This is a genomic window from Microcoleus sp. A003_D6, assembly GCF_036702825.1.
Lineage (GTDB): Bacteria > Cyanobacteriota > Cyanobacteriia > Cyanobacteriales > Microcoleaceae > Microcoleus.
This window is the reverse complement of sequence record NZ_JAUBWA010000020.1, coordinates 1-55,840: the sequence shown is the minus strand read 5'-3', so window position 1 is coordinate 55,840 and position 55,840 is coordinate 1. Positions and strand designations below refer to the sequence as shown.

Below are 55,840 nucleotides of genomic sequence, written 5' to 3'. Positions count from 1 at the left end.
TCTTAGTCGCCCCTTTAATCTCGTCGATGGCTGCATAAATTCCGTCCAGGGAATTGTAAGCTTCCAGCAATTGCAGGGCGGTTTTGTCGCCGATGCCTTTGACTCCGGGAATGTTGTCGGATTTGTCGCCGCACAAAGCTTTGTAATCTATTACTTGTGCGGGCAAAATACCGAGTTTGGCTTTGACTTCTTCCGGGCCGTATTCTTGGGATTTGCCTTTGCCCGATCGCCTGAGCTCATCCGTACTCAAATACAATACGCTGATGTTTTTTTCGGTTTCTACTAATTGAAACAAATCTCGATCGCCCGTGAGGATTTTGACCTGATAACCGGCCGCGCTGGCTTTGTTTGCCAAAGTTCCCAAAACATCGTCCGCCTCGTAGCCGGGAGCAGTTATTGCTGGTAAATTCAAATAGGTGAGGAGTTCTTGCAGGTTTTTGATATCGGGGATGAAATCTTCGGGAGTTTCCGCACGACCGGCTTTGTAAGTTTCGTCTGCTTCGTGGCGAAATGTGGGCGTGGCGAGGTCAAAGGCGATCGCCATGTACTGGGGGTCGTGGGCGGCCATGACTTCCAGCAGCGACTTGAGAAAGCCAAAACAGACGCTGGTGGGAATGCCTGTCGTAGTTCGCAAACCTCCGTCTCGGCTTTTGGCAAAGGCGAAGTAGGAGCGAAAGGCCAGAGAGTGACCGTCAACTAAGATGAAGATGGGAGCTTGATTTGCCGACACAGACACAAATACCGATCGCGCGAAAGGATTTTCTCATTGTAGCCAGTTGCATACCTGTTCAAGCAAAGAATCCAACTGCCAACAAGCTCTAAACTCTTATATCATCAGTCATTCCCAATTATTCAATCCAAAATCCAAAATCCAAAATCTAAAATCGACTGGCCCGCAGACTTGAGGACGCTTGACACTCGATCGGATCTCGGCTTACTGTGCAGCTTGGCTGAGAATAGTAGAAGATATTAAGTGCGATTCCCGATCGGGATAGCTTCGCTTCACGCAAATTTACAAACACCAGCCCCAAGCCTATGGCTGACATTAACCGATGCTACGAAATCCTCGAAATTGAGCCTGGAACTTCGTTAGAAGAAATTAAGCGCGCTTACAGGGATTTAGCCTTTGTGTGGCATCCCGATCGGTTTGCCCACAACGATCGCCTGCAACAAAAAGCTGAACAAAGATTAACAGAAATCAATCAAGCTTACGACGAGTTGGTGTTGTTTCTGAGTCAGCCTCAACCGAAGTCGATATACGAACAGTTTCAGCAGCAGCCACCGCAGCCACCGCTGGAAAAGCCGCCAGAAAAGCCCCTGAGAAGGCGTTCGGGAAAATCAGCCGGTAAAGTTGGTTCCCAGCGCACTCAAACCAGGCAAAAATCCGCATCAAAAAAAACTCAAACTCAAAACAACCCGAAAAGCAAGAAACGATTGACAACTCAAAATCGGGAAGCGTCGCGAGGAAGAAAGCCATCCGGGCGAAGCGTTGCGAGGAAAGCAGGGCCATCTCAAAACTATCCAAAGCTTACCTCGAAAAGGAAAAAAGAATTTTTTACTCAATACTCCAAACTGCGGCCATCTCAAAACTATTCAAGCTTCCCTTGGGGGCCGCTGGCAATCGCCGTGGCGAGTTACGCTTTGACCGGTTGGATTTTGACGGTATCAGCAGCCCCGCTGTGGATGTGGACTTTAATCTGCGGTGCAGATTGGCTGTGGGTCGCGATTTTGCTGGCTGAGGGTTCGGCAACGCCTAGAGTGTGGCTGGCGGCGTTGGTTTCGGCTGGGGCGGTGGGGGGGTCGATCGCCGGTTTTCAGGCGGGAGGAATGGTGACGGGGGCTGCTTGGGGCGCAGTTGGCGCTGGTTTGGGGGCGATCGCCAGTTCCGAGGCCGAGTCTCGGGCCGTGGCTGTAGTTTTGGGGGTGGGGGGAGTAGCGACTCTGGCGGGATTGATGGCTGGAACGCATTCTGGGGATTGGCTGAAGGCGGTGGTGGTGGCGGTGTGTTGGGCGATTGTCGGCTTGACGTGCGGGCTGGCGGCGGAAGTAGGCGTGAATTCTAGCGGCCCCGTCGGGATCGGAGGTGCGATCGGGCTGGGGATAGGGGCGTGGGCGGGGGTTTTGGCTGGGGCTGGTTCGGGGACGATCGCGCAAGCCTTGACCATCGCTGGATCTAAGACTGTTTATGGGGCTTGGGCGGGGATCGGGATTATTGCGGGAGTTGTGGCGCGGATGGTAGCTGGGGAAAGGTCGATCGTCAGCGGCAGCAGTCTTTACACGTTTATCCTGTTGGTGGCTACTTCCGGTTTCGGGCTGTGGCTGGGAAATTGGTTGGGCGATCGTATCTTTTGAATTAATCATCAGTCATGAGTCATCAGTCATTAGTCATCAGTCATTAGTCATTAGGGAAAATTACTAATTCCCAATTACCAATTAATTACCACTAATTTCCACTAATTCCCAATTCCCAATTCCCAATTCCCAATTACCAATTCCCAATTACCAATTCTCCATTTCCATCAATAATTAATGTAAAATCTGTGACAGGAATTTCTTTGTCCGCTCGTTAGAAGGATTGTTAAAAAACTTATCGGGAGTAGTATCTTCCACCAGCACACCATCAGCTAGGAAGATAATGCGATCGGCGACTTCACGGGCAAAGCCTACTTCATGGGTAACGCAAACCATCGTCATGCCGCTATCCGCCAGACCTCGCATTACCTGCAACACTTCCTGCACCATTTCTGGGTCAAGGGCTGAAGTCGGCTCATCAAAAAGCATCACTTTAGGACGCATGGCTAAAGCGCGAGCGATCGCCACCCGTTGCTGTTGACCGCCCGACAACTGTCCGGGATATTTGTTTGCTTGGTGAGCAATCCCGACTCGCTCCAGCAGTTCCATGCCCAACTTGTCAGCCTCTGCTTTGGACATTTTGCGCAAGTGCATCGGCGCTAGAGTGACATTGCCCAAAATTGTCAGGTGAGGAAACAGGTTAAATTGCTGAAACACCATCCCCACCTCGCGCCGCACCATTTCAATGTTTTTAGCATCGTGCGAAATCAGCGTCCCATCAATCTCAATGCTGCCTTTTTGGTATGGTTCTAACGCATTGAAAGTACGAATAAAGGTGGATTTGCCAGAGCCCGATGGCCCCATTAACACCACCACCTCGCCTTTATTTACAGTCAAGCTGATTCCTTTAAGTACATGAAACCCATTGTCATAGGTTTTTTCGACATTTTTGGCGATGATGATTGGCTCTAAGCGATTGCTTAACCCGGTGGCTTGATTGACGCTAGATTGGGAGTCGTACATTTTAATATTCTCCTTGAGATAATGTTTGGAATTCGATGTGGATAGTTGATTCGTCTTGTTGATTTGCTGTTAAGCTGTTGTGCATTTTAATCGTATATTTCAATCAAAAATCGTCAAATCCTCTCCCCCTCTCCCCCTCTCCCCGTCTCCCCGTCTCCCCGTCTCCCCCTCTCCCCGTCTCCCCCTCTCCCCCTCTCCCCCTCAATCACCACAGACAATCTTTCGGGCGCAACAGCTTAACCTAAGTTGCTGGAGGAGGAGTCAAGTCTGGCAGCGGCTCGCCAAACCATTTCAACGAAAGTTCGTTTAATTTCCCTGACTGCTTCATGTCATCAATAATGCTGTCAAGTTTTGCTACTAGCTTTAGGTCTCCTTTACGAACACCGACGTAGCAGGGTGAGTTCTTCATGATGAACTTGTTTTCAATTTTGATATTGGGATTATCGCGAATTACTTTGGCAGCGACGACGTTCCCAGTAGCAATCAATTCTACTTGACCTGATATCAAAGCAGATGCAGTTAAACTGTTGCTAGAAAATCGTTTGACTAGAGGCATTTGGTCTGGCGGTATCTTGGAAATTTCTAAATCTTCTAAAGAACCTTGAGCAACGCCAAGCGATCGTCCTTTTAGATCGTTGAGTGACGGCGCTTTGATATCTGGACTGCCATACACCCCTGAAAAAAATGGCGCATAGGGCTTGGAAAAGTCAATAATTTTGGCGCGAGCTGGATTTTTGCCCAAACTGGAAATCACGATATCAACGCGAGCAGTCTGAAGAAACGGAATCCGATAGTTGCCGACGACAGGCACTAACTCCGATTTCACCCCCAAAGCCTTGGCGATCTCGTTTGCCACATCAATGTCATAGCCTTGCGGCTGCATATCGAAACTCATCGATCCAAACGGCGTAAAGTCATTGGGAACTGCTACTTTGATCGCTCCTGCTGCCATGATTTTGTCTAAAGTTGTATCGGGATCGCCCTTAGGAGGTACAACTGCTTCCGGGTTAAACACAGCCATTGAGGTTATGGACGTAGCTGAGCTTGAACAAGCAGCAATGCTAACGGTGAGAACCAAACTGGCGAGAAAAAGCGCGATCGCCCGATGCCATTTGTTGGGAATCAATTCCTTAAATATTTTCATCATCAGCAACACTCCAAATATCCCTATGGTTGATATTTTTATGATTTGTAGTTGAGTTGCTTCTCCAACCGCTGACTCCAAAGAGATAGCGGATAGCAAAGAATAAAATAAATTAGACCAGCTATCGAAAAGACCAAGAGTGAGTTCAATGTGACATTATTGATCTCAGAAGCGACACGAGATATCTCAGAGAACCCAATTACTGATGCCAGCGAAGTCCCTTTAATTACCTGCACGAGGAAGCCGACAGTCGGTGCGATCGACATTTTAAGCGCTTGGGGCAGAACGATTAACTCTAGCTGTTTAGAATAGCCAAAACCCAACGCTGAGGCAGCTTCCCACTGTCCTGCGGGAACAGCTTCAATCGAGCCGCGCCAGATATCTGCTAGAAATGAACTGGTAAAAGCCGTCAAAGCAATGGTAGCTGCTACAAGAGGCGATAAATTTATCCCAAAAACCACCGAAGTACCGAAAAATGCCAGAAAAAGCTGTAAGAGTAATGGTGTTCCTTGAAAGAACTCGATATAGATCAGACTTAAGCCTTTAATCCACTTGTTGGGAGATATCCGCATCAGCATCAATAAAAAACCAACAATTCCGCCTACAACAAAGGCGATGAGAGACAAGATAATTGTCCATTTTGCCGCCACCACCAAGTTAATGAAGATTTGCGGTACTGTAAATCCATTCATTTTATCCTTCCAATTAACTATCGTCGATACTGTGCAAAATTAAAAAATCGCCGCTCAATTACATAGGACATTCCTTTGATAATCCAAACGATCGCTAAATAAATGAGCGATATGGCAAAGTAAACCTCAAAACTGCGAAAACTCCGAGAATTGAGAAAATCTCCTGCAAAGGTTAAGTCTTCAGTGGCAATCTGAGACACAACACTCGTAAATAACACTGCCAAAATCACCTGTCCGATCAGGGCCGGATAAATATTCGCCAAGGCAGGCATCAGAATGATGTACCGAAAAACCGATATCTTGTTGAAGCCAAGTGCCATTCCTGCTTCCGTTTGACCTTTGCTAATGCTCTCGACTCCAGACCGCACAATTTCGGTCGAATAAGCACCAAAATTTAAAGCAAGTGACAAGATTGATGCTTGCTCTGCCGTTAACTTGATGCCCAAATTTGGCATCCCAAAGAAGATGAAAAACAGTTGGATGATATACGGGGTATTCCGAACAACCTCGACGTAGGCTAAAGCGATCGCATTTTGGATTTTGTTGTCAGAGGTTCTACAGACTGCCCCAATAATGCCTATGACTAGACCGAATGCGATCGCGATCGATGATATCCTGAAGGTCGTTAATGCGCCTGCAAATAGCAAAGCAAGATTATCCCAGACAATTGAGAAATCAAACTGATAGCTCATAAGTATTTGGGTACTGAAACAGTATGAGAGTTTAGAGATAAGACGTAAGCAATTACTAAAGACTGCGCGCTGCGAGCAGAGAATCCTATCTATGAATTTCTAGGAACCTAGCCAAAGTAATTTACTCACCTAACGCCGAACGTTTTAACCTCATAGCCGATCGAGCGGATCGGAGATTAGGGGCTTTGCTCCTCTCGGGGTTTTGTGCCCGTCTGCCCGAAGGAGAGAGACTTGGGGAGAGGATGTCAGTTATTTAAGTCTCGGTTGAATGATTGCGTACAGTATGCAAGCTTTAATAAATCGCTTCTGTTACGTTCATTACATTCTCAGGTAATCCTACTATTAATGCTCTGATGAGACCGTGTGGCGTTATCGTTACCTATAATCTTGAAAAGGTTGAGCCCCCGATCGTCTCCCACATCTCAGGCATCCCAGTATTGTAAAACTTCATTTAGTTTATAAGCAATTATAAACAATAATGGTATCATATTGCTATGAGTGTTGAACAAGGAATACGCACAGCTCAAAGAACGGAAGTCTCAAATGCAGCTAACAGAGAGGCACATCATTAAATCGACGGAACACCGTTTCGCCCAAATTGACGAACTAGCTTTCAAGTCCAAAAACCTCTACAATGCCGCCAATTACGTCATTCGTCAGAGCTTTATTTATGGATGGGGTTATGTCAGTTATAACGAAATGAACCGAGTGATGAAGTCTCACGAAGCATATAAGGCAATGCCTGCTAAAGTTAGTCAGCAAATTTTGATAATCTTAGACAAGAATTGGAAATCGTTTTTTGAAGCCGTTAAAGGTTACAAAGCTGACTCTTCAAAATTTACGGGTCGCCCGAAACTGCCGAAATACAAAGACAAAGTTAAAGGACGAAATCTTCTCATCTACACGATTCAAGCAATTAGCAGCAAATTCCTAAAAAAAGGAATTATTAAACTTTCGGGTACAGATTTTTTCATCAAAACTAAAGTAAATCCTGATGGGATTTGTCAAGTTAGAGTGGTTCCCAAATGTGATTCCTATGTAATCGAGGTAATTTATAATGAACCGGAGTCCACCGTCAACAATGCTAATTCTGTAGCTAGCATTGATTTGGGACTGGATAATTTAGTGGCGCTAACTTCAAATCAACCGGGATTTATCCCTTTGTTGATTAACGGGCGACCATTAAAATCGATTAACCAGTTCTACAATAAACGCAAATCCCGATTGCAATCCCAGTTAAAAGGAAATCGTCAAACCTCACCCAGAATTCAGCGATTAACTCGCTGTCGCAACCAAAAGGTTGATAATTACTTGCATCATGCTAGCCGCGTGATTGTTGACCATTTGGTAGTGAACCAAATTGCAACGCTGGTCATCGGCAAAAATGCACAGTGGAAAACCGATATCAATCTAGGTAAACAAACCAACCAAAATTTTGTCAGCATTCCTCATTCTCGATTAGTTGAGATGTTAGAATACAAAGCTCGGCTGGTAGGAATCACGGTAATTGTACAGGAGGAATCCTATACATCCAAAGCAAATTTTGTGGGATTAGACCCAATTCCTGTTTATGGAAAAACCGAAAAAGAGCCTGTATTCACTGGAAAACGGATCTCACGAGGATTGTACAGAACATCGACGGGTCGGTTAATCAATTCCGATGTGAATGCTTCGTACAACATTCTCAGAAAAGCAATCCCAAATGCCTTGTGCGATGGGATAGGGAGCTGCGTAGTTCAGCCGAGGCGGGTTAATCCGCTCAAAGTAAAACAGAAAGGGGAGGGCCAACGCCTCCCATGTCATTGCAATAAATGACTATAGTTTTACCAGCTATAGCAGCGGCTGCCAGCCATCTTCAGACCATAAGAAGTTGCGCCGCAGGTCAAAATACGATCGAAAAAGGTCGATCGACAATTGAATGCGATGAAAGGCGGTGATTTGTAGCTAACAATGACAACAAGCAATGGATTTGGTTAGCACTTAAAGTCTTGATTTTATTGCCTCGTGCATAACTGCCGAATGCTATAACTCCCAGCACTTATCGCTTTTCAGCAGCGCTTCAAACTCAGCCATTGGCAAAGCTTGACTGAAAAAATGACCTTGAATTTCGTCGCACTCGTGCGCGCACAAAAAAGCAAGTTCCCGCTGATTTTCTACCCCCTCAGCAATCACAGTCATGTTCATGCAGTGTGCCAATTGAATAATCGCTATTGTAATCGCTGCCTTTTGGCGATCGTCTGCAATATCGCGAATAAAACTCTTGTCAATCTTGATCGCATCAAACGCAAAGCGTTTCAGATAACTCAGAGAACAATATCCCGTTCCAAAATCATCAATTGCGATCATGATCCCCATATCTCTCCACACCGTAAAAGCTTCAACTGCTGCCGTTTCATCTTCCAAAATCAGACTTTCAGTCAATTCTAATTCCAGATATTTAGGATCGAGATTAGTTTCTCTCAATATCTGGCTGACTCTCTCCGTCAAATTTTTTTGCTCAAACTGGCGGGCTGACAGGTTTACGGCTACCCGCAGCGGAGGCAAACCCTCTGTTTGCCAAGCTTTAGTTTGCCTGCAAGCAGTCTCTAACACCCATTCGCCCAACGGTGCAATCAAGCCCATTTCTTCAGCCATTGGAATAAATTCCGCCGGGGAAACTCTGCCCCTTTCTGGATGATTCCAGCGCACCAAAGCCTCAGCCCCAATAATTTTCCCTGTTTTAATTTCTATTTGCGGCTCATAGTAAACTTCAAACTCCGAGCGTTTTAAAGCATTGCGGAGGCAAGTTTCTTGACTCAATTTTGTTAGGGAAATATTCGCGAGTTTTGCACTGTAAAACTGATACTTATTGCCACCTTCTTGCTGAGAATTGTACATAGCTGTGTAAGCATTTTTCAGCAGTTCGTCTCCATCGCTGCCGTCGCCCGGAGATAAACAAATGCCGATACTTGCCGTGACGTACAGTTCCGATCCTTTGATAATTATAGGTTGAGCTACAATATCTAAAATGTTTTGAGCAATATTGGCAGCATCCTGTTTTTCGGCAACTGGTTCGAGAACAATTGCAAATTCGGCAGCTTTCAAACGAGCCACAATATTAATGTTTTGCGTGCAGTTACTCAGCCGCTGCGCAACTTTGCAAAGTACGGAGTCGCCGATATCGTGTCCCAAGGTACTGTTAATTCGGTTAATCCTATCTAAACTGAGAGTGACAACGGGAATCATTGCTGGCAGTTCTTTTTGCTTGTCTAATACCTGATTTAGCTGCTCTCGCAACAGCAAACGATTTGGCAAGTTTGTCAAGCAGTCGTGCTGGTGCCGGTGGAGAGCTAATTGAATAGTTGTGTGCAGGTTTTTTTCCTCAAACGGTTTGACAATATAGCCGAAGGGTTTGGTCCCATTGACGCGCCGCAAAGTGTTTTCGTCAGCATAAGCTGTCAGATAAACTACCGGAATTTCAAAGCGCGATCGAATTTCTGCTGCTGCTGTAATGCCGTCGATTTCTCCTTGCAGGTTAACATCCATCAAAACCAAATCTGGCAGGAATTCTCCTGCCGATATAATCGCTTCTTCTCCCGAATAGACAATATCAGTTATTTTATAGCCTAGAGATGTTAAACTGTCGGAAATGTCTTCCGCAATGATGCTCTCGTCTTCAACTATCAGAATTTTTTTGTCGAACACTAAATTATCTCCTAAGAATGCAATTTGGGTTGGGAAAAGGTTATTTTAAAAGTCGTGCCAGCAGTTTCTAATAATTCTATTTTACCCCGGATTTGCTTGACTAAAGACCCGACCAGTCGCAAACCCAACGTTCGGGCCTTTCGATAATCTAAGTCTTGAGGAAAACCAATTCCGCTGTCGCTCACGGTTAGCACGCAAACCGTGTTTTTATCTAAAGTAAAATCTATTTTTATTTTACCTTTAGTTTGTCCTGTAAAAGCATACTTTAGAGAATTGGTCACCAGCTCGTTGATAATTAATCCGCAAGGAACTGCCGTATCAATATTTAGCGAACACGGCGCAATATTTGTTTCTAACTTGACGCCTTCTGCGTGAATTTCATAAGCTTGAAATAAATTGTGGGAGAGATTGTCGATATATTCAGCAAAGTCAATGTCTGACAAGTTTTTGGATTGATATAATTGTTCGTGAACCAAAGCCATTGACCTGACTCGGTTTTGACTTTCTTTTAACATTTCACTAACGCGGCTGTCTTGGATGTAGCGGGACTGAAGTTTCAGCAGGCTAGAAATAACTTGGAGGTTGTTTTTGACGCGGTGGTGAATTTCTTGGAGGAGGACATCTTTTTCGGCGAGGGAGGCTTTGATTTTCTCCTCATCCCGTTTGCGCTCTGTAATGTCGCGTACTACTGCTTGGAAAAATTTTTCTCCGTTAATTTCCATTGCGTTTAACAGAATTTCGGCGGAAAATTCTGAACCGTCGAGTCGTTTGTGTACCCAGTCAAATCGACAGCTCCCTGTTTGCATTGCTGTGTTCATTCTCTGGGTCGCTAAACTGGCTGAATCTTGTCCGTTAGGCTGAAATGGCGGGGAAAATTCGCTCAGATGTTTGCCGTAAAATTCTGTTTTGTTGCTACAGCCAAATATTTTCAAGGTGGCGCGGTTGCAGTCAAAAAACTCTTTTTCGTCCAGCAACATTACTGCGTCGCTGGTGGCTTCATACAGGCTGCGAAATTTGTGTTCTGATTCTTGCAGCGAGCAGATTAATTTGTTTTTTAGAGCTTCGGCGCGCTTGCGATCGGTAATGTCTGTGCCTACAGAAACTGCTGCGGTTCCCTGATGGTATTTCTGAGCTACTATCAAATAATTGCGGACGCAGCCGTTAATTTCTATATCTATTTCTTGCCAGGTTTGCTGAGATGAACTGTCAAAAAAGTTGCGGATCACTTCTCCAAAAGCCGAGCCTTTGTCGAGAAAGTTGATTTCTTGACCGACAAAGCTTTTAGGAGACAGTTTGAACGAGGTTGCTAAGTGCTGGTTGACTCCAATATATCGCAAATCTGAACTTATCCAAGAAATCAGTCCGGGCACGGCATCCAAGACGGCGAGAAGTTGGTCTGTAGCTTCTTGGAGTGCTTCTTCCGATCGCTTGCGATCGCTAATATCTGTCGCCGTTCCGCACAAACCTAATATAGCGCCGTTTTCACCTTGGTTGACGATGCTGTTGACGCGCAGGTGGACGGGAGTACCGTCTTTGCGGATGTGTACTGTTTCGTAAGGAGAATTAGCTGTTTGCGGCTGAATGCAGCTTCTGGCTAAAAATTGTGCAAATATTTCTATTTGTTTGGTTTTTTCTGCGGGAACCAAAAAATCGGTGAAGCGGCGGCCGATCATTTCGGGGGGTTCGTAACCGTAGATGCGTTTGGCGGCGGAATTGACAAAAGTCAAGAGGCCTTGAATGTCGATCGACCAAATCAATTCTTGGGAGGTTTCTACGAGGTTGCGGTACTTTTTTTCGCTTTCGTCAAGTGCTGCATTCAAGACTGCCGTCTGCTGCTGAAGTCTGTGTTCTAATTCTTGATTTGCCGTTTCCAGAGTGAAGAAAGCTCGATCGCGCTCGGTAATCTCAGTAGAAACACCGACAGCCCCGACAACTTGGCCGTTGCTATCTCGCTGCGCTGTCGATCGAATTTCGTGCATAAAATGCCCCTCTCGGACATTCCAGGTGCGATCGTTTCCTGCTAGTACCCCGGTCATATTTTCTAAGATATCCCGCTGGCTGCTGTAAACTTCAAAAATCGACTTTCCGACAGTTTCACCCGGTTTGAGTCCCAAATTTTCTAATCCTTTGCCTTCTGCAAGGGTTAACTTGCCGTCTTTGTCTGTTGCCCACAGGAACATCGGGGCACAACTGACGGCGGCGTGCAGGGTTTCGTTGGCTTGTTTTAGCCGGTCGATTTCTGCGTGAAGCCGATCGCGCGTGCTGTTTAATTCTACCGTTAGTCGATCGGCTCGAAGCTGCCAACTGGCAGCAGTGTCGCACATTTCTGCGGGATTGCGCGATCGACAGATGGATTGATTGCAGTGTGACATGGTTACTTTCGGATGCCCTGTATATTTAACCCCAGTCTATCTTTTAAGCATAAACTTTTTAAGTGAAGTATTACAGTTAGCTTTGATACTCATCCGAGCAAGATGGGATAGTTCAAAGCTAGTTTAAAGGATTCAGAAATTGCAGATATGTCAGGTTTTATGGCGACGGTTCACAAATTGACAATAAGCTGAATAATGGCTGTAAATCGGTGTTTCTACTGTAAGTATTTGTAGTAGGGCAAAAAGAAGTTCCGCAATCCTCGGCTTGCACAAGAACTGGAAGTGTAAATTTATTATATTTGTGTGCGTAGATTCACGCACTGAGGCATCGGGAATCGGGAAAAGTGAAATATAGCCACCGCGCCCGACGGTTAGGACGGGTTTAATTGCACTTTCCCCATGCCGATAGCCTCTTCCTTCTTCCTTCTTCCCTCTTCCCTCTTTCTTCCATCCGTTACATCCCGTAGATTGCTCGTTGCCGAACTTCCTTCAATTAATCCCCCAAATTTTGACAGTTTTGTCTAAACTACCGCTGATAATAGTTTCGCCATCGCTGCTAAAAGAAAGACAAGTAACAGAGTTTTGATGCCCGCACAGAGTGTGAATATGTTCGCCGCTACTGGCATTCCAAAATTTGATATTACCATCCGCACTAGCACTAACAACAGTACCTCCGTCGGGACTAAAGGCGATCGCATTTATCGAGTTAAAATGCCCTGCCAAAGTGATTGGACTATCTGGATTCGATAGCTGCCGCAGTTGAATATTTCTGTCCCAGCCGCCAGCCGCCAACGTCTGCCCGTCTGGACTGAAAGCCAGACAATTCGCATAACCCTTAATTGTTTGAGAGCATTCTCTGCTGCGGAGGTTCCACAGCTTAATTGTACCGTCAGAACTGCTGCTAGCGAGAGTTTGTGCGATCGGGCTAAAAGCAAGACTAACAATTCCTGCTTTATGAGCTCCCCAAGTTAAAAGACTGCCAAAAGTACAGATTAACTTTCCCGTCTCTAAATTCCAAATTTTGATAGTAGTATCTGCCGAACCGCTGGCGATAACTTGACTGTCGGGACTGATGACAATTGCGCTAATTTCCGCTTCGTGTCCGAGGGAAGTATGCCGCAATTCTCCTCCCTGCCAAATTTCGATCGCGCGGTGTTTTGGAGTATTTCTGCTCCTCACAAAAACTTCGCTTTCTTGGCAAAGCACAAAAGTTTCTTGAGCGCGGGGATACTTGTCAACAGTATAGAGTATTTCTCCTGTATCTAAATCGCAAATTCTAATTATTTTCCCGTGCAAACTCGCCGTGCGATCGCCTCCGGGACTAATCGCAACATTTGTCCCAGTTTTGACACTGCGGATGCAGTCAAAAAGCTTGTAAGGGACGAATTGTTTTAAAGCTTCGCGGACTACAGGTTCTGTCCTCGGTCGCAAAATTAAATAAGCAACTCTCTGCACTTGGGCCGCAGGGTCAAGCAGCGCTTGAATTGCTAAATTTAAACCCGCGTCTCCATATTTAGGAGCATCTTTAACAGCGGCAATCCGCGGCTCGATACTGGGACTGTTGAAGCGCTGCTTGACTCCGGCGATGCCTCCCAAAACAGCACCGGCGATCGGGATTTGACTTTGGCCGCCGAGGACGGCATCATATTCTCTGGGTTGGTTAGAATTGTCGGGCATCATAGGATTTTAGATTTTAGATTTTAGATTTTAGATTGCATAATTGGAGGATTGAAGAAAGCGACCTCACAGATGAATCCGGTGGCTTGTCCCTGGCTGCTTTCTGTCACGCGAAAACCAAGTTTAAGAGCGCAAGTTATAACTTATTGACTGTTGTTGTTTATGCTATTATAATCAAATCAGCGTTTCACACAAAAATCCGAAAGTGATATGTCACACTTCACAACGATCAAGGTTCAGATCAAAAACGGCGAACTGCTGCATCAAGTGTTGGAAGAGTTGGGTTATCAAGTAGAGTGCAATGTTCAGGTACGGGGTTATCGGGGCGACAAAACTAATGCCGAGTACGTGATTCGGCAATCCAACGGTTACGATTTGGGTTTTCGGCGCAGCGGAGAAGATTACGAATTGGTGGCGGATTTTTGGGGCGCTCGAATTAACCAGCAGGATTTTGTCAATTCAATCAGTCAAAAATACGCGCGGAAAAGTTTGATGGCGGCGGTGCAGTCAGAAGGTTTTCATGTGGAGGAAGAGGAGACTTTGGCAGATGGAACGGTGAGGGTTGTAGTTGGTCGATGGGTTTAAGACTCGCGCTTGATTAAGCTGTTATACATTTAAACTGTGTGTCAAAAATCAATAAAACTATTGTGGGACGGGCTTCTAGCTTGTCCCTAATTTATAATTTAAATGCGTAACAGCTTAACTCGTTTTTCGGGACTCAGGACTTACGCAGAATCGGGTTAAAATCAGATTTTTTCGTAAGTCTTAGTACCAATAGGAGAATCACCATGAAATTCGATCGCCCTGAACAACAAATTCAACAAAGTTGGGAGGCTAATGCTGGCGCATGGATACAGGCGCTCGACCAAAATCTGATTGCAAGTCGCCGCGCAGCAACGGACGAGGCTATTCTGCAAGCAGTGCTGCGCTACGGGTCTCGGCGAGTTTTGGATGTTGGATGCGGTGAAGGTTGGCTGACGCGCGCCCTAGCAAAGCGCGGTGTTGAGGTTGTTGGAGTTGATGGTTGCGCTGCTTTGGTCGATCGAGCTCGTGAGAAAGGAGGCGGTTGCTTTCGGGCGATCGGCTACGATGAGATTATTGCCGATCCAGCGATACTCGGTCAATCCTACGATGGAATCGTGTGCAATTTTTCGCTACTCGGTGAGGAAATTGGAGATTTATTGCGATCGTTACGCCAAGCAATAGTCTCAGACGGACATCTGTTAATCCAGACAGTTCATCCATTCACAGCGTGTCAGGAACAGCCCTATGTTGATGGATGGAAAACGGAGACTTTCGACAACTTCGGCGGAGCTTTTCGAGAGCCGATGCCGTGGTATTTTCGCACAGTTAGTTCGTGGTTTCAACAAGTATCGGAATCCGGCTGGAGAGTCTGTGAAATCGAGGAACCAATCCATCCACAGACGAAGATTCCTCTTTCCCTGCTGCTGATTTGTCAGTCACCCGGCGATTGAAATCGTTTCTACATAAACGAAGTCCACTCCTAGCGGACTGAAGAGAAGAGAGCGGAGTTGGTGGTATAGTGCGATCGTCGCGATATAATTAGAGCAAACAGGTAAACGAATATTAGGAAAAAAAGTTACTTACCCATGAACATTACAGAACTCAAGACTGCTGTAACGGAACTTTCACAAAATGAACTCGCAGAGTTTCTCGAATGGCTTGAAGAGTTCAAAGAAACTCTCGCCGATCGCCAGTGGATCGATACTGTACGAGTTAAGATAGATGCTGCTGTTGCCATGTCGGAACATACTCCACCGATTGATGGCGAAACCTTTATTGCAGGGATTTTGGAGCGCTTCCCAAAATAGCTTGCAGGCTCGGTTATTACTTTTATCGCAAGATGGAGGCAATTTCATTCTTGTTCTTCATCGCTCGAATCTGATTCATTCGCCGCCTTATTGTCGCTATTTGACTCTTCAACTGTGCTGGTATTTTGAGGGGTATTTTCCAATAAACCCGCCTGTTTTAACAAGTGTCTGAGTAATCCAACTTTTAAAGATTTATTACCGTGAATTGGCACAGAAATTCGGATTGAGCTTCCAGCTTTCCCATAGATATGGTGACTGCCTTGAACTCTTAATAATATCCAGTCATTACGCTCTAGCAGCTTGGCTAACTCTTTGCCAGACATGGAGTTCATATCGCAATCTCCATAATTTTGTCTCGCTCATTTGTCTCGATAGATTCAATATCTACACTAAGGCAACCTTCGATTGCTTCATAGAGGTTTTGCAGCAGTTCCTCGAAGGTTTCTCCCTCAGTTGCACAGCCAGGAATAGCAGGGACTTCTGCCCAGTATCCGCCTTCTTCTGCTTCGTGAATAATAATTTTGATTTTCACTTGATTCTCCTAATTTATTGTCAAAACTTACCTCTTTATTACTGTACCAGACTTTACTCCTCCAAGTCCGCCTGTTTAACCTGCTCTAAAGGTATATTTAGCGCTTCTGCAATTTGTTCGTCGCTCAAGCCAAACTGCCGTAATTTATCAATTGTTTCAATCTGAGTTTGATTTTTGCTTTTCTGCTGCAACTCGGGAATTTCCGGCTGACTTAGATCGGGCGTAGGAGTAGAGGAATTAGAACAGTTGTTAATGTAGCTAATATTGCTACTATTTTTAATAGTAGTATTATTACCAAGATTTATATTCTGATTTATCTGTCTTTCTATAACGGATTCAAGATTACTTTTTTTAACTTGTTCGCCAAACACTTCAGATAACATTTGCAAAAGCTCGTAACTGGCTTTTTTAACGTGCTGGGAGCTATAATCATAAGTTTCTGCAACGTCAGCATATCTTTGACGATTCAGTATGCCTGCGATAATCCTCCGCTGCAAGTTATTTAGACGTTTACCTGTGTTGGTATAGACAGCTTCATCGACAAATTGCAATATCTGAGGACTGTCCATAGGTGGGATGGTGAGATAGGTATGGTTACTATACCAAACTTTTTCCAACTTTTTGCAACTTTTTTGGCCTCGCATCGGATTTTTAGGAAGTTCCAACTTTTTCCAACTTTTTCTGCTGTTGAGTTTGACTAGATCGGTCTATCATAGAAAAAAATAAACCTAAGCTTGAATTTGCAAAGCTCAAAAGCTTTTTGAGGTAATTTAAACCCAAAAAAGGTTATTAGTTATCATTATGGCAGCATCCAACAAAAGACAAGCGAGAGAACAAGCACGCTCGGCTATCAATAAATGGGCTTTGGGATTTGCAAGTGTGGCTTGGATTCCAGGTTCTCATTATCTAATGACTGGAGGCGATGTAACAATGGTTATCCAAGTCGGGTCAATTTTTGATGTTGATATGGATAAAACTCAAGCTGGGGCAGTATTTGCTACAATTGCGGCTCCACTCATTGGCAGTAAAATTGCACACTCATTGCTTGATTTTGTTCCTGTTTTCGGATGGGCAGCAAAATCAGTGGTAGCTGGTGGAGTTACAAAAGCTGTTGGTGAAGCACTCATTGCCTACTTTAATGATTGCTCAAATCTTGCCGAATAAAACACTACGGAATATCATACCACAGCGCGCTCGCCCGATGGTGGCGATCGCGCCGATCTTTCTCAAACCCCCTGGAAGTTCCAATTACTGCGTTGACCTGCTACCGTTAACATAGACGCATCGTAGGAAAACAACCGATGACACTAACAGAATTACTCCCTAGAATTAAACAACTGTCTGCGATCGATAAACGAGAGTTAATTCGCATTCTAATGGCGGAAGAAAATATCAGTGATGAACGCGCGTGGAAGGCTCAATTTGAAGCTACAACAGACGCTCAGTGGGATAGTCTAGCTGAAATAGTACGTCAGGAAATCGCTGCTGGCGATATTACCCCTCTAACTGAAATTTTCCCTCAAAGTCATATCGACCTTCTGATACAATTAAGACAGCGAACGTTGAGGTTGCCATGACATTAGTAGTTGTAGCTGAACCTGCACCCCTGCAAACTAATGCTGACGGTGTGGTGCGAGTGGGTAAAACTCGCGTCACTTTGGATACCGTGATTGCAGTGTTTAAGCAGGGAAGTACAGCAGAGGAAATAGTTTATCGTTATCCGTCACTCAGGTTGGCTGATGTGTATGCCGCGATCGCCTTTTACCTCAATCACCAGCAGGAAGTAGAAACGTATTTGCAGCTTCGACAGCAACAAGCACAAGAGATTCGTAAGATGAATGAAGCAAAGTTTGATCCGCAGGGATTGCGTGACAGATTAATGGCCCGTCAACAAGAGCGATCGCATGAAATTCCTGGCTGATGAAAACTTTGACAATACAATCGTTAGAGGTTTGATGCGTCGCAAACCAGACATTGACATTGTTCGCGTCCAAGATGTGGGCTTATCCGGTGAAGATGACCCAACAGTGCTGGAATGGGCAGCCCAAGAAGATCGGATTTTGCTGACTCATGATCTGGCTACGATTACGCGCTATGCCTATGAACGTATGGCCGCAGGTAAGCCAATGTCAGGAGTTGTTGAAGTTACCTTCGATGCACCAATTGGTAGGATAATTGAGGATATTCTGATCCTTCTGGAGTGCAGCCTTGAAGGAGAATTAGCAGGACAAATTCAGTATCTCCCTTTATGATGAGTTGTAACGGTCTAATTTAGCTTTTGCGAACCTTAAACTCGATCGCCCTAACCAAAAACTAAGGTCTATCTCATTCCATCACATCATCTGTTGGATGTTCACCAGGATAAAAGCGATCGCTAAAAATTTCTTCTAACGTATACAGACAATTCTCTGGAAAGGTTTTTCGTGGCAGATTTGTTTCTCCAGAAGCTAATGCCATTCCTTTGATGTAAGCTGTCTGGAGAGCTTCTTGTAGGTAAGGTTTGAGACTGGGATTTTCTTTGAGTAACTCTAATATATCGATACGCTGGATGCAAATTGTATTCACCCAACTGCGACTTCGTTTTGATACTTGATATTCCCATTTAAGCAAATGTCCAATCAAAATACTCAAGCGATTTCTTAATTCAGCGCGTTGTTGTTTTCCCAATGACTCAATCTCCTCGATTAAATTAGGTAGGTCAAGTTGACTCCAGTCTCGATGTTTGAGGAGTTTTGCTTGTTCCTGAGTCCAAGCATAAAAATCAGTTTCATAAAGACTTTGTATTAAGTTTCCCGGTATTTGTTCGGCTTGTGGTGTTTGCATAAAAATATCACAATTTAGCGTTCTTTCCTTAATTATAAAACATCTGAGCGACTTACGGTAAAATAGCTTGATCCAAAAACAGCTCTCATCTTAAAAATCAGGACTTACGCACGTGGGGCCAAAAACCCGGTTTCTCCAAAAAATCTTGCATCGAACCGAGATATTAACGCAGAAACCGGGTTTTTTCGTAAGTCCTCAAATCTTGGCATCGACAGGCGATCGCCCGTCAAGTTCGATCGCCCTGATGATACGATCGAAATAGCGATCGTTATTCCCGATTCCAACCATGACATTCATCAACCCCAAAACCGATTACGCCTTCAAAAGAATATTTGGCTCCTCAGAAAGCAAAGACATTCTGATCAGTTTTCTCAACGCCATGATTTACGATGGCAATCCTACCATTGAAGACTTAGAAATTATCGACCCTAACTTACCGCCCAAAGTCGAAGGCTTAAAAGATACTTATTTAGATGTAAAAGCTAAACTTGCGGATGGTACGTTAGTCATTATTGAAATGCAGGTATTAAACGTAGAGTCTTTCGGCAAGAGAGTTTTGTACAACGCAGCCAAAACTTACGCCTTTCAATTGCAGAAAGGAGAAGGATACCGAATGCTCAAACCAGTGATAGCATTAACACTGACTGATTTTGAGATGTTTCCAAATAGCGATCGGCTAATTTCTAGATTTATCTACAAAGAAGCAAGCACAAATCTCAGATATACCGATAATAACATCGAGTTAGTATTTGTAGAACTTCCGAAGTTTACCAAGGAAGTACACCAGCTAGAAACGCTTGCGGATAAATGGATATATTTCATGAAATATGCGAGGACAATAACGGATGTCCCGCCAGTAATGGATAGCGTTCCAGAGATTCATCAAGCCTTTGGCATCGCAAATCAAGTCAATTTAACCCCTGACGAATTGGCAGATATCGAACGGCGAGAAATGTTTATTTACGACCAACAAGGAGTTATAATCAAAGCTAAGCGAGAAGAAAAACTGGCGATCGCACGACAGTTACTCGATCGCCTGGATGACGAAACCATCAGCCAAACAACCGGACTCAGTATTGAGGATGTGCGGAATTTGCGATCGCAATGAGATTTCTTTGCCAACAACAATCACAACTGAAAAGCCCCAGACACCTTGGCATTTTTAACACTTGAAATCCGAATCAAAGACCCTGATTTTACAGCAATCTTAGGTTTCCATTCATAAACCCCATCGCTAGTCGCGCGGTTGGCTATGCTTTGAACAGACTTATTCTCTCGATACAGCTCAATTTTGACCTCATCCTGAATATTGTCTTTCCACAAAATCAAATAAGGTTTATTTGCTTCCACCTCCACTTTTGCTGCTGGTTTAGCCACCAATATTTTTGGTGAAGCTATCTGAGATTTTCTATTCCTAAATCCTAAATAGTGCGGCAGTTCCCGAGTGGCAATATTATTTGATTGAGGCAACATAATCTCGCCGATTTTAGGATTGAATAGATAAGTTGAGAGTCCGCCGTCGATCGTCACGATATCTCCTTTCACTCCGAATTCTCGCATTAACTTAGCCGCTGCGTCTAATGTCGCTTCATTAACTGTGATAATTGCCAGCAATTCATTACCCTTGCGACCATCTTTGTCCAGCGTACCGATGACGTGATACCTATTTGCTGGATTCTGAGATATGAGTTTAGCTGGATGGTGCTTGTATTCGTAAGTAACAACTGCATTTTGTACTTCTTTTTGATTCAATGGCTTTCCTGTTTGCGGTTCGTAATTTGTGATATATGCTTCTCGATCGTTCCAGACCAAAGCTTTCAAGCGAACATTTTTATACTGCCCATCTTTGGGTTTCTTGACCGGGCCGTAGATGCCGTTACCGCCAGTAATAACTTGACCGTTAAATTTGATCGGAAAAGATAGCTGCGTGCTGCGTTGGTATTGTTCAAAAAAAGAACAGTTAATGACGGAAAAAACACCATTACCGTAAAGTTTTTTGTATTCTCCTGTAACTTCAGAGAATAACTTGCTCTTAAAGAAAGGACTGTAATATTTGTTTTCTCCCTGATAATACAATCCTTGATTGAAAGCCATCCGATCGACCTCTCCAATTAGCTGGTCTATTTGCATTTTTTGAACGTTAATAACTTGCAAATAAGCCAGATTTCCGTTGGGTAGTTGTTTTTTGTACAACTCTGCACCATCTCTGGTATCCACAGGTTGAAAATAACTGACTGGGCTGGAAAGTTGTTCGATCGCAAAATGTGCAACTGCTGCCACAACAACAGCAAAAATCATCAAAAAAAACGGCAATATTTTTTTGATCCTGTTCATAAATATTAATTTGTTTCAAGACCACAAACCAAACTATCTTAAAAATAGCTTATACGCCGGATTTTGACTCTCATCCCCATACTGATAGCCCAGCGTATCCAAAAAAGCCTGCCATTCCTGCATCTCATCGGGCGGCACCTGAATTCCCACCACAATTCGCCCGTAATCTGCGCCATTATTTCGATAGTGAAAAACGCTGATATTCCAGTTAGGACTCATCGAACCCACAAACTTCATCAACGCACCCGGACGTTCGGGAAATTCAAAGCGATAAAACAACTCATGATTCGCCAGCATCGAACGCCCGCCCACCATGTGCCGCACGTGCAATTTCGTTAATTCATCATCAGTTAAATCCAAAGTCTTGAACCCGCAATCTTCAAAACTTGCGGCTATGTTCACCGCATCGGCACGGTTTTCTATCTGAACTCCGATAAAAATATGTGCCTCTTTCTCATCCGCAATTCGATAGCTAAATTCCGTTAAATTGCGTTTGCCCAGACATTCGCAAAACCTGCGGAGACTTCCCGGTTGTTCGGGAATTGTGACTGCAAAAATGGCTTCGCGGCGTTCGCCAAACTCGGCTCTTTCTGCTACAAAACGCAGCCGATCGAAATTCATGTTCGCGCCGCAAGCCACAGCAATTAAAGTTTCTCCTGCGATTTGTTCCCGTTCGACGTAAGCTTTTGCACCTGCGATCGCCAAAGCGCCGGCCGGTTCTAAGATCGATCGCGTATCCTCAAAAACATCCTTAATCGCCGCACAAATATCATCCGTACCCACCAAAATAATCTCATCTACATACTCCTGACACAACCGAAAAGTTTCCTCTCCCACTTCCCGCACAGCAACGCCGTCAGCAAATAAACCCACCTGCGACAAACGCACCCGTTTACCCGCTTTCAGCGATTGATTCATTGCATCGGAATCGATCGGTTCGACGCCAATAATCTTAATTTCCGGCCGCAACCGCTTAATATAAGCTGCAATTCCCGAAATCAATCCGCCGCCGCCAATTGCTACAAAAATCGCGTGAATTGGTTTTTGATGCTGCCGCAGAATTTCCATGCCGATCGTACCCTGTCCAGCAATTACGTGGGGGTCATCAAAAGGGTGAATAAAAGTTAAACCTTTTTGGGCCTCTAATTGACGCGCAAAGGCGTAGGCATCGTCATAGGTATCCCCATGCAAAACTACCTCTCCGCCACGGGCTATCACCGCATTTACCTTCACCTGCGGCGTCGTTACGGGCATGACTATGATCGCGCGAGTTCCCAGGTGGCGGGCGGCGAGGGCGACTCCTTGGGCGTGGTTGCCGGCGGAAGCTGCGATCGCACCTTTTGCTAGCAAATCCGGCGACAGTTGCGCCATTTTGTTGTACGCGCCCCGCAGCTTGAAGGAAAAGACAGACTGCATATCCTCTCGTTTCAGCAAAAGTTTATTGTTGAGTCGCGCTGATAGATTGGGGGCCACTTCTAGGGCTGTTTCTTGAGCAACATCGTAGACGCGGGCGGTGAGGATTTGTACGAGGTAATCGCAAAGCATGGGGTTAGCAGGTTGGTTGATGCCGGATGGTGGGATAATTGTACGGTACTTGTGTTAGTATTTTGCGGGGAATTGGCGATCCTCTTCGAGGGCTTCGCTAACGGGCGATCGGAAGTTATCATGGAATTTGAATGGGACGAAATCAAAGCAGCTATCAATCTCAACAAGCACGGTGTAAATTTTGAAGAAGCAAAGACAGTTTTCTACAATCCGCTTGCCGTAATTTTTGATGATGAAAAACATTCAGAAGATGAGCGCCGTGAAATTATCATCGGTCACTCTCAAAACAATCAGTTGCTGCTAGTCAGCTATACTGAACGTGGAAATGCAATCCGTATCATTAGTGCCCGTCTAGCCACGAAAAAGGAGCGTGAAGACTATGAAGAAAACGCCTTTTAATGAATCTTCAAACTCGGAAGATGAGCTTTTACCGGAGTACCGCTTGGACTACAAAAAAGCAAAACCCAACCGTTTTGCAAATCGCAGTGGAAAGCAACCAATGACAGTTGTTGTTTTGGATGAGGATATTGCCCGGGTTTTTTCAACACCGGAGGCAGTAAACAAGGTGCTTCGGGCGCTGATTGAAGCGATGCCTCAAGCAAGTAGTGGGGAGACAGTTTAAAGTCCTAAAATAATGACTTTCTCTAGGTAAGACTTATGCTAGACAAAACTGCTTTACTCGATCGAATTACTCAAACTCCGGGTAAATGTGGAAGCCGTCCCTGTATCCGAGGAATGAGAATTCGAGTTAGCGACATTCTAGAAACTCTAGCGGATAATGTGCCTGCGAGTGAAATTCTGGCAGATTTTCCCGATTTAGAACCTAAAGATATCCAAGCTTGTTTGCTATTCGTCGGCGCAAAAATGCTATAGCTCCATGAAGCCGTCTACTCACAGTTACTTGACTAACTTCTATTCCACCATCCTTTGCTAACTCTTTAGCTATCGCTATCTGAGATAAACCTTCAAAAAAACGCAAACGAATAATAGTTTGGTCTATTGGTTTTAGTTCTTGGATAACCTCTTCTATACTTTCTTCAAAAAAAATATTATCATAGGGATCTTCATAAGTTGTATAAGCAAGGTAATCCATAACCCCATCAATATCTATCATAACATTTCTCCTTGAGTATTGATATTGGTTTTGGAGTAGCCTACGAATAATAGTTGCACTTTTTTTTATAGCCCAAGCATGAATGTCAATTAATATTTGACCTGATTGAATTTCATTATATCCTTGTATATATAATTCATTCAATACTTCATCAATGTCTAAATATAAAAACTTATTATTTTTATGTATTGTACCCCATATTGACTGGCTTTCGAGGAGAAATATATTGGAAAGTCTAATCATTTGAACAATCAAAGAGTTGGACGATAAAATGACTTTTTTAAATTCAGAATCAAATATAGTTTTCTCATAAATTGCATTAGCTTCTTCATCTTTGCCTAGCTCTACTAAAGCATCACCTCGGTTATACCAAGCTTCCTGAAAATCTGGTTTAATTGTAATTGCATGATTATAGCTATAAACAGCTTCTTCATGCCTACCTAATTTGTCTAAAGCGTTACCTAGATTATGCCAAGCAATATAATGAGCTGGTTTAAGTTGGATCGCTTGTTGGTAGCTAGAGACTGCTGCTTCATATTCAGTAACTGATGTTAATAAATTACCTTGTTGAATAAATAAACCAGATTTAATTTCAGCGTTGTCATTTACTTCCTTTATCAAAGCTTCGACTTTTATAAGTTTCTGAATCTGCTTGGTGGGAGTTAATTTACAGCATTCTTTATAGCTACCTTCTCGTAAAATGTTGTGTAATTCTTTATCCAATTCTTCTGTTTCTGTGGGAAATTTAAATACTCCTGAACTCCAGTCAAAAAAATCGCCGGCACGACGAATGAAGTATTTGACTCCAAAGAGGGGAAGGATAAAAACAAAGCAAATGTTACTCAATCGATCGCGAAAAATTTCCCGTCGTTGATTGAGGTGACTGAGAATAGGAGGGACTGTATCTAAATTATAATAATCACCATCACCACCATATCCAGGTTTGATATAAGGTTCCAGTGACTTTTCTACTCCTTGAATGAAGAGAATGTTGAGATCGTTGCGATCGTCCCAATTTGCAATAATATCATACAGATTATTAATCGGTTCTGTTAATTCTAGAATTTCAATTTTTTTCTCAAATAAATCCCCCCGCACCCGATTAATTAACCGAGTTCCTACTGATGGAGAGCATTGCACGAAAACTATACCGAACCCTTTTGTTCGTTTTAGGCATCGCAATAAAGCCCGATAGACTCCCTCTGGGCTAGTGTCGAGTGCCTGAGTAGAAGAAGATTGACTCATGATGGTAATTGCCGAATTTTGGTAACTGCGGTTTGAAACTGCTCAATTTCTTCAATCAGAGGATGGACGTTGTACCAGCGTTTTAGCCTTCCTTTATCATAATAGCGATATTCTAACAAACAGCGGGTGAGCAACAGGCGAAGAAACTGTTCGTTATTGTTTGCCTGCTTTTTGCAATAAACATCAGCCAAAATTTCCCACTGATGTTCTTGGATTGCATTGAGATAGGTTTCTCGCGTTTCTGCAATTGCTCTTTGCACTGCTTCAGCGCTAATTGGTAACTCGTCCGTCCAGTTGACAGCGATTCGGATCATCTGCATCAAATTCCTGGCGTGTCCGCCACTCATGATGCAAAGATGGTTCAATGTATCTGAACTATCGAACACAGCGGGAAGATCTAAACCTGCCACACTACCATCCATAGTTTGAGTCAGTCTGGGGTCGATCGCCTCAAGCCGCCGAGAGATAATTTCCCGCAATTTGCCTAGTCCATTTGAGTTGACTGTACCATCGGGATTTTTCACCATCACCATCGGTAAAATATTAGTCTTTTCGTAGTTATCTTCAAGCTGTGTCGCTCGTCCCGAATATACCATTGCGATCGGAACCGTATAGATTACATGACACGCCAAGCCTCGCAGAATTTCACTCCGATTTAAGTAAATTTCGTCATAATTGCTGGGAGTTCCTTCCTCTTTAGTTTCTGCGATTCTATCCAAATTATCGGCAATCATCACAATGCCACGACAGGCTGTAGATAGGGATTTCTCAGCTTCTTTGATGAAATCATTCAGGGCCTCTACCAAAGACGGAGTATTAGCATTAATTTTCTGTCGCAGTTCGCGTCGCTTATCTGGATTTGCTCGTAAATTTGCCGTAATTTTGCCAAACTGGGCAACTTGTCCCTCTAAATTTAAACCTTCAAATGATAGTTCTGTCAGTGCCAAATCTCTGAGAGATTCGCCTCGATTTTTCAGCCAATCTAGTAAAGGGTTATGGTTTTGTAGCTTGATCGCTTCTACTAAATGCCGAGTGCAAGCAAACAATATGTCGGCATACTCCGCATCCTGGGGTTCAATGTCCTCATCATCTGCTGCAAAGTAAACCACAAAATACTTCTGTTGTTCTAGGTATTCCTTCAAGCGCAGAAGTTCTGTGGATTTTCCTACTCCTCGGTGGCCGGAGTAAAGCTGGCAAGTCGGTTTGTTCGATCGGGTAATTTTTCGGCCTAACTCCCGTACTACTTCCCAACCACCACGGACTTCCTGACAATCTACATAAGCCTCTTTCGACGGAGGCTGAAATGGTTCAAAGGAACTGTAGATTTCAGTTAGCAAATCTAGCGTCACAAGCTACCTCAAGTAAAATTGTTTCACAAGCACCAGTATAATCTACAAGGTATTGAATGATGGTAGAATTTTCGGGATTAGCCGATCAACTCAAATCTAACAAAAAGTGCGATCGCCAACTATCCCCACAAAAAAATAGATCGCCCGTAGCGATCGCAAAATCCGATTTTATGCCAAAATGCGATCGTGGGAGTGATGCCCGACGCAAAAGGAATTGGCAATCCCGATATTTATATGGCCAAACAGTTGTAAAATTTAGTGCAGGTTCTAAATTTACTCGACCGTGGCTTGCCAATCCAACACTTAGCAAAATTAGTTGTTGAAAGTTTCCCAGAAAAACACTCTAATCGGGACGTGCAAAACCCGTTCGAGGGTCGCTAATAAACAAACCCAGAACTAACGAATCCATCACCGTATCCCAGACAGGAGTCAAACGTTCAGCATCATCAACCCAATAGTCAAAAGTAATCAAACACTGAACATTAGAACCCAGTCCAATACAGATTCGCGAATAAGCTTCCCGCTGTTCTGGAGGGTCGATAAACTTAAATTCAGTCCAAACAATGCGGGCAGTTTGCCGCTTCAGTTGGATAATGTCCCCAGGAGCGATCGGATTTCTGGTATCATCTTCAACCACCTTCTGTAATAGCGGCACTAGCGGAAAATCTGCCCAGTTACCAGGTGGTAACAAATTAAACGAAACCTCCAAACAACAATCATCATCCGGCGGCTTTTTATCCGTAAACCGGAACGACTTAGTATCCGGTTCAAAATGCCAATCTTGGGGGACATCAAAGCGGACTGCACCTCTTCCTGCTACAAAGATCCGAGTTCCAGGCTTTGACTTCCAATTGTGGTCTTCTTTGAGTTCTAAGGTTTCCTTGAGCCATTCTTGCTTTTTGCGCTTAGACATAAACAGAACACCAAATTACTGCTAATGTGTAGTTTTAGACTTTGTAAACACATTTTAACCCTATTTTGCTCGCCGTTTGCTCAAATATAACAATCCTTACAAAAATTATGAATTCCTCTCTTCTCTATTCCTCTGTGTTCTCTGCGCCTCTGCGGTAAAAAAGAATTCCTTCCACAATTGGCTAACTTTTATTTTTCACTCTTGGGAATCACATACCTAATTCCGCCTTTATTCCCAGCCACATCGCCCTTGTAGCGGGGGATAACATGAATAGCAGCGTGACTGCGACTTTGACCGGCCTCTTTATTAATATTGATTCCCACATTAAAACCGTCAGGCTGAAACTCTTTACTTAACATCTCTTGCACCTTATTAGCCATAAACCAGCAAGCCGATTGTTCCCTAAACGGCAGTTCAAAATAATTAGCAACGTGACGCTTGGGGATGATTAAAACATGACCTTTGCTGGCGGGATAACCGTCAAACATTGCATAAGCTGTTGCTGATTCTGTGAGTAAAGTTAAATTTTTATACGGATTGCAGAATATGCAGTTATTAGTAGAATTTCTTTGATGGTTGTAATGCACGTATTTGTAAATTTCGCAAGACTCATCTAAGTGACTTGACTTAAAGGGAAGTTTGACAATGCACTGATATGTAGGTTTTTTGTGCACGTAATGTTCTCGAAAGCCTTCTTTTTTGATATCCCTTCTCACCGCAAAATACGCATTCCCTCCCGGTTTCAACAGGTGCGAAACTTCCATCAGGACATTAGCTTGTTCTTCAGGAAACAAAACATTCAACACATAAAAGCAAATGATTGTGTCAAATTTATCTTCGGGGAATTCCGGGAAATAATAAGGGTCATAACCCGTAATATCGAAGCCTTTTTGCTGCAACAATCTAACATCGCTGCCGAAGCCGCACCCAAAATCTAAGAGTTGGCCTTGCAGCAAGTTTTTATCCAATAAAAATCTTGCCGGAAATGACAGATAAATTCTTTCGATTGCTGTCAGGTGGCTGAATTTATTTTGTTGCTTTTTCATGGTGGCATAAATTTGATTTAAATAAATATTCTTCCGTCCACGCACCATCCGGACGAGAGTATGTGTAGTACCGATTTCAATATCCGAATGTTATCTAAAAATTTTACCATTATTGCAGTTTGGCGATCGCCCCTTTTTCCACCAACACCTTACCAGTCACCAAATCCCGCACCGTCGCCAACAAAACCCGCCTCTCATCCACCTCAAAACTCACCGAAACCCTGTCAATTCCCAATACCCCAGGCGGGTTCAAATGCGCCACACAAACCTCCTGATGGTGGCTTTCCAAAGAGCGAAAATCCGTCTGTTTGTTGAGCAAACTGCTCGTCATTTGCCCTTTTTCGTTAAAAACAACCTCCGCTTGCGATACCTCCGCAACTTCCCCAATATCCAACCGAATTTCCCTTTGCCCTTCAATTGCCACTTGCAGCGTCAACTCATCGGAACTTTCACAAGGATACTTCATTTCCTTGCTAAATATCGGCGAATAATCATAAGCTTTAGCATAAGGTTCCCAGAGGCGAATTGCATAGGTGTGGCGCAAATAATCGTCAACACTCGCTAATTGAGTCAACGCTAAAGCACCGTGTGCCACGGCTTCAAAAGGTTTGTCTCTTTGGACTTTTTGCCGCCCAAAATACGAAACCACTAAATTAGATACAGCGGGAATTAGAGAAGTTCCTCCTACCAGCAAAACCTGTTCGATATCTGCTTTACCGATACCTTTTCCCAGTGCAATAGTCAGCACTTCATCTAAACTTTCTCGCAACTGTTCTAACAACTGCCGAGATTCCAGAATTTCTTCAAGATTGTCTCGGTTTAGCTGCAACTCGTAAGACATAAAATTTTCATCGTCAAACCAGCTTTCCTTCGCCTCATTAACTTGAGAAAGTTGAATTTTTAATTTTTCCGCTATTTCTAATAAATTCTGCCAGCCAACTGGCCCGACTTCTGCCCGCGACGAACCAATTTGCCGCAAATAATCTTCGACAATCCAGATGTCAATATCTTCGCCGCCTACATAAGCATCGGATTTTGCCAACACTTCGGCACGCACCCCCCCCAGCCCCCCCTTGGTAAGGGGGGGAGCGAGATTTCTCCCCCCCTTGGTAAGGGGGGGAGCGAGATTTCTCCCCCCCTTGGTAAGGGGGGGTAAGGGGGGGGTTAGAGCAGTGCGAACTAAACTTAAATCTAAAGTTCCGCCCCCAAAATCAACTACTAAAACTAGAGAACCGGGGCGGTTTACGGCATATCCTAGGGCGGCGGCTGTGGATTCATCTATTACGTGAACTTCCGCAACTCCCAAACTTTCCCCTAAGTCGCGAAACCAATCTAGATATCGCTCAAATGCTCCAACGGGAACTGTAAAAATTACTTTTTCTGGCTGTATATTTTGGAAATACAATTGTTTCCAAATACTTGTGAGAAACTGTTCTGCTACAGATTCTGGTGTGTAGGTTTCGCTGTCGATATTGCGGGGTGGCGGCTGAAAGTCGGCAGCTAAATTGCGTTTAAAAGCTTTGAAAAAGCGGTCTGGCTGGGATTGCCCCAAACGCTGCGATCGCACTTTTTCTCCCAACACTAACTCTCCCGCCTTTTTCACAAAAACTAAAGTCGGCACTACAGAGATTTCTCGAACATCTCCGCTCAAACTATTAGTTTCGAAAATCCGGGAGATGTCGCCCAATCTCAAAGTTTCTGGTGTTTGCGTATCCGGGTTAAGAATGCAAACAACCGTATTGCTGGTGCCGAAGTCAATGGCAACTGTAGTCATGTTGATTTTAGATTTTAGATTTAATTTTTTATTCCCGCTGGAAGGGTGCGACTAACTTTAGCAGGAGTAAGAATTCGCTCTCCCTCTCGATAGCCGACAAACCGAATATAAACTAATTCTCCTTCTGTTATATCCTCAACATCCGGCTGGTGCAACTGCGGATTGTAAGCAGTTTGTTCCCAAGCAGAACCGATTGTTTCAAAATCCCAACTTGACAAGAGATTTTCTAAGGGAGTAAACAAAGCTGACAGATTTTTGGCGGGCATATCCGGCTTGGCTTCTGCCATTTTGCGGGCGGCGGGATAGTTTGTTAATAAAGTTTGCAACTGTTCAAAGGTAGCGCGGCGAAAATCGGCAGTTAGTTGAGCTTTTTGCTGCTGCAATTCTGATCGCAGCCGGAAACACTGCTGCCTCAATTCTTCTATTTCGGTTGGATTAGTTGTGATTGTAGCCGATATTGGCAGTGCGAGCAAAGTGCGATCGAACTCTTGGAAATTCAAATTCAGCACTGTTGCCAGCCGCCTCAGTTGGTCTAGCGTGAGTTTTCCCACGTCTCCCTGCCGCACTAAGCGCACCCCAAAGCGACTTAAGCCTGCTTTTTCCCCTAAGTCTTGCCAATCGAGAATGTCTAGCTGATTCATGCGTTCCCGCAGAATTGTATCGTACTTAAACTCGATCGCATCTCCCGCCTCAGATGCAGCATAAAGGTAGATTAAAATTAGAAAAATGCCCCCGATAGCCAGCGCGAAGCTGAAGGCAGGCAGTGTTGTTACATCAACTGTTGCACCGAGAAGATCAAACATCTTTAACTCTTCTAAACTTGTTTTAAAGTCTGCGTTTGTTCAACGACCAAATTTTCTTCGCCTTCGTAGTATTCTGGCAGCAAGTCTTGAGATTCTACTTTTCCGAGGGCTTTTTCAATTCCGGCGGTGGTTTCGGTGCAACTCGAACCGCTGGCGTTGAGGACGGTTTCGGTAATTTTGCCGTCTTTGCCGATACGGTATTCTATTTGACGGTATTCTGCCATAATTCTGCCTCTTGGTTTAATGCTTGAGTGTTGACTGCTGAGGGTTGAGTTATATTATAGATTCTATTTACCAATTATTCTAATGAATTTTTGTAGCGACAATGCAACCGGGGTTTCGCCGGAGATTATGGCTGCGATTGCAGCGGCTAATTGCGGTGCTGTGATGTCTTACGGAGATGATGAATATACACAGCGTTTGCAAGTTAAATTTTCTGATTTGTTTGAGACATCGGTGAGTGTTTTTCCTGTAGCAACAGGTTCTGCTGCTAATGCTCTGGCCCTTGCGGTTATGACTCCTCCTTACGGGGCTGTTTACTGTCACGCGGAATCTCATATTAATGTAGATGAATGCGGCGCGCCGGAGTTTTTTACAGGCGGTGCAAAGTTAGTGACAGTAACAGGAAATCATGCTAAAATAGAGGCAGAAACTTTAGGAAAAATACTCGATCGCGCTGGTGCAGGTGTCGTCCATCACGTACAGCCCGCCGCCGTCAGCATCACTCAAGCAACGGAAGCCGGCACAGTCTACAATCCAGCGGAAATTTCCCAGATTTCGGAAGTGGTTCGCCGCCACAATTTGCACCTGCACATGGATGGAGCTCGCTTTGCAAATGCTGTTGTCAGTCTTGGCTGTTCTCCGGCGGATGTGACTTGGCGCGCTGGTGTCGATATTCTATCGTTTGGAGCGACAAAAAACGGCGCGATGGCTGCGGAAGCGGTGGTTTTTTTTAATCAAGAATTAGCAAAGACTTTCCCTTTTTACCGCAAGCGCAGCGGGCATCTTTTCTCAAAAATGCGGTTTTTGTCGGCGCAGTTGGAAGCGTATATAACGGATAATTTGTGGCTGAAGAATGCGGCTCATGCAAATAATATGGCAGCCAGATTAGCCGAAGGTTTGGCCGGAGTTGAGGGAGCGAACTTTTGCCATCGGGTTGAAGCCAATGAGATTTTTATTCAACTTCCAGAATCGGTAATTGCAGCGGTTTTAGCTGAGGGTTTTCTGTTTTATCGGTGGGATGAATGTACTGTGAGACTGGTAACTGCTTTTAATACTCTGGAAGCGGATGTTATTGCTTTGGTGGAAGCGGTTAAACGCCATCAATGATTAAAATGTAGGGGCGGGTTTTACAAATAATACCGGCCAGCTATGAACAATCTAAGAAACCCGCCCCCACCTAACAAATAATCCACATCAACCTTGATTTATATTAAATGCAAAAATAGGCGCGGGCATTTGTCGTTGGGTGGGGGCGGGTTTGAGAAATTGTGTGTTATTTACAATTATTGTTTGTGAACCCGCCCCTACATTTTAAATGCGAAAAATAGGCGCGGGATTTCTCGTTTGATGGGGGCGGGTTTGAGAGATTGTTGGTTATTTACAATTATTGTTTTTCAAACCAGCCCTACAATTTAATAGGTTCAGGAATAGGTTCTGCAACTGCGGCTAGTTCGGGTTCAACTTCTTCGAGGTGTGCTTCCAAAAGCGCCAGATTTCTCATGTTTGATTTATAAAAAGCATCGAAGATATCTCCGACTAAAGGTACTGAACCAACCACCGCTTCTAGACCGATATTGTAAATCATTTTCCCTAGGGTTTTTGGGGGAAGGTTGAATTGAGTTGCTAAGTAAATTAGGTATGCGGAAAACGCGGTATCTACGATATCCCCAGCACCCGGAACTAAACCGATAATGGGATCTAAACCAATGCGAAATTTAGTGCCGGGGATGCCAATGGCGGTATCCATCAGGCGGCTGAGTTTGCGGATGCGGTTGAGGGTGGCGAGACGCTCTATGTTGTTCATATTATTATTGTTGAACCAGGTTGAAAATTTGAAATCTGTCGGAAGACGGAAAAAAAACATTTAGAAACCGCTCATTCTCGATCTTCGCTAATATGCTGAATTCCCCATTCGTGCATCGCATTAATAATCGGTTTGAGACTTTCGCCCAAAGGCGTTAGCGAATATTCAACTTTTGGCGGCACTTGCAGGTAAATTTCCCGGTACACGATCGCGTCTGACTCCATTTCGCGCAGTTGCTGCGTCAGCATCTTCTGAGTAATGCCGTTGACAGCTCGTTGCAGCTCGTTAAAACGCTTTACTCCTGGAAACAACTCCCGCAGAATTAAGACCTTCCAGCGCCCGCCAATCACCTCTAGAGTTCGTTCTACAGGGCAATTTGCCCGATCGACCTTTACTTCTTGGACTTGCATAGTATCTTTTTGGTAACTACCGCACTTTTAAGTGCGTACTATCCATAATAGCTTGACTCGGTTTAAAATAAAAACATCAAAGAAATACCCGATAAATTTCACTGAGGATTCAGAAAATGATTACCGTCAGAAAAAGTGAAGCAAGAGGACACGCTAATCGCGGTTGGCTCGACAGTTACCACACATTTTCTTTTGCCGACTATTACGATCCAAATTATATGAATTTTCGATCTTTGCGGGTAATTAATGAGGATTTCGTTAGCCCCGGTAAAGGTTTCGGCACTCACGGGCACAGTGACATGGAAATCATTACTTATGTATTAGAAGGAGCATTAGAACACAAGGACAGTTTGGGTACTGGTGCAGTGATTAAACCTGGTGAAGTACAGCGGATGAGTGCAGGTACTGGTATCCAGCACAGCGAGTTCAATAACTCGCAAACAGACCCGGTTCATTTGCTGCAAATCTGGCTGTTACCAGATACAAAGGGATTGCAGCCGAGTTACGAACAGCGGGAGTTTCCCCTAGCAGAAAGGCGAGGAAAACTGCGCCTAGTGGCGGCGCGAGATGCGAGAGATGGTGCTGTGAAAGTGCATCAAGATGTTGATTTGTATGCGGCTGTTTTGGATAAAGATTCGCGGGTTTCTCATGCTTTGCAGCCAAATCGTCACGCTTGGGTGCAAGTTGCTCGCGGCTCGGTTTTGCTCAACGGTTTGCCTTTGAAAAATGGCGACGCTGCGGCGGTTAGCGGTGAGTCTGAATTGGCGATTGAAGCTACGGCAGATGCTGAATTTTTGCTGTTTGATTTAGCATAAAATTGAATGCGAAATCCCCGAATTATCCAAAAATTCGGGGATTTGAAATTACTCGGCGGTTGAAACCGCTACTACAAAAACGAAGTCCACCTACGCGGACTAAGAAATTAATCAGCCATCCAAGATTTTGTCCCAAAAATACCTGCTAGAAGTTCGGGAATGCCAAAATCAACATCTAAGCTTTCCCAGTGTACGCTGCTACCGGAAGGAGGCAGCCAAACATCAGCAAGTTTTTCTGCTGAAGCACCTTCTAAGCCTTGTGCCAGCTTTGGCGGAAAACAAAAAATAGCGCCGTTTTTCAGTTTGATAACTATTAAATCTTCCGACTGGTTATACTGCACGGATTCGGCGCGGGGATCTGTAGCCTCGGCTTGTTTCCATACTTGTTTGGCTTTTGCTATTTGCTCTCGAAGATTTTCCTCTGTTAATTCTTTGTGCCAGTGTTTAAATGCCATATATTTCTTGCCATCGGTTTTGTTAATTTTGCATACTTGATTATTGCCGCATGAGATTGTGTTAAGCGGACTGTGAAGAAAATTATCATTAATCCTGGGTTACTACTTAGGAAATAAGTAAATAGGAGGAAGACAGTAAATTTTATTTGTGGTATTTTAGCTAAGGCTAAGTGTTTAGGATAAATTTTTATGCAACAAAACCCGATCGCCCGAAAGCATCTTATTTGGAGCCTCATCACTGGTTTAGCAGTTGGCGCGATCGCAGGCGCACCTATCGGCTGGATGGCTAATGGGGCATATTCCGAGCAGCGTTTGGCTCAAATTCTGATTTGCCGAGAAAAGAATAGAGATCAGCCAGTTGCTATTGTTGAGTCTAGGTGCGGTTCCCGATTCTAAATTTTTCTGCTAGCCAGAGGGCTGTGTCAAATATTTTTAGGCTTGTGCGAATGTCGAAAGTTCGATCGCGCAGGCGTTTTGGCGTTCTCAACCGTCAATATGCCACAAACCGGAAAAGTTATCCGTCGGTTGATATGTGGGTATGTTAAGTTGACACAATAATGAACTACAGCAGAACAATTCCGGCTATTTTGAGTGCTGCGATCGCCCTAAGCTCGATCGCCCTCATCCCACTCACATCACCTCAAATCGCCCTCGCATTAACCGCCGACAAAGTTAAAACCGTTGCCCAACAAATTACTGTTCGCATCCAGGGGCCAAAAGGCGGTTCTGGAGTAATTTTAGAAAAACAAGGCAGCACATACTATATTCTCACAAACTGGCACGTTGTCGATAAACCAGGCGATTACGAGGTCGTAACTCCCGACGGCCAAGCTCACTCTGTATCATACAGCCTCGTGCGGCGAATGCCCGGTGCGGATTTGGCGATCGTACCCTTCAGCAGCACTCAAAGCTACCCCCTGGCTCAATTAGCCAATTCCGCAGCAACTAAGGGAAACAAGGCTTATGTGGCCGGCTGGCCGATATCCGGGGGTTCTTTGAGACAGCCGATTTTCATCGCCACGGAAGGTCAGCTTACCGGCCGCCAAACTCCCTGGAACGGTTATACTTTGGTCTACAACAACTTAGTGAGAGCGGGCATGAGTGGGGGCCCGGTGCTCGATGATGCAGGGCGAGTTGTCGCAATTAACGGCATTGTCAGGTTAGAGGAAAATTCCGATAAAATTGTGGCGGCGGGGATAGAAATTAATACTTTCATGAAATGGCGATCGACTATTTCGCTGCCAGTAGTTCCCCAATCTCCTACTGCCGAGAACCCAAAAAATCCGGCTAATAATGCGCCCCGCACGCCCGCAAGTGCGATCGCCTTTGCGGCTACAAATACTCTCAAAGGGCCTTCGGAAGTTGTCAGTTCCCTTGCCCTAGCTTCCGCTTATTTTACCACAGGAAATAGCAACGGCACAATCTCAGTTTGGAATTTCCCCGGCGGGCAATTAAAAACTACCCTGCAAGGACACACCGAAGCCGTAAACGCACTGGCAGCGAGTGCGGACGGGAAAGTGTTAGCTAGCGGTAGCGACGACAAAACTGTGAAAATTTGGAATTTAGAAACTGGCGCGGTTGTACGCACTTTGAGCGGGCATTCCGGTGCAGTTTCGAGCGTTGCCGTCAGTCCCGATGGCGAGTTTGTAGCCAGCGGCAGTTGGGACAAAACGATTAAGATTTGGAACGCTAAAACGGGGGATTTGCTGCGTACTTTGACCGGGCATTCTGGGTTGGTGAATGCTGTTGTTATCAGTCCTGACAACAAAACTTTAGCTAGCGGCAGCAAAGATGGTTCAATTAGGTTGTGGAATTTAGCTAGCGGTCAAGCAATTCGGACGATTAGTGGCAAGAACTTGTCTGTTTTGTCCCTAGCTTTTACTCCCGACGGCAAGAGTTTAGCTGCGGGAAATAGCAACGGCACTGTTGGGTTGTGGAATGTTGGAAACGGGCAATTAATTCGGCGTTTAAGCGGGCATACTGACGGGGTTTGGTCTGTGGCTTTCAGTCGGGATGGTACTACGCTGGTTACTGGGAGTTGGGATAAGAGTATCAGGCTTTGGGATGTGCGATCGGGCGAATTGAGAGGTAATTTGAGCGGTCATGCTGGCTACGTTAGCGCTGTGGCGATTAGCGCGGATGGGAAGACTATTGTTAGTGCGGGTTGGTTGGGGGAAATTAAGATTTGGAAAAGGAGTTGAGATTTTTTTGATTTAACCGCAGAGGGCGCAGAGGGCGCAGAGGAGGAGTAGACCTCTTGCAAAAATCCTTTTCATCAATTGATGGGACGGGCAAGATGCCCATCCCACAAGAGTTATTTTTTTGTGGGACGGGCATCTTGCCCGTCCTATTTATTTTTGCAAGAGGTCTAGTAGAGAGAACAGGGTTTGCATTTGATTGAGTGGTGTTATACGATCGATATATTTGGGATCAAAAAATGAGTGGACTAAAGACTAAATTACCTACTGATATCTGGGTAGCAGCAACATGGGAAGAATTCATCGCGCTTGCAGATGACCCAGCTTACAGTAAAGCCAAATGCTACTACCGCAACGGACAAATGAGGATTGAAACTATGTCCGTAGGGCCCGATCATTCACGAGATAATGCGATCGCACTTTTCGCAATTAACTTATTTTGCACTATTAAAGGTATTGCTGTTAATGGATTCAATAAATGTAGCTACCGGAAAACAGGAGTCCGAGAGTTCAGCCAGACTTATCTTACTACATTGGATCTAGAGCGCAATTAGCACCGAGTGGAAGTTCGATCGCAAGTCTTGACGTTACTCCACCCCAGATTTAGTCATCGAAGTTGCTGACTCAACTTTGGCTGATGATATTGGTGAAAAACGGTTGCTTTACGAAGAGCTAAAAGTCGCTGAATATTGGGTAGTAGACGTGCAGAAATCTCAAATTATTGCCTTTGCTATTATTGCTGATAATGGCAGTCGGCGGCTCGTTCAATCGGAAGTTTTGCCGGGATTAACTATTGCTGTGTTGGAAGAGGCTTTGCGGCGGAGTCGCACTGAAGATCAAGCACAGGTAGGGGCTTGGTTGTTGGCTCAATTTCAGCAGCAGTAATCCACATAGAAAGCGATCGCCCTCTCTGCAAAAAAGCGCGATCGTCCAACCTACTTTATCTTAATTCCCGAAGCTAAACTACTAAATCTTCGATCGAGAACTTCAATAAGTCGCACAGGGCTTTCATCTGTGCTGGGTATAGCTTGGGTACGTGTCTGTCAGTCTCCCAGTTGATGACTGTGGATTCCACCACATTACACGCTCTTGCCACTTGTATTCGAGTCAAACCTAGACTTTCACGTCTTTCTCTTAGCTTTTGCCCCAGCGTCATTATCTATCCCGTACTTAGTTCAGTTTATCTGAGATATTGCACCATTCTCAATTACTTGTTTAGGAACAGGCAAGATGCCTGTTCCACAAGAAAACTCATTCTTTGTGGAACGGGCATCTTGCCCGTTCTTGAGAATGGTGCAACATCTCAGGTTTATTCTCTTTATTCAGTTGACTATATGTAGTTCGTGTCTTAATCTAGATATAGACACAAAGTCTAACAACGGTCAAAAGCCAGTTCCCGCCCTCGACAAGCATTGAACTGGCTTTGGCTCCAACACTTGAATGGAGACAAATTTAATTATGCCTTACAAACAGCGCCTTAACAGGTGGTTGGTTGTTCGCCTGCTTCCCAATATGCAGCGAATCACTGTAGCCCACTTTTTCAGGCATTCCGATGCTGACGGCTATCTGCGGATTGTCCGGCAGTTAATCCCCAATGCTCAATTTGTGATTGTTTTTAATGCCGATATCAACCTAGAAACAGCGCCTAACAACATCGAAGGCAGCTAGTCGATCGTTCGGTTAGGCACAGACTCTACTGGTAGGGTGCGTCAGGTGGAGCGATTCGATGTACATCGGCTAATCATTTCCGCGCGCCGCACCCTACTACCTAGCATTTTGCTTCAAAGTCCGATCGACCCTTATGATAGATTTGGTTCTTGCCAGACTACACTGGAAGACAAAATCAAATTAAAAATTTCGCCATAAATTCGATCGACCCGCTGTGCTGGGGGGACTCTGCACTCGGCGGAGTCAATCTAAAATCTAAAATCTAAAATCTAAAATCCACATGACTTCTGACAAATGATTGAAGTAGAACACTTAAGCAAAACTTACGGTTCGACCGCAGCGATCGCGGACGTGTCTTTTTCGGTCGAATCAGGAGAAATTCTCGGGTTTTTGGGGCCCAACGGTGCCGGCAAAACCACAACCATGCGGATTTTGTCGGGATATTTGCCTGCATCCAGCGGTACGGCCCGCATCGCCGGCCTCGACGTTCACGAAAACTCGATGGGAGTCAGACAGCGCATCGGCTATCTGCCGGAAAACCCGCCGCTGTATCCAGAAATGACTGTGGAAGGGTTTCTGTTTTTTGTGGCGCGGATCAAGCAAGTATCGGCGGGCGATCGCGCGCGAAGAGTCACCTCAGCCATCGAACGCTGCGGCTTGGTTGACAAACGCAAAATTTTAATCCGCAAACTTTCTAAAGGATTTCGGCAGCGCGTCGGTATCGCCCAAGCGATCGTCCACGACCCGCCGGTCATTATCTTAGACGAACCAACCGTCGGACTCGACCCCCGGCAAATCATCGAAGTCCGCAATTTAATCAAAAGCCTTGGCGGCCAGCACACAATCATCCTTTCCACCCACATTCTGCCGGAAGTCAGCATGACTTGCAACCGCGTCACCATCATCAATCGCGGTAAAATCGTCGCTGCGGGTACTCCCGAACATTTGATGGGAGAGTTGGCCGCCGGAGAGGGTTACGAGCTCGAAGTTGAAGGCGAGGCGGATTTGCTAAACAGTCTGCTGCTACCTTCTTTGGAAAATTTGCCGGGAGTTCGATCGGTCGAATTAATTCCAAACCAGCAATTTTTAGCGAGTCGCTACCGCCTGCGGGCCTTGTGCGAACCGCAAATAGAACCCGGACGAGAAATTGCCGCAGCTATTATCGCCTCTGGATTCGGACTCTGCGAAATGCGCCGCAATCGGGCTACTCTGGAAGATGTGTTTTTAAGGTTGACAGCGACTGAAAAGAAACAGGGAGATGTTTTAATTGAGACCGAACCTGAAGTCGCAGAAAATCTGGAAGTTGCAGAAATACCAGAGGTCATTAGCGATTCTTATTCAACTTCCGAACCGGTTGCAGAAACCGTAGATTCGATCGCACATTCTCAACCCGAACCAGTTGTCGAAAATCTAGAAGTTGCAGAAACAGTAGAGTCGATCGAGCATCATCAACCACCAGCCCAACCAGTTGTAGAAACCGTAGAGTCGATCGAGCATTCTCCACCACCAGCCCAACCAGTTGTAGAAACCGTAGAGTCGATCGAGATTTCTCAGTCAGAACCAGTTGTTGAAAATCTGCAAGTTGTCGAAAGGCAAGAGTCGATCGAGCATCATGAACCAGAACCGATTGTCGAAAATCTAGAAGTTGCAGAAACCGTAGAGTCGATCGAGAATTTTCAGTCAGAACCAGTGGTTGAAAATCTGCAAGTTGTAGAAACAGTAGAGTCGATCGAGAATTTTCAGTCAGAACCAGTGGTTGAAAATCTGCAAGTTGTCGAAAGGCAAGAGTCGATCGAGCATCATGAACCAGAACCAGTTGTCGAAAATCTACAAGTTGCAGAAACCGTAGAGTCGATCGAGCATCATGAACCAGAACCAGTTGTCGAAAATCTACAAGTTGCAGAAACAGTAGAGTCGATCGAGCATCATCAACCAGAACCAGTTTTAGAAAATCTGCAAGTTGCAGAAACAGTAGAGTCGATCGAGCATCATCAACCAGAACCAGTTGTCGAAAATCTAGAACTTGCAGAAACAGTAGAGTCGATCGAGCATCATGAACCAGAACCAGTGGTTGAAAATCTGCAAGTTGTCGAAAGGCAAGAGTCGATCGAGCATCATCAACCAGAACCAGTGGTTGAAAATCTGCAAGTTGTAGAAACAGTAGAGTCGATCGAGCATCATCAACCAGAACCAGTTTTAGAAAATCTGCAAGTTGTCGAAAGGCAAGAGTCGATCGACTATTCTCAACCTGAATCCCAACCACTTGCAGAAACATCAGAGGAAATAAGCGATTTAGAACCAGAAATGCAACCAGTGGCAGATTTTCTGGAAATTGTAGAAAAACAAGAGTCGATCGAACATCCTCAACCAAAACCAGTTGTCGAAAATCTACTCATTGTCGAAACACCAGAGTCGATCGAACATCCTCAACCAAAACCAGTTGTCGAAAATCAGATCGTTGTTGAAACACCAGAGTCGATCGAACATCCTCAACCAAAACCAGTTGTCGAAAATCAGATCGTTGTTGAAACACCAGAGTCTAGCCAACCTTCTCAACCAGAACCAGTTGTCGAAAATCTGCTCATTGTCGAAACACCAGAGTCTAGCCAACCTTCTCAACCAGAACCAGTTGTCGAAAATCTGCTCATTGTCGAAACACCAGAGTCTAGCCAACCTTCTCAACCAGAATCCCAACCAGTTGTAAAAAATAGGCAACTTAAAAAAAAGCCACAACCGAGTAGCGATTCTCAACCAGAACAGCCACCTGTTACCAGAAAGCGACAAATAGAAAAAAAGCAACAGGATAGCGACAGCGAAACACCACCCGCAGGCGACTCAGAATGAACCAATTACCAACAGCCAATTACCCATTTCCAATTCTTAAAAGTTAGCAATGATTAGTAATATTGTCGCAATTTACCGCAAAGAACTGCAAAGCTATTTTGCCTCGCCATTAGCATATGCCATCGCCGCAGTCTTTTGGCTGATCACCGGCTACTTTTTAATAGCAATACTCCTCGCCCCCGACGGGTTAATTCCCCAAATCGCCCAGCGAGACCAAGCAGGAATTACCGAACCTCCCATCGACGTAGCCTACGAATTCCTGCAACTCTTCCTGCGAATAATGGGTTCCCTTTCACTGTTCGTATTGCCCGCACTTTCAATGGGACTTTACGCAGAAGAACGCAAGCGCGGCACCTTAGAACTTTTAGCCACATCGCCCTTAACAAACTGGGCAGTTGCTACCGGCAAACTCCTCGGCGTCTTAACATTTTATACCACAATGTTGCTGCCCCTGCTCTTCTGCGAGGCGATCGCCCTCAGTTCCTCAACCCCACCCGTACCCCCAGGCGTCCTCCTGCTAGGACACGGCGGCTTAATCTTACTAGCAGCCGGAGTATTATCCCTCGGAATGTTTATTTCCTCCCTCACCGACAGCACAATTTTATCCGCCATCCTCACTTTCACTCTAGTATTATTTCTCTGGGTGATCGATGCAGCCGCCGTCGGCATCGGTGGCCCCTTCGGAACAGCATTAGGACATTTATCGCTCCTAACAAATTACACCAATCTTGTCAAGGGAGTTTTCGATACCAGCAGTTTAATTATCTTTGCCAGTTACATTATTTTAGGAGTATTTCTGACCGCCCAATCCATCGATGCCTTGCGATATCAGCGTTCTTAAAAACATTAGGGAAGGTAATCGGGGAATAAAGAGAAAAGAGTGGGAAAGTAAAAGATTTGGAGAGTTGCACATTAAAGGAGACACCACCAATGCCCAATGCCCAATTCCCAATGCCCAATTCCCAATGCCCAATGCCCAATTCCCAATTCCCAATTCCCAATTCCCAATTCCCAATTTCCAATTAATGTTAGTTATTCCACTAATTGCTTAAAACAATGAAATTTATCAATCCAAAAATCGACTTTGCGTTCAAAAAAATATTTGGTTCCAGCGACAGCAAAGACATCCTGATTAATTTTTTAAACGCCATCCTTTATGAAGCACAACCGGTCATCGAAGACTTAGAAATAATCGACTCCCAACCAGGAAATCAAACTTTCGGAGCCCAAGACACGCACCTAGATGTCAAAGCCACAATTAACGGTGGCAGAATCGCCCTCGTTGAAATTCAACTGATCAACGTGCCTTTCTTTGGGAACAGAGTTTTGTACAACGCTGCCAAAAGCTACAGCCTGCAATTAACAGGAGAAGAACGCTATGAAAGACTAAAAACAGTAACTTCATTAAAAATCGCCGATTTTGAAATGTTTGACAATCAGCCCGAATTTCTGTCGCGATTTGTTTTCAAAGAAAAAGAGCAACAGTTTGATTCTCCAGATACTGAAATAGAATTAGTATTTATCGAACTGCCAAAATTTAGCAAAGAATTAGCACAATTAGAAACACCAGCCGACCAATGGATTTACTTCATCAAAAATACCAGCACTCTGGAGACAGTACCACAAACACTTAGTGCAGTTCCAGAAATTCAGAAAGCTTTGAGAATTGCCAACGAGGATAACTTCACTAAGCAAGAATTAAATGAATTGCAGAAGCAAGAAATGTGGATTCAAGACCAGCATATTGCCATAGATGTAGCAAGAGAACAGGTGACAAAAGCCGCTCAACTATCGTTAATATTGCGTCAGCTAGTGAAGCGCTTAGGCACAATACAACCGGAAACTGAAAACTGCATCCGTCAATTAGGCCTACAGGAATTAGAAGAACTAGGAGATGCCGTGCTGGATTTCAACCATCAGTCAGATTTAACAGCATGGTTGCAGGCTAATGCGATATAGAATAACATTCTCGAACCGGAATTTTCTCACTCAATATTTACGTTATGAAAATTAGCAAAACAAATTGGAAATACGTTTTTTTGCTGGGCCCCCTCCTCATCGCAGCGGGGGTAACAGCAGCGCTTGTATCCGGAGTATGGGAACCCCTGACAGTCGGTTTAGTTATTGCCGGAGCAGTAACGATCGCACTTTGGCTGCTATATTTGAGTTACGAACAAAGCTTTTGGGGGCGGCGTTCCACTCAAGCCAGTACCAACGCCCTGATTGCTACCACCGCCGTCTTTGTGATTCTCGGAGTAATTAACTTCATAGCTTTTCGCTATCCCGTCCGCATCGACTTAACCGAAAGTCAACAATTTACCCTCGCCCCCCAGACTCAACAAATACTGCGAAATTTGCAACAAACAGTTAAAGTTTGGGTGTTTGACCCCACCCAAAATCCCCAAATTAAAGAATTGCTGCAAAGTTACAAACGCGAGGGAGGCGAAAAGTTCCAATTCGAGTTTGTAGACCCGCTGGCCCAACCGGGAAAAGCCCGGGAATTTAGCATTACCAGCATCGGAGAAGTTTACCTGCAATCCGGCGACAAAAAACAAGTTCTGCAAAAAGGCGGCACTGCTTTTGGTAGCGACCCGAATCAAGGTCTTTCAGAGATAAAACTGACCAATGGCTTAGAAGAAATCCTGAACACTCGCGTTGCTACAGTTTACTTTTTGCAAGGCCAAGGAGCCCGCCCGCTAAAGGAAGGTCAAGGCGGAATTCAGCAAGCTGAAAAAGCTCTTAAAGATAAATACTACAACGCTCAAACGCTGAATTTGACCGAACGCAAAGAAGTGCCAGAAGATGCAGATGCTTTAATCGTTCCCGGGTTGGAAAAACCGTTTTCCGATGCAGAAATCAAAGCACTAACAGCTTATCTCGATCGCGGCGGCAGTTTATTGTTAATGGTAGACCCGGCAATTGATACGGGATTGGACAAACTGCTGCAAGAATGGGGGGTCAAACTAGACACCCGTTTGGCCATTGATGCTTCGGGTACTGGTCAAAGATTTGGCCTCGGCCCTACGGTTCCCACAGTCAGGCGTTACGGCGAACATCCGATTACTCAAAGTTTTGGCAGCGGTATTTCATTTTATCCGTTTGCGCGTGCTTTGGAAACCTCGCCAGTAAAAGGGATAGAGGAAAAACCGCTGATTTGGACGAGTCAGGAAAGTTGGGCGGAAAGCGATTTGACGACGAGAAAATTGGAGTTCGATCAGAAGACCGATCGACAAGGCCCGCTATTATTAGGTGTAGCTTTAGTTCGATCGGCCACTGACACCACTGCGCCATCGCCGACAACTGCGCCATCGCCGACAACTTCGCCATCGCCGACAACTTCGCCATCGCCGACAACTTCGCCGACAACTTCGCCGACAACTTCGCCGACAACTTCGCCGACAACTTCGCCGACAACTTCGCCATCGCCGACAACTTCGCCAACAACTTCGCCGACAACTTCGCCATCCCCGACAACTTCGCCGACAACTTCGCCATCCCCGACAACTTCGCCATCCCCGACAACTTCGCCATCGCCAACAACTTCGCCGACAACTTCGCCGACAACTTCACCAACAACTTCGCCAACAACTTCGCCAACAACTTCGCCATCCCCGACAACTTCGCCAACAACTTCGCCATCGCCAACCACTTCGCCGACAGCTTCCCCAATCAGCTACTCGGTAATTGTTTCGCAAGAAGCTACGCCTCCTGCATTACCGACGACTTCGCCAACACCCGCAGCATCTCCAGAAAGTTCGCCAACACCAGAAACATCTCCCACAACATCTCCCACACCGACACCAGAAACATCTCCCACAGCATCTCCCACAACATCTTCCAGTCCAAAGTCAACTCCTTCAGCGCCTTCAACTCCTAGAAAAACAGCCCGAATGATAGTAATTGGCACATCTCAATTTATTACCAACGGTTGGTTTGACCAACAACTCAATAGCGACGTGTTTCTCAACTCGGTTAGTTGGTTGAGTAAACCAGACCAGCAAAGCTTTTCTATCAGTCCGAAAAAAGCTACCAACCGCCGCATTAACATGACGGTCGTCCAAGTAGGATTGCTGGTTTTAGCTTGGCTAATTTGGCCTTTACTCGGACTGGGAATTGGCGGCGCTATCTGGTGGAAGAGAAGATAATTACGAAGGAAGAAGGAAGAAGGAAGAGGGAAGAAGGAAGAGGGAAAAAGGAAGAGGGAAGAAGGACAAAAATAAGATTATCCCTTTGCCTATTTCTGGTTTTTATACCCATTCCCAATTCCCAATTCCCAATTCCCAATTCCCAATTACCCGTTATTAAGTAAATCCACCTAATTAAGCGTAAAATATGGATCGCTAAAAAGCTTTCTGTGTATATCTTCTTCCTTCTTCCTTCTTCCCTCTTCCTTCTTCCCTCTTCCTTCTTCCTTCTTCCTTCTACTTATGAAATTGCAGAAAAATACATTAGTATTGATAGCTGTCGCGCTTAGCATGGCTGGGTTGGTTGCTTTGTTCGAGATGCAAGTGTCTCCTAAACAGGAAGCCGCTAAGGAAGAAAAACAGAAAATTTTTGCTTTCAAGTCCGATCGCGTACAATTCTTTACAGTGAAAACTCCCGAAAAAATCTTGACTTTTGAGCGAGTTTATGCTACAAAAGGAGGCAAGTCTAGCTGGGAAATGAAATTGCCAGTGCAAGCACACGCAAGTCAGGCATCTGTGGATTTTTTGCTAGACAGGCTGGCAACAGGAAAGAGCGATCGCACGATTAATATTACTGCCGCTCAACTGCCAGAATTCGGTCTCGACCAACCCCAAGCTACAGTCACAGTAAAGCTGGACAACCAGGAAACTCACCGCCTAGTTTTAGGGAAAACAGACTTTAGCGGCCGCTTCTTGTACGCTCAAGCCAATCCGGCGGAAGCGCCCCCTCAAAATTTAGCCCAAAATTTGCCCGTGCTGCTAGTACCTTTTGACTTTAAAAATGCCACTCAGCGACCTTTGTCAGAGTGGAAAAAAGCAGAAGAACCCAAAACAGACAAACTGCAAAAACCATCTCCCACGCCAAGTCCTGAGAATAAATAGATAATCGGTCGATCTGAGATGTTGCACCATTCTCAATAAGCCTTTTATGAACAGGCAAGATGCCTGTTCCACAAAGAGTGAATTTTATTGTGGAACAGGCATCTTGCCTGTTGCTGACAATGGTGCACTCTGGGATAGAATTTAAAGAACCAATCCCAAAACCTGTTACTTCCAACATTCCTCACCTAAAATACAGAAAAGTCTAAACTTAAACTGTATTTAAGCAGCGTGCATTAACCCCAGGAAAGGGCGAATATGTTTCAGACAGCACTCAACCAAGGTACGACAGCAGCGGATACAGCGCTTGACGTTGAACTCCGCAAGGTCTTCAAGGTATTTAACGGCGAAACCGCAGTCCGCGGAGTAGACCTCAACATCCATCAGGGAGAATTTTTTAGCATCCTCGGGCCTAGCGGCTGCGGCAAGACTACGACGCTGCGGTTAATCGCTGGGTTCGAGACTCCCTCAGCGGGCGAATTGATGATTCGCGGCCAGTCGATGACCAACACTCCAGCTTACCGCCGTCCGGTAAATACCGTGTTTCAAAGCTACGCTTTGTTCGGACACATGAATGTCTGGGACAACATCGCTTTTGGATTGCGGATCAAAAAGCTGGGGAAAGCGGAAATTGAAGAACGGGTACGGGAAGTTTTGCAATTGGTGAAAATGGAATCTTTCGCCAACAGGTTTCCCGGTCAAATGTCGGGCGGCCAGCAGCAGCGGGTGGCTTTGGCGAGAGCTCTGGTAAATCGACCGGCGGTTCTGCTGCTGGACGAGCCCCTGGGTGCTCTGGATTTGAAGTTGCGGAAGCAGATGCAGTTGGAACTGTCGAATTTGCATCAAGAATTGGGTTTGACTTTTGTGATGGTGACTCACGACCAAGAAGAGGCGATGAGTCTTTCTGACCGGATTGCGGTGATGCACGAGGGCAGGATCGAGCAAATTGGCTCTCCTGAAGAAATTTATGAATGCCCGCAGACGGCTTTTGTGGCGGATTTTATTGGCGATACGAATTTGTTTTCTGGTACGGTGGAGTCGATCGACCGATCGACTCTCACAGTTCGCACATCAGCCAATCTGAAAATCATCGTTCAGCAGTCGGATATGTGGAGCGGCGTTACCGGCGACTCTGTTGTGGTCAGCGTTCGGCCCGAAAAAGTATATTTGAATCTCTACCAGCCGGAAGTTTCGGTTAACTGTTTTGAAGGGCGGCTCAAAAATACTATGTACATGGGCACGCACGTTCATTACGTGGTTGAGTTGGCGTCGGGCGATAAAATTACGGTGCGCCAGCCAAATAACGGCGGCTCTTTCCCAGACCCGCACACGCCGATTTATGCTTACTGGGAGACTACTGATTGTCTCGCTTTGGGCGATCGGGGATAATTAGTCAGTTGTCAGTTGTCAGTTGTCAGTTGTTAGTTGTCAGTTGTTAGTTGTCAGTTGTTAGTTCCAATAACAAATAACAAATAACAAATAACAAATTACCAATTTTTGAATCTGTGCCTCCGACTAACTTACCAATTTCCAGGTTTTCCAGGGCTAATTCTACACGCCGTCAGTTCCTACAAAATTCGGCGGCGACAATTTCCGGGTTAGCTGTTTCGAGTTGTGGCTGGCGACTTGCAGACGTACAATCTGCCCCTCCCGTCAAAGGTAATGCCGACCAACTTTTCATCTATACTTGGGCAGGCTATACCGATAAGGCTTTGCTCGATCGCTTTGCCGAAAAAACGGGCATTCGCGTAGTGGCCGACGTGTTTAGTAGCTCCCCCGAAGAGATTCTGGCGAGAGTTCAAGCCGGTGGCCGGGCCTACAGCATCATGTACCTCTCCGATTACACGGTGGTGCAGATGAAAAAACTCGGGCTGCTGGATCAATTAGATCGCTCGATTTTAGGCGGACTCGATCGGCTCAAAAAACAGTTCCAAAACCCTGTCTATGACCCAGGAAACCGCTACAGCGTGCCTTTTAGTTGGGGGACAACAGGATTGATTTACAACAGCGAACAGCTTAAAGAAGCTCCCGAAGATTGGAGTTATTTGTGGAAACACAAACAGGAGTTGAAAAACCGAATGACGCTAGCCAGTGATGTTCGAGAAGTCATGGGCGCTGCGTTGCGGATGCTGGGCTATTCCCTGAATTCTACGAACCCAGAGCAAGTCAAAAAAGCTTACGAAAAGTTGGTAGAGTTAAAACCGTCGATCGCCTCTTTTACCACAGATGCTTGGCGACCGCAAATTCTGACGGGAGATTTGAAACTAGCCATGTGTTACTCTTCTGATGCCAATGAAGTAATTCCAGATAATGACAAATTGCGCTACGTTGTGCCAAGCAGCGGTTCTGCCGTATGGGCTGACACTTTAGTAATTCCTAAAGGTGCTCCGAATCCCGAAGCAGCTTATAAATGGATTAACTTTATGCTGCAAGCAGATGTTGCCGCTTCCCTAGTCGAACGGCTCAGTTTTGCAACTCCTTCGGAAGATGCTTTTAGTTTATTGTCGCCGGAAGTTAGAGAAAATTCAATTCTTTTCCCCTCGGAAGCTATTTTGAAAAATTGCGAAGGTGTTGCTCCAGTAGGAAAATTCATCGACGTCTACGATCGCTACTGGACAAAACTAACCAGCATCTCATAGCATCAGTATTAATCTGCGTTGATCTGCGTTTGCTCGAAAATCTAAAATCAGCTAATTCCCAAATCCCAAATCTAAAATCTAAAATAGAACTGTGCCTCCGACTAACTTACCAATTTCCAGGTTTTCCAGGGCTAATTCTACACGCCGTCAGTTCCTAAAAAATTCGGCGGCGACAATTTCCGGGTTAGCTCTTTCGAGCTGCGGCTGGCGTCTTGCAGACGTGCAATCTGCTCCTCCCGTCAAAGGTGCTGCCGACCAACTTTTCATCTACACTTGGGCAGGCTATACCGATACAGCCCTGCTCGATCGCTTTGCCGAAAAAACGGGCATCCGCGTCGTTGCAGACGTATTTGACTCCAATGAGGCGATGCTGGCTAGAGTTCAAGCTGGCGGCGGCCGCGCCTACAGCATCATTTACCCGTCTGACTACATGGTGATTCAGATGAAGGAACTGGGGCTGTTGAGTCAATTAGACCACTCGATTTTGGGAGGGATCGATCGACTCAAAAAACAGTTCCAAAACCCCGTATATGACCCAGGAAACCGCTACAGCGTACCTTTGAGTTGGGGAACCACAGGCTTAATTTACAACAGCGAACAGCTCAAAGAACCTCCCGAAGATTGGGACTATTTGTGGAAACACAAACAGGAGTTGACAAGGCGAATGACTCTGGCTAATGATGTTCGAGAAGTGATGGGTGCAGCGTTGCGGATGCAGGGTTATTCTCTCAATTCTACCAACCCAGAGCAAGTGAAAAAAGCTTACGAAAAGTTGGTGGAGTTAAAACCGGCGATCGCATCTTTTACCACTGATGCTTGGCGGCCGCAAATGCTGACGGGAGATTTGAAGGTAGCCATGTGTTATTCTTCTGATGCTAATGAGGTAATTCCAGATAATGACAAATTGCGCTATGTTGTGCCAAAAAGCGGTTCTTCTCTGTGGACTGACACTTTAGTAATTCCTAAAGGTGCTCCCAATCCCGAAGCTGCTTATAAGTGGATCAACTTTATGCTGCAAGGGGATGTCGCTGCTTCTTTAGTAGAACGGCTCAGTTTCTCAACTCCTTCGGAAGATGCTTTTAGTTTGCTGACGCCGGAAGTGCGGGAAAATGAAATTCTTTTCCCTTCAGAGGCTACTTTGAAAAATTGCGAAGGTGTTGCTCCGGTAGGAAAATTTATAGACGTGTACGATCGCTATTGGACTAAATTAACCAGCGGTTAATCTTATTTTTGCCAGAAATTTCATGTAGATTTCGATTTACCCTGGGGTGGGGGCGGGTTTATGAGATTGTTTATTTTACGCATAGATTGTTGGTGAAACCCGCCCTTACAAATCCAAACTCAAAACTCAAAACTATTTATTTATGGCTGTTTCTACTCAAGCACCCCCTCCTCTTCCTCCCAGTTCTCCCTCGAAGGCTGAAACTGTTTCTCGCTGGTCGTCGTGGACGGGGCCACTGGCATTGCTGGGCCCTTCTGGCTTGTTCCTAATTTTATTATTAGTAATACCAACTCTGGTGATTTTTCAGCTTAGTTTGGTGCCGAATATTAAGCCGGGAGATTTGGTAAATCCTTCGGGAATCGGCAATTACCTGCGAGTGTTTGAACCGCTGAATTTGCAGGTGATGGGTCGATCGCTCTTTTTCGCAACGGGAACGACTATTCTGTGTTTGCTGCTGGGATTTCCCGTCGCTTACTGGATCGCCCTCAATGTCTCGCCCAAGTGGCGGAATTTAACGTTGTTAGGGTTTGTTTTGCCGCTGTGGACTTCTTCGCTTTTGCGATCGTACGCTTGGATTACAATTCTGCGTCCTACGGGGGTTCTCAACTCGCTGCTGGGACTTTTGGGCATTCCTCCTCTAGAATTGCTCAATCAAAGTTCCGCAGTTCTAATCGGCATGGCTTACAGCTATTTGCCTTATATCGTGACAATTCTCTACGCTTCTTTGGAAAAGCTAGACCGCAGGTTGCTAGAAGCATCTCAGGATTTGGGGGCGAATCCGGTGGAAACTTTTTGGCAGGTGACAGTACCTCAGACGATGCCGGGAATTGCTGCGGGTTCTTTGCTAGTATTTATTAGCTGTTTGGGCGATTTTGTCGATCCGGAGTTGCTCGGCGGAGCTTCCAGCATGACGGCGGCTCGTTTAATTTACAATCAGTTTTTGGGGGCGACTCAGAATTGGGGGCTGGGTTCGGCTCTGAGTATGGTATTAATTTTTGCAGTGAGTATCGGAATTGCACTTTTGCTCAAATATGGCGATCGTAATGCAATTTAGTCAGTTGACAGTTGACAGTTGACAGTTGACAGTTCCAATAACCAATAACCAATTACCAATTACCTATTACCAATTTCCAAGATATGGAAAATACTGCCGACAATCCACAGGAGGAAATACAAGCCGATATGTACTTAAAACCTAAATTTAAGATTTCTTGGCAGGTAATATTTGCCCTTTTGATGTTTTTTTATATGTACCTGCCCATCTTGGTACTCACATTTTACAGCTTTAACAAATCGCGTTTTAGCGCCGGCTGGGAAGGATTTACCTTAGATTGGTACGTTAAATTATTTAGCGATACGCGGATTTTGATTGCTCTGAGAAACAGCTTAACAGTAGCTGTTTGTGCAGTTGCCATCTCGGCTGTACTCGGCACTTTGATGGCCGTGGGTTTAGCCCGCTACCGCTTTCCAGGCAAAAACTTATATCAGGGAGTTTCCTATTTGCCGATTATTATTCCAGATATTGCTAGCGCCGTTGCTACTCTGGTATTTTTAGCGGCGCTGGCTATTCCTCTGAGTTTGTGGACAATTGTCGCCGCTCACGTTGTGTTTTGTCTGGCTTACATCGCTCTAGCTGTTTCTACTAGATTGGCAGATTTAAACCCGTATTTAGAAGAGGCTGCCTTGGATTTGGGTGCAACGCCTGTTGAAGCTTTTATTCAGGTTTTGCTACCTCAATTAATCCCCGGAATTGTTTCGGGTTGTCTCCTGTCTTTTGTCCTCAGTATGGACGATTTTTTGATTGCGAGTTTTACCGCAGGTAGCGGGACTACAACTCTGCCGATGGAAATTTTTAGCCGGATTCGGACTGGGGTAAAACCTGATATTAATGCTCTGAGCGTGCTGTTGATAGTAGGTTCGGGAGGATTGGCGTTTTTAGCGGAATATTTGCGCGGCCGGGACGAACAAAAACGGGCTCATTAGTCATTAGTCATTAGTCATTGGTCATTGGTTATTAGTCACCAAAAAACCCGGTTTCTCAAATAAACCGGGTTTCTGAAGCGGTAAGGGGCGCCTCGGCGCCCCCTACAGATGTTCTGCGTCCAAGACTGAATTGCTTTGCTGCTATTTTGCTGGTAATTTCACCTTAGTAGCCAAACCGAGTGCTTCCAAGACTTGAATTGTCATCCAAGTAAAGTCAAATTCCCACCATGCCATCCCGTGACGGGCAGAGTATTGATAAGCGTGGTGGTTGTTGTGCCAGCCTTCGCCGTAAGTCAAAACCGCAACCCACCAACAGTTAGTAGAACTATCCTTTGTTTCGTAAGTGCGGTAGCCAAATTTGTGAGTGGCGCTGTTTACAAACCAGGTGCAGTGATACACGAAAACTAAGCGGACAAAAATTACCCAAACTACAAAAGACCAGCCGGCTGCTAAGTAGAGCAAGACACCAAATGCGATTTGGATGGGGAGAAAGTAGTTTTGCAAAAATTGGTAAAATGGGTCGCTCGAAATGTCTTTTGTGCAGCGGGGAATCTCATCGTGAGCGGGGCCTTTATAAAACATCCAACCTAGGTGACTCCACCAGAAACCTTGCTGGGCATTGTGAGGGTCGAGCTCATTTTGGTCTGAGTTAGTGTGGTGCAAGCGGTGCAGCCCCACCCAATGAATTATACCTCCTTGACAGGCAAGAGCTCCGCAAAAAGCTAGGAAATATTCGACGAATTTTGGTGTCTGAAAACTGCGGTGGGTGAGCAGGCGATGCCATCCCAGAGTTATTCCCAAACCGCCTGTTATCCAGTGCATGAATACAGTTAAACCAACTGCTGTCCAATTGAAGTTACTCGGAAGCAGGGCGAATAAAGCGCCGATGTGAACTCCGCCTAAAGCAATAATGTGCGCCCAATTGTATTGGAGTTTGTTTTGCGTTGCAATTGTCATTCTATTTTTGATTTCTGGTTAGATGCTGAGCTGGATTCACGCATAATAGTTTGGATTTAGTAGTGAACTGTTTTGCTGCACACTTGACCAAACTAATAAAAAATGAATGATAGATTTTCGATCGGAATTGAAAAAGATTTACCGTTTTATTTTGAGATCCAAAATTTTTTGTTCCCAACTCTATTATAACTGATTCGGGATTTGGTTGGGTCGATCGCACAAGACGATTCAATCTCGGCTCAACCCAAACCCAAACCCGATCGCAAAAACTGGCTGTGAAAGTCAGGAAAGCAGTTAACCGTTGGCAGTGGTTAATTGTTATTTGTTGTTCTAACTGCCAATAACGAATAACCAAGGCCCAATGCTATAAAAGCCCAACTCGCTATTTTTCTGCTAATTTCACTTTGGTTGCCAAACCCAGCGATTGCAGCAGTTGAATAGTCATCCAAGTGAAGTCGATTTCCCACCATTGGAGACCGTGGCGAGCCGAGTATTGAAAGGCGTGGTGGTTGTTGTGCCAGCCTTCGCCGTAGGTGAGCAGAGCCACCCACCAGCAGTTGGTCGATCGATCGCCCGACTCGTAGGTGCGGTAGCCGAATTTGTGAGTAGCGCTGTTCACCAGCCAAGTGCAGTGGAATACCACTACAATCCGCATAAACACGCCCCAAACCACGAAAGACCAGCCGCCTAATAAATAAAGCAACACACCGAAGACAACTTGGATGGGTATAAAATATGCTTGGAGAAACTTGTATACTGGGTCGTCGCCGATGTCTTTGGTAAAGCGGGGGATTTGAACTCTCATCGGCAAATCTGAGATCATCCAACCCATGTGGCTCCACCAGAAGCCTTGATTAGAATCGTGGGGATCTTCTTCGGTGTCGGAATGTATGTGGTGTAACCGGTGCATTCCTACCCAGTCGATCGGACCGCCTTCGCAGGAAAGGGTACCGCAAATCACTAGGAAGTATTCGAGCCATTTGGGAGTTTGGAAACTGCGGTGGGTGACGAGACGGTGAAATCCGAGAGTAATTCCTAAACCACCTGTTACCCAATGCAGGAATACTGCTAGCCCGATCGCAGACCAGCTAAAATTAGCCGGCAGCAATGCAAATAAAGCGCCGATATGGAGAAAGGCCATAAAGCCTATGACAGGCCAATCAGGGGAAGTTTTTTTGGAAGTTGCAATCGTCATGAATATATTTTGTTTACAAACTAAGGGCCCAATCTACGCCATAATGAACAGCGCGCACGCAAGTGGTGAGCGAGGTATAGATGAATAGCGTTTCACGGCTACAGGAAGCAGAACAGGCACTCTTTCAGATTTTTTCTGGTATTGACGCGACAGTCAAGCAAAATCTTCAACGAGTCTTAAAAGCTTTTCGCAGCCACCGGGTTGGAGTCCACCATTTTGCAGGGGTTACGGGTTACGGCCACGACGATTTGGGTCGAGAGACTTTGGACGGGGTGTTTGCCGAAGTAGTAGGCGCAGAGGCCGCTGCTGTCCGGGTACAGTTTGTTTCGGGTACTCACGCGATCGCCTGTGCTCTTTTTGGCATCCTGCGTCCTGGTGACGAAATGTTGGCAGTGGCTGGTTCTCCCTACGATACTTTAGAAGAGGTCATCGGCTTGCGGGGGCAAGGTCAAGGTTCGCTAATTGAGTTTGGCATCCTTTACCGTGAGTTGCCTCTAACTCGGGAAGGAAGTGTGGATTGGCAGGCACTGAGCTCTGCTATTTCTGCGAAAACTCGCCTGGTTTTTATCCAGCGCTCTTGCGGTTATTCTTGGCGATCGAGTTTGTCTATTTCTGAGATTGAAAAAATCGTCGCGATAGTCAAACATCAGAATCCTAGCACAATTTGCTTTGTCGATAATTGTTACGGAGAGTTTGTTGATGATTGCGAACCTACTGCTGTCGGTGCGGATCTGATGGCCGGTTCTTTGATTAAAAATCCGGGGGGTACGATCGTCCCTGCTGGCGGTTACGTGGCCGGGAGGGCCGATTTGGTAGAGGCCGCAACTTGTCGCTTGACGGCACCAGGAATTGGCAGCAGCGGCGGTGCAACTTTTGATTTGAATCGGTTGCTGTTTCAGGGTTTGTTTATGGCTCCCGGTTGTGTGGGGGAGGCGATGAAGGGCAATCATTTGACGGCTTATGTTTTTTATAAGTTGGGTTATCGAGTGAATCCTATGCCTTTGGCTAGAAGACGAGATGTGATTCAGGCGATCGAATTCGGTTCTGCTGATAAGTTAATTGCTTTTTGTCGGGCTGTTCAGCAAAATTCCCCTGTCGGTTCTTATTTAGATCCGGTGCCGGCTCCGATGCACGGGTATGAAAGTCAGTTGGTGATGGCTGGGGGGACTTTTATTGATGGGAGTACGTCGGAGTTTTCGGCTGACGGGCCGCTGCGGGAACCCTATGTGGCTTTTTGTCAAGGGGGGACTCATTGGACTCATGTATCGATCGCTCTTGAAGCTGCGATCGAGGCTGTGGGCCCAGCTAAGTAAGTTTGTAGTGAAGACTTCTGTTTTCTCTCTGGCTGATAGTCAATAAGGAGTAAAGTCTTTACTACAAACAATTTTGGTAAACAATAATCGTAGAAGTTCACGGGGGTAGCAAAAACCCCAAAAATCTGATAAGGTGAGGCACATGGAGAAGACAGTGCCGGAATTA

At 45.2% G+C, this 55,840-nt stretch carries 61 protein-coding genes and 1 pseudogene (1 of these 62 cut by a window edge); 34 read left to right on the top strand and 28 right to left on the bottom strand.

The annotated features are described in order from the left end of the window. Positions 1-730 carry the 5' end (the start) of a DNA polymerase I gene (gene polA, locus QUB70_RS08385; RefSeq protein WP_332979586.1) on the bottom strand. Its footprint begins 2,309 nt before the window's first position, so the window shows 730 of its 3,039 coding nt (coding positions 1-730); its start codon is at positions 728-730; its stop codon lies beyond the left edge, outside the window. A 305-nt stretch (positions 731-1,035) separates the two neighbouring features. Between polA and QUB70_RS08380 the strand changes: the two genes are divergently transcribed. Further along, a complete protein-coding gene (locus tag QUB70_RS08380) occupies positions 1,036-2,352 on the top strand; it encodes a J domain-containing protein (RefSeq protein ID WP_332979585.1) in 1,317 nt (438 codons plus the stop codon). Positions 2,353-2,526: 174 nt separating this feature from the next. On the opposite strand, the gene QUB70_RS08375 is transcribed toward QUB70_RS08380, so the two are convergent. From QUB70_RS08375 to QUB70_RS08360, 4 genes are all read right to left on the bottom strand, one after another. Next, on the bottom strand, positions 2,527-3,315 hold the full coding sequence (locus QUB70_RS08375) for an amino acid ABC transporter ATP-binding protein (protein WP_332979583.1): 789 nt from the start codon (positions 3,313-3,315) through the stop codon (positions 2,527-2,529). A gap of 241 nt (positions 3,316-3,556) precedes the next feature. Continuing rightward, on the bottom strand, positions 3,557-4,462 hold the full coding sequence (locus tag QUB70_RS08370) for a transporter substrate-binding domain-containing protein (protein WP_332979582.1): 906 nt from the start codon (positions 4,460-4,462) through the stop codon (positions 3,557-3,559). A gap of 35 nt (positions 4,463-4,497) precedes the next feature. Further along, on the bottom strand, positions 4,498-5,151 hold the full coding sequence (locus tag QUB70_RS08365) for an amino acid ABC transporter permease (RefSeq protein ID WP_332979580.1): 654 nt from the start codon (positions 5,149-5,151) through the stop codon (positions 4,498-4,500). 17 nt (positions 5,152-5,168) lie between these two features. Continuing rightward, positions 5,169-5,843, bottom strand: coding sequence for an amino acid ABC transporter permease (locus QUB70_RS08360; RefSeq protein WP_332979578.1), 675 nt, complete (start codon positions 5,841-5,843; stop codon positions 5,169-5,171). Between the two features lie 498 nt (positions 5,844-6,341). Between QUB70_RS08360 and QUB70_RS08355 the strand changes: the two genes are divergently transcribed. Further along, positions 6,342-7,658, top strand: a complete 1,317-nt coding sequence (locus QUB70_RS08355; protein ID WP_332979577.1) for an RNA-guided endonuclease InsQ/TnpB family protein — start codon at positions 6,342-6,344, stop codon at positions 7,656-7,658. Then, entirely contained in the window at positions 7,655-7,780 is a 126-nt protein-coding gene (locus QUB70_RS08350; protein ID WP_332979576.1) for a hypothetical protein, read from the top strand. Before QUB70_RS08355 ends, QUB70_RS08350 begins: the two co-directional genes overlap by 4 nt. Positions 7,781-7,865: 85 nt before the next feature. Here QUB70_RS08350 and QUB70_RS08345 read toward each other — a convergent pair whose 3' ends face one another. From QUB70_RS08345 to QUB70_RS08335, 3 genes are all read right to left on the bottom strand, one after another. Then, positions 7,866-9,527, bottom strand: coding sequence for a putative bifunctional diguanylate cyclase/phosphodiesterase (locus QUB70_RS08345; RefSeq protein WP_332979574.1), 1,662 nt, complete (start codon positions 9,525-9,527; stop codon positions 7,866-7,868). Between the two features lie 11 nt (positions 9,528-9,538). Continuing rightward, positions 9,539-11,899: a PAS domain S-box protein gene (locus tag QUB70_RS08340; protein WP_332979572.1), complete on the bottom strand. Its 2,361-nt coding sequence runs from the start codon at positions 11,897-11,899 to the stop codon at positions 9,539-9,541. A 489-nt stretch (positions 11,900-12,388) separates the two neighbouring features. Beyond that, positions 12,389-13,579, bottom strand: coding sequence for a WD40 repeat domain-containing protein (locus QUB70_RS08335; RefSeq protein ID WP_332979571.1), 1,191 nt, complete (start codon positions 13,577-13,579; stop codon positions 12,389-12,391). Between the two features lie 207 nt (positions 13,580-13,786). Here QUB70_RS08335 and QUB70_RS08330 point away from each other — a divergent pair, with 207 nt between their 5' ends. From QUB70_RS08330 to QUB70_RS08320, 3 genes are all read left to right on the top strand, one after another. Then, a complete protein-coding gene (locus tag QUB70_RS08330) occupies positions 13,787-14,161 on the top strand; it encodes a DUF1257 domain-containing protein (protein ID WP_332979570.1) in 375 nt (124 codons plus the stop codon). Positions 14,162-14,364: 203 nt separating this feature from the next. Next, positions 14,365-15,051 carry a class I SAM-dependent DNA methyltransferase gene (locus QUB70_RS08325; protein ID WP_332979569.1) on the top strand — a complete coding sequence of 229 codons (687 nt, stop codon included), beginning with the start codon at positions 14,365-14,367 and terminating at the stop codon, positions 15,049-15,051. A gap of 135 nt (positions 15,052-15,186) precedes the next feature. Further along, positions 15,187-15,408 carry a hypothetical protein gene (locus tag QUB70_RS08320; protein WP_332979567.1) on the top strand — a complete coding sequence of 74 codons (222 nt, stop codon included), beginning with the start codon at positions 15,187-15,189 and terminating at the stop codon, positions 15,406-15,408. Positions 15,409-15,452: 44 nt separating this feature from the next. Here the strand turns inward: QUB70_RS08320 and QUB70_RS08315 are convergent, their stop codons facing one another. Genes QUB70_RS08315 through QUB70_RS08305 form a run of 3 tightly spaced genes read right to left on the bottom strand, consistent with a single transcriptional unit; the run spans position 15,453 to position 16,509 of the window. Further along, positions 15,453-15,740: a type II toxin-antitoxin system HicA family toxin gene (locus tag QUB70_RS08315; RefSeq protein WP_332979566.1), complete on the bottom strand. Its 288-nt coding sequence runs from the start codon at positions 15,738-15,740 to the stop codon at positions 15,453-15,455. Continuing rightward, positions 15,737-15,940, bottom strand: a complete 204-nt coding sequence (locus QUB70_RS08310) for a type II toxin-antitoxin system HicB family antitoxin (RefSeq protein ID WP_332960085.1) — start codon at positions 15,938-15,940, stop codon at positions 15,737-15,739. The genes QUB70_RS08315 and QUB70_RS08310 overlap by 4 nt, the downstream gene beginning before the upstream one ends. A gap of 53 nt (positions 15,941-15,993) precedes the next feature. Next, a complete protein-coding gene (locus QUB70_RS08305) occupies positions 15,994-16,509 on the bottom strand; it encodes a hypothetical protein (RefSeq protein ID WP_332979601.1) in 516 nt (171 codons plus the stop codon). A gap of 232 nt (positions 16,510-16,741) precedes the next feature. Here QUB70_RS08305 and QUB70_RS08300 point away from each other — a divergent pair, with 232 nt between their 5' ends. From QUB70_RS08300 to QUB70_RS08285, 4 genes are all read left to right on the top strand, one after another. Further along, on the top strand, positions 16,742-17,104 hold the full coding sequence (locus QUB70_RS08300; protein WP_332979564.1) for a hypothetical protein: 363 nt from the start codon (positions 16,742-16,744) through the stop codon (positions 17,102-17,104). Positions 17,105-17,241: 137 nt separating this feature from the next. Further along, complete coding sequence (locus tag QUB70_RS08295; protein ID WP_332979562.1) at positions 17,242-17,517, top strand: hypothetical protein; 276 nt, start codon at positions 17,242-17,244, stop codon at positions 17,515-17,517. Continuing rightward, a complete protein-coding gene (locus QUB70_RS08290) occupies positions 17,514-17,861 on the top strand; it encodes a DUF433 domain-containing protein (protein WP_332979561.1) in 348 nt (115 codons plus the stop codon). The genes QUB70_RS08295 and QUB70_RS08290 overlap by 4 nt, the downstream gene beginning before the upstream one ends. A gap of 34 nt (positions 17,862-17,895) precedes the next feature. Continuing rightward, on the top strand, positions 17,896-18,192 hold the full coding sequence (locus tag QUB70_RS08285) for a DUF5615 family PIN-like protein (protein ID WP_332979560.1): 297 nt from the start codon (positions 17,896-17,898) through the stop codon (positions 18,190-18,192). 73 nt (positions 18,193-18,265) lie between these two features. Here QUB70_RS08285 and QUB70_RS08280 read toward each other — a convergent pair whose 3' ends face one another. Continuing rightward, positions 18,266-18,763 (bottom strand): DUF29 domain-containing protein, encoded by a 498-nt coding sequence (locus QUB70_RS08280; RefSeq protein ID WP_332979558.1) that lies wholly within the window; start codon positions 18,761-18,763, stop codon positions 18,266-18,268. A gap of 286 nt (positions 18,764-19,049) precedes the next feature. Between QUB70_RS08280 and QUB70_RS08275 the strand changes: the two genes are divergently transcribed. Next, a complete protein-coding gene (locus QUB70_RS08275; RefSeq protein ID WP_332979557.1) occupies positions 19,050-19,871 on the top strand; it encodes an Rpn family recombination-promoting nuclease/putative transposase in 822 nt (273 codons plus the stop codon). 20 nt (positions 19,872-19,891) lie between these two features. Here the strand turns inward: QUB70_RS08275 and QUB70_RS08270 are convergent, their stop codons facing one another. Together QUB70_RS08270 and ilvA are read right to left on the bottom strand one after the other, a co-directional pair. Next, positions 19,892-21,097 (bottom strand): hypothetical protein, encoded by a 1,206-nt coding sequence (locus tag QUB70_RS08270; RefSeq protein ID WP_332979556.1) that lies wholly within the window; start codon positions 21,095-21,097, stop codon positions 19,892-19,894. Positions 21,098-21,130: 33 nt separating this feature from the next. After that, complete coding sequence (ilvA, locus tag QUB70_RS08265) at positions 21,131-22,642, bottom strand: threonine ammonia-lyase, biosynthetic (RefSeq protein ID WP_332979554.1); 1,512 nt, start codon at positions 22,640-22,642, stop codon at positions 21,131-21,133. Between ilvA and QUB70_RS08260 the strand changes: the two genes are divergently transcribed. Genes QUB70_RS08260 through QUB70_RS08250 form a run of 3 tightly spaced genes read left to right on the top strand, consistent with a single transcriptional unit; the run spans position 22,619 to position 23,515 of the window. Then, positions 22,619-23,041, top strand: coding sequence for a BrnT family toxin (locus QUB70_RS08260; RefSeq protein WP_332979553.1), 423 nt, complete (start codon positions 22,619-22,621; stop codon positions 23,039-23,041). The two genes, ilvA and QUB70_RS08260, sit on opposite strands and share 24 nt — an antisense overlap. Further along, positions 23,022-23,264: a hypothetical protein gene (locus QUB70_RS08255; protein WP_332979551.1), complete on the top strand. Its 243-nt coding sequence runs from the start codon at positions 23,022-23,024 to the stop codon at positions 23,262-23,264. The genes QUB70_RS08260 and QUB70_RS08255 overlap by 20 nt, the downstream gene beginning before the upstream one ends. A 35-nt stretch (positions 23,265-23,299) precedes the next feature. Beyond that, positions 23,300-23,515 (top strand): DUF433 domain-containing protein, encoded by a 216-nt coding sequence (locus tag QUB70_RS08250; protein WP_332979550.1) that lies wholly within the window; start codon positions 23,300-23,302, stop codon positions 23,513-23,515. Here the strand turns inward: QUB70_RS08250 and QUB70_RS08245 are convergent. The 7 genes from QUB70_RS08245 to QUB70_RS08215 form a co-directional block, all read right to left on the bottom strand. After that, positions 23,466-25,001, bottom strand: coding sequence for a tetratricopeptide repeat protein (locus QUB70_RS08245; RefSeq protein WP_332979549.1), 1,536 nt, complete (start codon positions 24,999-25,001; stop codon positions 23,466-23,468). The two genes, QUB70_RS08250 and QUB70_RS08245, sit on opposite strands and share 50 nt — an antisense overlap. Beyond that, positions 24,998-26,350, bottom strand: a complete 1,353-nt coding sequence (locus QUB70_RS08240) for an ATP-binding protein (protein ID WP_332979548.1) — start codon at positions 26,348-26,350, stop codon at positions 24,998-25,000. The genes QUB70_RS08245 and QUB70_RS08240 overlap by 4 nt, the downstream gene beginning before the upstream one ends. 343 nt (positions 26,351-26,693) lie before the next feature. Next, positions 26,694-27,263, bottom strand: coding sequence for a hypothetical protein (locus tag QUB70_RS08235; protein WP_332979547.1), 570 nt, complete (start codon positions 27,261-27,263; stop codon positions 26,694-26,696). Positions 27,264-27,451: 188 nt separating this feature from the next. Next, positions 27,452-28,309: an HIT family protein gene (locus QUB70_RS08230; RefSeq protein ID WP_332979546.1), complete on the bottom strand. Its 858-nt coding sequence runs from the start codon at positions 28,307-28,309 to the stop codon at positions 27,452-27,454. A gap of 109 nt (positions 28,310-28,418) precedes the next feature. Next, positions 28,419-30,083, bottom strand: coding sequence for an Hsp70 family protein (locus tag QUB70_RS08225; protein ID WP_332979545.1), 1,665 nt, complete (start codon positions 30,081-30,083; stop codon positions 28,419-28,421). Between the two features lie 20 nt (positions 30,084-30,103). Next, the gene (locus QUB70_RS08220; RefSeq protein WP_332979544.1) at positions 30,104-30,886 is read right to left on the bottom strand and encodes a nucleotide exchange factor GrpE; all 783 of its coding nucleotides are present in this window, start codon (positions 30,884-30,886) and stop codon (positions 30,104-30,106) included. A gap of 11 nt (positions 30,887-30,897) precedes the next feature. Next, positions 30,898-31,110: a DUF2997 domain-containing protein gene (locus QUB70_RS08215; RefSeq protein ID WP_332979542.1), complete on the bottom strand. Its 213-nt coding sequence runs from the start codon at positions 31,108-31,110 to the stop codon at positions 30,898-30,900. A gap of 82 nt (positions 31,111-31,192) precedes the next feature. On the opposite strand from QUB70_RS08215, the gene QUB70_RS08210 reads away from it, so the two are divergent. Then, positions 31,193-32,215: a threonine aldolase family protein gene (locus tag QUB70_RS08210; RefSeq protein ID WP_332979540.1), complete on the top strand. Its 1,023-nt coding sequence runs from the start codon at positions 31,193-31,195 to the stop codon at positions 32,213-32,215. 298 nt (positions 32,216-32,513) lie between these two features. On the opposite strand, the gene QUB70_RS08205 is transcribed toward QUB70_RS08210, so the two are convergent. Together QUB70_RS08205 and QUB70_RS08200 are read right to left on the bottom strand one after the other, a co-directional pair. Next, positions 32,514-32,912, bottom strand: a complete 399-nt coding sequence (locus QUB70_RS08205; protein WP_332979539.1) for a DUF4112 domain-containing protein — start codon at positions 32,910-32,912, stop codon at positions 32,514-32,516. Positions 32,913-32,983: 71 nt separating this feature from the next. Next, the gene (locus tag QUB70_RS08200) at positions 32,984-33,322 is read right to left on the bottom strand and encodes a winged helix-turn-helix transcriptional regulator (RefSeq protein ID WP_332979538.1); all 339 of its coding nucleotides are present in this window, start codon (positions 33,320-33,322) and stop codon (positions 32,984-32,986) included. A gap of 116 nt (positions 33,323-33,438) precedes the next feature. Between QUB70_RS08200 and QUB70_RS08195 the strand changes: the two genes are divergently transcribed. Next, positions 33,439-34,137 carry a pirin family protein gene (locus tag QUB70_RS08195; protein ID WP_332979537.1) on the top strand — a complete coding sequence of 233 codons (699 nt, stop codon included), beginning with the start codon at positions 33,439-33,441 and terminating at the stop codon, positions 34,135-34,137. Between the two features lie 107 nt (positions 34,138-34,244). Here the strand turns inward: QUB70_RS08195 and QUB70_RS08190 are convergent, their stop codons facing one another. Further along, positions 34,245-34,592, bottom strand: coding sequence for a DUF2442 domain-containing protein (locus QUB70_RS08190; protein ID WP_332979536.1), 348 nt, complete (start codon positions 34,590-34,592; stop codon positions 34,245-34,247). A 189-nt stretch (positions 34,593-34,781) separates the two neighbouring features. Between QUB70_RS08190 and QUB70_RS08185 the strand changes: the two genes are divergently transcribed. The 4 genes from QUB70_RS08185 to QUB70_RS08170 all read left to right on the top strand — a co-directional run bounded on the left by QUB70_RS08185 (position 34,782) and on the right by QUB70_RS08170 (position 37,675). Continuing rightward, positions 34,782-34,988 (top strand): hypothetical protein, encoded by a 207-nt coding sequence (locus QUB70_RS08185; RefSeq protein ID WP_332979534.1) that lies wholly within the window; start codon positions 34,782-34,784, stop codon positions 34,986-34,988. Between the two features lie 161 nt (positions 34,989-35,149). Beyond that, positions 35,150-36,793 carry a trypsin-like peptidase domain-containing protein gene (locus QUB70_RS08180; RefSeq protein ID WP_332979532.1) on the top strand — a complete coding sequence of 548 codons (1,644 nt, stop codon included), beginning with the start codon at positions 35,150-35,152 and terminating at the stop codon, positions 36,791-36,793. Between the two features lie 236 nt (positions 36,794-37,029). Continuing rightward, positions 37,030-37,344 (top strand): Uma2 family endonuclease, encoded by a 315-nt coding sequence (locus tag QUB70_RS08175; RefSeq protein ID WP_332979531.1) that lies wholly within the window; start codon positions 37,030-37,032, stop codon positions 37,342-37,344. Positions 37,345-37,420: 76 nt separating this feature from the next. Next, positions 37,421-37,675 (top strand): Uma2 family endonuclease, encoded by a 255-nt coding sequence (locus QUB70_RS08170; RefSeq protein WP_332979530.1) that lies wholly within the window; start codon positions 37,421-37,423, stop codon positions 37,673-37,675. 73 nt (positions 37,676-37,748) lie between these two features. On the opposite strand, the gene QUB70_RS08165 is transcribed toward QUB70_RS08170, so the two are convergent. Beyond that, positions 37,749-37,946 carry a helix-turn-helix transcriptional regulator gene (locus QUB70_RS08165; protein WP_332970604.1) on the bottom strand — a complete coding sequence of 66 codons (198 nt, stop codon included), beginning with the start codon at positions 37,944-37,946 and terminating at the stop codon, positions 37,749-37,751. A gap of 302 nt (positions 37,947-38,248) precedes the next feature. Between QUB70_RS08165 and QUB70_RS08160 the strand changes: the two genes are divergently transcribed. The 6 genes and pseudogenes from QUB70_RS08160 to QUB70_RS08135 all read left to right on the top strand — a co-directional run bounded on the left by QUB70_RS08160 (position 38,249) and on the right by QUB70_RS08135 (position 45,607). After that, entirely contained in the window at positions 38,249-38,458 is a 210-nt protein-coding gene (locus QUB70_RS08160) for a hypothetical protein (RefSeq protein WP_332979529.1), read from the top strand. A gap of 294 nt (positions 38,459-38,752) precedes the next feature. Next, positions 38,753-39,706, top strand: a pseudogene (locus QUB70_RS08155) (ABC transporter ATP-binding protein); the annotation flags it as partial. 1,645 nt (positions 39,707-41,351) lie between these two features. Then, positions 41,352-42,143, top strand: coding sequence for an ABC transporter permease (locus QUB70_RS08150; RefSeq protein WP_332979527.1), 792 nt, complete (start codon positions 41,352-41,354; stop codon positions 42,141-42,143). Between the two features lie 215 nt (positions 42,144-42,358). Continuing rightward, positions 42,359-43,261, top strand: coding sequence for an Rpn family recombination-promoting nuclease/putative transposase (locus QUB70_RS08145; RefSeq protein WP_332979526.1), 903 nt, complete (start codon positions 42,359-42,361; stop codon positions 43,259-43,261). A gap of 44 nt (positions 43,262-43,305) precedes the next feature. Continuing rightward, a complete protein-coding gene (locus QUB70_RS08140; RefSeq protein WP_332979525.1) occupies positions 43,306-45,447 on the top strand; it encodes a GldG family protein in 2,142 nt (713 codons plus the stop codon). Continuing rightward, positions 45,416-45,607, top strand: a complete 192-nt coding sequence (locus tag QUB70_RS08135; RefSeq protein ID WP_332979524.1) for a hypothetical protein — start codon at positions 45,416-45,418, stop codon at positions 45,605-45,607. Before QUB70_RS08140 ends, QUB70_RS08135 begins: the two co-directional genes overlap by 32 nt. 10 nt (positions 45,608-45,617) lie before the next feature. Here QUB70_RS08135 and QUB70_RS08130 read toward each other — a convergent pair whose 3' ends face one another. After that, a complete protein-coding gene (locus QUB70_RS08130; protein ID WP_332979522.1) occupies positions 45,618-45,779 on the bottom strand; it encodes a hypothetical protein in 162 nt (53 codons plus the stop codon). Here QUB70_RS08130 and QUB70_RS08125 point away from each other — a divergent pair. From QUB70_RS08125 to QUB70_RS08095, 7 genes are all read left to right on the top strand, one after another. Further along, entirely contained in the window at positions 45,778-46,368 is a 591-nt protein-coding gene (locus QUB70_RS08125; RefSeq protein ID WP_332979521.1) for a DUF4340 domain-containing protein, read from the top strand. The two genes, QUB70_RS08130 and QUB70_RS08125, sit on opposite strands and share 2 nt — an antisense overlap. A 59-nt stretch (positions 46,369-46,427) precedes the next feature. Further along, positions 46,428-46,574, top strand: coding sequence for a hypothetical protein (locus tag QUB70_RS08120; protein WP_332979519.1), 147 nt, complete (start codon positions 46,428-46,430; stop codon positions 46,572-46,574). A 49-nt stretch (positions 46,575-46,623) separates the two neighbouring features. After that, positions 46,624-47,754 carry an ABC transporter ATP-binding protein gene (locus tag QUB70_RS08115; protein ID WP_332979518.1) on the top strand — a complete coding sequence of 377 codons (1,131 nt, stop codon included), beginning with the start codon at positions 46,624-46,626 and terminating at the stop codon, positions 47,752-47,754. 116 nt (positions 47,755-47,870) lie between these two features. After that, positions 47,871-49,004 (top strand): ABC transporter substrate-binding protein, encoded by a 1,134-nt coding sequence (locus tag QUB70_RS08110; protein ID WP_332979517.1) that lies wholly within the window; start codon positions 47,871-47,873, stop codon positions 49,002-49,004. A gap of 91 nt (positions 49,005-49,095) precedes the next feature. Next, positions 49,096-50,226 (top strand): ABC transporter substrate-binding protein, encoded by a 1,131-nt coding sequence (locus QUB70_RS08105; protein WP_332979516.1) that lies wholly within the window; start codon positions 49,096-49,098, stop codon positions 50,224-50,226. A gap of 142 nt (positions 50,227-50,368) precedes the next feature. Continuing rightward, positions 50,369-51,280 carry an ABC transporter permease gene (locus QUB70_RS08100; protein ID WP_332979515.1) on the top strand — a complete coding sequence of 304 codons (912 nt, stop codon included), beginning with the start codon at positions 50,369-50,371 and terminating at the stop codon, positions 51,278-51,280. A gap of 83 nt (positions 51,281-51,363) precedes the next feature. After that, positions 51,364-52,209, top strand: coding sequence for an ABC transporter permease (locus tag QUB70_RS08095; protein ID WP_332979514.1), 846 nt, complete (start codon positions 51,364-51,366; stop codon positions 52,207-52,209). A 141-nt stretch (positions 52,210-52,350) separates the two neighbouring features. Here QUB70_RS08095 and QUB70_RS08090 read toward each other — a convergent pair whose 3' ends face one another. Beyond that, positions 52,351-53,166 (bottom strand): acyl-CoA desaturase, encoded by an 816-nt coding sequence (locus QUB70_RS08090; protein WP_332979513.1) that lies wholly within the window; start codon positions 53,164-53,166, stop codon positions 52,351-52,353. 382 nt (positions 53,167-53,548) lie between these two features. After that, entirely contained in the window at positions 53,549-54,361 is an 813-nt protein-coding gene (locus QUB70_RS08085; protein ID WP_332979512.1) for an acyl-CoA desaturase, read from the bottom strand. Between the two features lie 80 nt (positions 54,362-54,441). On the opposite strand from QUB70_RS08085, the gene QUB70_RS08080 reads away from it, so the two are divergent. Beyond that, positions 54,442-55,674, top strand: a complete 1,233-nt coding sequence (locus tag QUB70_RS08080; protein WP_332979511.1) for a methionine gamma-lyase family protein — start codon at positions 54,442-54,444, stop codon at positions 55,672-55,674. Positions 55,675-55,840 lie beyond the last annotated feature (166 nt).

What these genes read in the sequence shown, in the direction of transcription:
- QUB70_RS08380 (WP_332979585.1), top strand. Translation starts at nt 1,036, where the DNA reads ATGGCTGACATTAACCGATGCTACGAAATCCTCGAAATTGAGCCTGGA.
- QUB70_RS08375 (WP_332979583.1), bottom strand. Translation starts at nt 3,315, where the DNA reads ATGTACGACTCCCAATCTAGCGTCAATCAAGCCACCGGGTTAAGCAAT.
- QUB70_RS08370 (WP_332979582.1), bottom strand. Translation starts at nt 4,462, where the DNA reads ATGATGAAAATATTTAAGGAATTGATTCCCAACAAATGGCATCGGGCG.
- QUB70_RS08365 (WP_332979580.1), bottom strand. Translation starts at nt 5,151, where the DNA reads ATGAATGGATTTACAGTACCGCAAATCTTCATTAACTTGGTGGTGGCG.
- QUB70_RS08360 (WP_332979578.1), bottom strand. Translation starts at nt 5,843, where the DNA reads ATGAGCTATCAGTTTGATTTCTCAATTGTCTGGGATAATCTTGCTTTG.
- QUB70_RS08350 (WP_332979576.1), top strand. Translation starts at nt 7,655, where the DNA reads ATGACTATAGTTTTACCAGCTATAGCAGCGGCTGCCAGCCATCTTCAG.
- QUB70_RS08340 (WP_332979572.1), bottom strand. Translation starts at nt 11,899, where the DNA reads ATGTCACACTGCAATCAATCCATCTGTCGATCGCGCAATCCCGCAGAA.
- QUB70_RS08335 (WP_332979571.1), bottom strand. Translation starts at nt 13,579, where the DNA reads ATGATGCCCGACAATTCTAACCAACCCAGAGAATATGATGCCGTCCTC.
- QUB70_RS08330 (WP_332979570.1), top strand. Translation starts at nt 13,787, where the DNA reads ATGTCACACTTCACAACGATCAAGGTTCAGATCAAAAACGGCGAACTG.
- QUB70_RS08325 (WP_332979569.1), top strand. Translation starts at nt 14,365, where the DNA reads ATGAAATTCGATCGCCCTGAACAACAAATTCAACAAAGTTGGGAGGCT.
- QUB70_RS08320 (WP_332979567.1), top strand. Translation starts at nt 15,187, where the DNA reads ATGAACATTACAGAACTCAAGACTGCTGTAACGGAACTTTCACAAAAT.
- QUB70_RS08315 (WP_332979566.1), bottom strand. Translation starts at nt 15,740, where the DNA reads ATGAACTCCATGTCTGGCAAAGAGTTAGCCAAGCTGCTAGAGCGTAAT.
- QUB70_RS08305 (WP_332979601.1), bottom strand. Translation starts at nt 16,509, where the DNA reads ATGGACAGTCCTCAGATATTGCAATTTGTCGATGAAGCTGTCTATACC.
- QUB70_RS08300 (WP_332979564.1), top strand. Translation starts at nt 16,742, where the DNA reads ATGGCAGCATCCAACAAAAGACAAGCGAGAGAACAAGCACGCTCGGCT.
- QUB70_RS08295 (WP_332979562.1), top strand. Translation starts at nt 17,242, where the DNA reads ATGACACTAACAGAATTACTCCCTAGAATTAAACAACTGTCTGCGATC.
- QUB70_RS08290 (WP_332979561.1), top strand. Translation starts at nt 17,514, where the DNA reads ATGACATTAGTAGTTGTAGCTGAACCTGCACCCCTGCAAACTAATGCT.
- QUB70_RS08285 (WP_332979560.1), top strand. Translation starts at nt 17,896, where the DNA reads ATGCGTCGCAAACCAGACATTGACATTGTTCGCGTCCAAGATGTGGGC.
- QUB70_RS08280 (WP_332979558.1), bottom strand. Translation starts at nt 18,763, where the DNA reads ATGCAAACACCACAAGCCGAACAAATACCGGGAAACTTAATACAAAGT.
- QUB70_RS08275 (WP_332979557.1), top strand. Translation starts at nt 19,050, where the DNA reads ATGACATTCATCAACCCCAAAACCGATTACGCCTTCAAAAGAATATTT.
- QUB70_RS08270 (WP_332979556.1), bottom strand. Translation starts at nt 21,097, where the DNA reads ATGAACAGGATCAAAAAAATATTGCCGTTTTTTTTGATGATTTTTGCT.
- ilvA (WP_332979554.1), bottom strand. Translation starts at nt 22,642, where the DNA reads ATGCTTTGCGATTACCTCGTACAAATCCTCACCGCCCGCGTCTACGAT.
- QUB70_RS08255 (WP_332979551.1), top strand. Translation starts at nt 23,022, where the DNA reads ATGAAGAAAACGCCTTTTAATGAATCTTCAAACTCGGAAGATGAGCTT.
- QUB70_RS08250 (WP_332979550.1), top strand. Translation starts at nt 23,300, where the DNA reads ATGCTAGACAAAACTGCTTTACTCGATCGAATTACTCAAACTCCGGGT.
- QUB70_RS08245 (WP_332979549.1), bottom strand. Translation starts at nt 25,001, where the DNA reads ATGAGTCAATCTTCTTCTACTCAGGCACTCGACACTAGCCCAGAGGGA.
- QUB70_RS08235 (WP_332979547.1), bottom strand. Translation starts at nt 27,263, where the DNA reads ATGTCTAAGCGCAAAAAGCAAGAATGGCTCAAGGAAACCTTAGAACTC.
- QUB70_RS08230 (WP_332979546.1), bottom strand. Translation starts at nt 28,309, where the DNA reads ATGAAAAAGCAACAAAATAAATTCAGCCACCTGACAGCAATCGAAAGA.
- QUB70_RS08225 (WP_332979545.1), bottom strand. Translation starts at nt 30,083, where the DNA reads ATGACTACAGTTGCCATTGACTTCGGCACCAGCAATACGGTTGTTTGC.
- QUB70_RS08220 (WP_332979544.1), bottom strand. Translation starts at nt 30,886, where the DNA reads ATGTTTGATCTTCTCGGTGCAACAGTTGATGTAACAACACTGCCTGCC.
- QUB70_RS08215 (WP_332979542.1), bottom strand. Translation starts at nt 31,110, where the DNA reads ATGGCAGAATACCGTCAAATAGAATACCGTATCGGCAAAGACGGCAAA.
- QUB70_RS08210 (WP_332979540.1), top strand. Translation starts at nt 31,193, where the DNA reads ATGAATTTTTGTAGCGACAATGCAACCGGGGTTTCGCCGGAGATTATG.
- QUB70_RS08205 (WP_332979539.1), bottom strand. Translation starts at nt 32,912, where the DNA reads ATGAACAACATAGAGCGTCTCGCCACCCTCAACCGCATCCGCAAACTC.
- QUB70_RS08200 (WP_332979538.1), bottom strand. Translation starts at nt 33,322, where the DNA reads ATGCAAGTCCAAGAAGTAAAGGTCGATCGGGCAAATTGCCCTGTAGAA.
- QUB70_RS08195 (WP_332979537.1), top strand. Translation starts at nt 33,439, where the DNA reads ATGATTACCGTCAGAAAAAGTGAAGCAAGAGGACACGCTAATCGCGGT.
- QUB70_RS08190 (WP_332979536.1), bottom strand. Translation starts at nt 34,592, where the DNA reads ATGGCATTTAAACACTGGCACAAAGAATTAACAGAGGAAAATCTTCGA.
- QUB70_RS08185 (WP_332979534.1), top strand. Translation starts at nt 34,782, where the DNA reads ATGCAACAAAACCCGATCGCCCGAAAGCATCTTATTTGGAGCCTCATC.
- QUB70_RS08180 (WP_332979532.1), top strand. Translation starts at nt 35,150, where the DNA reads ATGAACTACAGCAGAACAATTCCGGCTATTTTGAGTGCTGCGATCGCC.
- QUB70_RS08175 (WP_332979531.1), top strand. Translation starts at nt 37,030, where the DNA reads ATGAGTGGACTAAAGACTAAATTACCTACTGATATCTGGGTAGCAGCA.
- QUB70_RS08165 (WP_332970604.1), bottom strand. Translation starts at nt 37,946, where the DNA reads ATGACGCTGGGGCAAAAGCTAAGAGAAAGACGTGAAAGTCTAGGTTTG.
- QUB70_RS08160 (WP_332979529.1), top strand. Translation starts at nt 38,249, where the DNA reads ATGCCTTACAAACAGCGCCTTAACAGGTGGTTGGTTGTTCGCCTGCTT.
- QUB70_RS08150 (WP_332979527.1), top strand. Translation starts at nt 41,352, where the DNA reads ATGATTAGTAATATTGTCGCAATTTACCGCAAAGAACTGCAAAGCTAT.
- QUB70_RS08145 (WP_332979526.1), top strand. Translation starts at nt 42,359, where the DNA reads ATGAAATTTATCAATCCAAAAATCGACTTTGCGTTCAAAAAAATATTT.
- QUB70_RS08140 (WP_332979525.1), top strand. Translation starts at nt 43,306, where the DNA reads ATGAAAATTAGCAAAACAAATTGGAAATACGTTTTTTTGCTGGGCCCC.
- QUB70_RS08125 (WP_332979521.1), top strand. Translation starts at nt 45,778, where the DNA reads ATGGCTGGGTTGGTTGCTTTGTTCGAGATGCAAGTGTCTCCTAAACAG.
- QUB70_RS08130 (WP_332979522.1), bottom strand. Translation starts at nt 45,779, where the DNA reads ATGCTAAGCGCGACAGCTATCAATACTAATGTATTTTTCTGCAATTTC.
- QUB70_RS08120 (WP_332979519.1), top strand. Translation starts at nt 46,428, where the DNA reads ATGCCTGTTCCACAAAGAGTGAATTTTATTGTGGAACAGGCATCTTGC.
- QUB70_RS08115 (WP_332979518.1), top strand. Translation starts at nt 46,624, where the DNA reads ATGTTTCAGACAGCACTCAACCAAGGTACGACAGCAGCGGATACAGCG.
- QUB70_RS08100 (WP_332979515.1), top strand. Translation starts at nt 50,369, where the DNA reads ATGGCTGTTTCTACTCAAGCACCCCCTCCTCTTCCTCCCAGTTCTCCC.
- QUB70_RS08095 (WP_332979514.1), top strand. Translation starts at nt 51,364, where the DNA reads ATGGAAAATACTGCCGACAATCCACAGGAGGAAATACAAGCCGATATG.
- QUB70_RS08090 (WP_332979513.1), bottom strand. Translation starts at nt 53,166, where the DNA reads ATGACAATTGCAACGCAAAACAAACTCCAATACAATTGGGCGCACATT.
- QUB70_RS08085 (WP_332979512.1), bottom strand. Translation starts at nt 54,361, where the DNA reads ATGACGATTGCAACTTCCAAAAAAACTTCCCCTGATTGGCCTGTCATA.
- QUB70_RS08080 (WP_332979511.1), top strand. Translation starts at nt 54,442, where the DNA reads ATGAATAGCGTTTCACGGCTACAGGAAGCAGAACAGGCACTCTTTCAG.